At 58.2% G+C, this 57215-nt stretch carries 55 protein-coding genes and 7 tRNA genes (1 of these 62 running past the window's edge); 42 read left to right on the plus strand and 20 right to left on the minus strand.

Going from position 1 to position 57215, the window contains the following annotated elements; all coding sequences use genetic code 11:
• Positions 1 to 280: 280 nt before the first annotated feature.
• Positions 281 to 1039 (minus strand): polyphosphate--glucose phosphotransferase, encoded by a 759-nt coding sequence (ppgK, locus tag QP934_RS06895; RefSeq protein WP_419127156.1) that lies wholly within the window; start codon positions 1037 to 1039, stop codon positions 281 to 283.
• On the opposite strand from ppgK, the gene QP934_RS06900 reads away from it, so the two are divergent.
• Positions 1038 to 1925 carry an inositol monophosphatase family protein gene (locus tag QP934_RS06900; RefSeq protein WP_419127157.1) on the plus strand — a complete coding sequence of 296 codons (888 nt, stop codon included), beginning with the start codon at positions 1038 to 1040 and terminating at the stop codon, positions 1923 to 1925. The two genes, ppgK and QP934_RS06900, sit on opposite strands and share 2 nt — an antisense overlap.
• A gap of 112 nt (positions 1926 to 2037) precedes the next feature.
• Positions 2038 to 2328, plus strand: coding sequence for a DUF4193 domain-containing protein (locus tag QP934_RS06905; RefSeq protein WP_049377389.1), 291 nt, complete (start codon positions 2038 to 2040; stop codon positions 2326 to 2328).
• A 111-nt stretch (positions 2329 to 2439) separates the two neighbouring features.
• Here QP934_RS06905 and QP934_RS06910 read toward each other — a convergent pair whose 3' ends face one another.
• The gene (locus QP934_RS06910; protein ID WP_049377388.1) at positions 2440 to 2976 is read right to left on the minus strand and encodes a DUF3093 domain-containing protein; all 537 of its coding nucleotides are present in this window, start codon (positions 2974 to 2976) and stop codon (positions 2440 to 2442) included.
• A gap of 64 nt (positions 2977 to 3040) precedes the next feature.
• Here QP934_RS06910 and dut point away from each other — a divergent pair, with 64 nt between their 5' ends.
• The 5 genes from dut (at position 3041) to dxs (ending at position 8530) form a co-directional block, all read left to right on the plus strand.
• Positions 3041 to 3514: a dUTP diphosphatase gene (gene dut, locus QP934_RS06915; RefSeq protein ID WP_340418844.1), complete on the plus strand. Its 474-nt coding sequence runs from the start codon at positions 3041 to 3043 to the stop codon at positions 3512 to 3514.
• 48 nt (positions 3515 to 3562) lie between these two features.
• Positions 3563 to 4510, plus strand: coding sequence for a DUF3710 domain-containing protein (locus QP934_RS06920; RefSeq protein ID WP_340418846.1), 948 nt, complete (start codon positions 3563 to 3565; stop codon positions 4508 to 4510).
• A gap of 17 nt (positions 4511 to 4527) precedes the next feature.
• On the plus strand, positions 4528 to 5250 hold the full coding sequence (locus QP934_RS06925) for a DUF3159 domain-containing protein (protein WP_374043197.1): 723 nt from the start codon (positions 4528 to 4530) through the stop codon (positions 5248 to 5250).
• Positions 5243 to 6466 carry a class I SAM-dependent RNA methyltransferase gene (locus tag QP934_RS06930; RefSeq protein WP_419127158.1) on the plus strand — a complete coding sequence of 408 codons (1224 nt, stop codon included), beginning with the start codon at positions 5243 to 5245 and terminating at the stop codon, positions 6464 to 6466. The genes QP934_RS06925 and QP934_RS06930 overlap by 8 nt, the downstream gene beginning before the upstream one ends.
• A 138-nt stretch (positions 6467 to 6604) precedes the next feature.
• A complete protein-coding gene (gene dxs, locus QP934_RS06935; protein ID WP_349819526.1) occupies positions 6605 to 8530 on the plus strand; it encodes a 1-deoxy-D-xylulose-5-phosphate synthase in 1926 nt (641 codons plus the stop codon).
• A gap of 20 nt (positions 8531 to 8550) precedes the next feature.
• On the opposite strand, the gene QP934_RS06940 is transcribed toward dxs, so the two are convergent.
• Positions 8551 to 9795: an HRDC domain-containing protein gene (locus QP934_RS06940; RefSeq protein WP_419127159.1), complete on the minus strand. Its 1245-nt coding sequence runs from the start codon at positions 9793 to 9795 to the stop codon at positions 8551 to 8553.
• Position 9796: 1 nt separating this feature from the next.
• A complete protein-coding gene (locus QP934_RS06945; protein WP_419127160.1) occupies positions 9797 to 10456 on the minus strand; it encodes a DUF3000 domain-containing protein in 660 nt (219 codons plus the stop codon).
• A gap of 147 nt (positions 10457 to 10603) precedes the next feature.
• Between QP934_RS06945 and hemQ the strand changes: the two genes are divergently transcribed.
• The gene (gene hemQ / locus QP934_RS06950) at positions 10604 to 11305 is read left to right on the plus strand and encodes a hydrogen peroxide-dependent heme synthase (RefSeq protein ID WP_239273264.1); all 702 of its coding nucleotides are present in this window, start codon (positions 10604 to 10606) and stop codon (positions 11303 to 11305) included.
• Positions 11306 to 11418: 113 nt separating this feature from the next.
• On the opposite strand, the gene msrB is transcribed toward hemQ, so the two are convergent.
• From msrB to QP934_RS06975, 5 genes are all read right to left on the minus strand, one after another.
• On the minus strand, positions 11419 to 11841 hold the full coding sequence (gene msrB, locus QP934_RS06955) for a peptide-methionine (R)-S-oxide reductase MsrB (RefSeq protein WP_419127161.1): 423 nt from the start codon (positions 11839 to 11841) through the stop codon (positions 11419 to 11421).
• A gap of 9 nt (positions 11842 to 11850) precedes the next feature.
• The gene (locus QP934_RS06960; protein ID WP_419127162.1) at positions 11851 to 13002 is read right to left on the minus strand and encodes a glycosyltransferase family 87 protein; all 1152 of its coding nucleotides are present in this window, start codon (positions 13000 to 13002) and stop codon (positions 11851 to 11853) included.
• A gap of 18 nt (positions 13003 to 13020) precedes the next feature.
• Positions 13021 to 13707, minus strand: a complete 687-nt coding sequence (locus tag QP934_RS06965) for a pyrimidine reductase family protein (protein ID WP_419127163.1) — start codon at positions 13705 to 13707, stop codon at positions 13021 to 13023.
• A 71-nt stretch (positions 13708 to 13778) separates the two neighbouring features.
• The gene (locus tag QP934_RS06970; RefSeq protein WP_419127190.1) at positions 13779 to 14681 is read right to left on the minus strand and encodes a DMT family transporter; all 903 of its coding nucleotides are present in this window, start codon (positions 14679 to 14681) and stop codon (positions 13779 to 13781) included.
• Positions 14682 to 14754: 73 nt separating this feature from the next.
• Positions 14755 to 14826, minus strand: a tRNA-Val gene (locus QP934_RS06975).
• A gap of 245 nt (positions 14827 to 15071) precedes the next feature.
• Here QP934_RS06975 and QP934_RS06980 point away from each other — a divergent pair.
• The 15 genes from QP934_RS06980 (at position 15072) to QP934_RS07050 (ending at position 24501) form a co-directional block, all read left to right on the plus strand.
• Positions 15072 to 15147: transfer RNA gene (locus QP934_RS06980), tRNA-Gly, on the plus strand.
• Positions 15148 to 15194: 47 nt separating this feature from the next.
• Positions 15195 to 15266: transfer RNA gene (locus tag QP934_RS06985), tRNA-Val, on the plus strand.
• Between the two features lie 38 nt (positions 15267 to 15304).
• A tRNA-Gly gene (locus QP934_RS06990) sits at positions 15305 to 15380 on the plus strand.
• Between the two features lie 30 nt (positions 15381 to 15410).
• A tRNA-Cys gene (locus QP934_RS06995) sits at positions 15411 to 15481 on the plus strand.
• A 27-nt stretch (positions 15482 to 15508) separates the two neighbouring features.
• Positions 15509 to 15580 (plus strand) — tRNA-Val (locus QP934_RS07000).
• Positions 15581 to 15624: 44 nt separating this feature from the next.
• Positions 15625 to 15700, plus strand: a tRNA-Gly gene (locus QP934_RS07005).
• Positions 15701 to 16230: 530 nt separating this feature from the next.
• Complete coding sequence (locus QP934_RS07010) at positions 16231 to 16797, plus strand: copper resistance CopC family protein (RefSeq protein ID WP_419127164.1); 567 nt, start codon at positions 16231 to 16233, stop codon at positions 16795 to 16797.
• Positions 16797 to 17399 carry a copper chaperone PCu(A)C gene (locus QP934_RS07015; RefSeq protein WP_419127165.1) on the plus strand — a complete coding sequence of 201 codons (603 nt, stop codon included), beginning with the start codon at positions 16797 to 16799 and terminating at the stop codon, positions 17397 to 17399. Before QP934_RS07010 ends, QP934_RS07015 begins: the two co-directional genes overlap by 1 nt.
• A 2-nt stretch (positions 17400 to 17401) precedes the next feature.
• Positions 17402 to 18628, plus strand: a complete 1227-nt coding sequence (locus QP934_RS07020; RefSeq protein ID WP_419127166.1) for a Dyp-type peroxidase — start codon at positions 17402 to 17404, stop codon at positions 18626 to 18628.
• A 77-nt stretch (positions 18629 to 18705) separates the two neighbouring features.
• Positions 18706 to 20769 carry a threonine--tRNA ligase gene (thrS, locus tag QP934_RS07025; protein WP_049378271.1) on the plus strand — a complete coding sequence of 688 codons (2064 nt, stop codon included), beginning with the start codon at positions 18706 to 18708 and terminating at the stop codon, positions 20767 to 20769.
• Positions 20756 to 21355: an HIT family protein gene (locus QP934_RS07030; RefSeq protein WP_049378270.1), complete on the plus strand. Its 600-nt coding sequence runs from the start codon at positions 20756 to 20758 to the stop codon at positions 21353 to 21355. The genes thrS and QP934_RS07030 overlap by 14 nt, the downstream gene beginning before the upstream one ends.
• Positions 21348 to 21953 carry a phosphatidylinositol phosphate synthase gene (gene pgsA, locus QP934_RS07035; RefSeq protein ID WP_284791031.1) on the plus strand — a complete coding sequence of 202 codons (606 nt, stop codon included), beginning with the start codon at positions 21348 to 21350 and terminating at the stop codon, positions 21951 to 21953. The genes QP934_RS07030 and pgsA overlap by 8 nt, the downstream gene beginning before the upstream one ends.
• A gap of 39 nt (positions 21954 to 21992) precedes the next feature.
• Complete coding sequence (locus tag QP934_RS07040; RefSeq protein ID WP_419127167.1) at positions 21993 to 22937, plus strand: phosphatidylinositol mannoside acyltransferase; 945 nt, start codon at positions 21993 to 21995, stop codon at positions 22935 to 22937.
• Entirely contained in the window at positions 22937 to 24040 is a 1104-nt protein-coding gene (locus QP934_RS07045) for a glycosyltransferase family 4 protein (RefSeq protein ID WP_284791029.1), read from the plus strand. The genes QP934_RS07040 and QP934_RS07045 overlap by 1 nt, the downstream gene beginning before the upstream one ends.
• Entirely contained in the window at positions 24040 to 24501 is a 462-nt protein-coding gene (locus QP934_RS07050; protein ID WP_005328532.1) for a hypothetical protein, read from the plus strand. Before QP934_RS07045 ends, QP934_RS07050 begins: the two co-directional genes overlap by 1 nt.
• 21 nt (positions 24502 to 24522) lie before the next feature.
• Here the strand turns inward: QP934_RS07050 and QP934_RS07055 are convergent, their stop codons facing one another.
• On the minus strand, positions 24523 to 25863 hold the full coding sequence (locus QP934_RS07055; RefSeq protein WP_337888189.1) for a DUF2029 domain-containing protein: 1341 nt from the start codon (positions 25861 to 25863) through the stop codon (positions 24523 to 24525).
• Positions 25864 to 26043: 180 nt separating this feature from the next.
• Here QP934_RS07055 and QP934_RS07060 point away from each other — a divergent pair, with 180 nt between their 5' ends.
• From QP934_RS07060 to QP934_RS07120, 13 genes are all read left to right on the plus strand, one after another.
• Positions 26044 to 26916 (plus strand): acyl-CoA thioesterase, encoded by an 873-nt coding sequence (locus tag QP934_RS07060; protein WP_419127168.1) that lies wholly within the window; start codon positions 26044 to 26046, stop codon positions 26914 to 26916.
• 93 nt (positions 26917 to 27009) lie between these two features.
• Entirely contained in the window at positions 27010 to 27765 is a 756-nt protein-coding gene (locus QP934_RS07065; RefSeq protein ID WP_419127169.1) for a YebC/PmpR family DNA-binding transcriptional regulator, read from the plus strand.
• A 179-nt stretch (positions 27766 to 27944) separates the two neighbouring features.
• Complete coding sequence (gene ruvC / locus QP934_RS07070; protein WP_040425252.1) at positions 27945 to 28511, plus strand: crossover junction endodeoxyribonuclease RuvC; 567 nt, start codon at positions 27945 to 27947, stop codon at positions 28509 to 28511.
• A 34-nt stretch (positions 28512 to 28545) separates the two neighbouring features.
• Complete coding sequence (gene ruvA / locus QP934_RS07075) at positions 28546 to 29163, plus strand: Holliday junction branch migration protein RuvA (RefSeq protein ID WP_419127170.1); 618 nt, start codon at positions 28546 to 28548, stop codon at positions 29161 to 29163.
• 21 nt (positions 29164 to 29184) lie between these two features.
• Complete coding sequence (ruvB, locus tag QP934_RS07080; protein ID WP_419127171.1) at positions 29185 to 30264, plus strand: Holliday junction branch migration DNA helicase RuvB; 1080 nt, start codon at positions 29185 to 29187, stop codon at positions 30262 to 30264.
• A gap of 75 nt (positions 30265 to 30339) precedes the next feature.
• Positions 30340 to 30699, plus strand: coding sequence for a preprotein translocase subunit YajC (gene yajC, locus QP934_RS07085; RefSeq protein ID WP_419127172.1), 360 nt, complete (start codon positions 30340 to 30342; stop codon positions 30697 to 30699).
• 238 nt (positions 30700 to 30937) lie between these two features.
• Positions 30938 to 32830, plus strand: a complete 1893-nt coding sequence (secD, locus tag QP934_RS07090) for a protein translocase subunit SecD (RefSeq protein ID WP_419127173.1) — start codon at positions 30938 to 30940, stop codon at positions 32828 to 32830.
• Positions 32831 to 32832: 2 nt separating this feature from the next.
• A complete protein-coding gene (secF, locus tag QP934_RS07095) occupies positions 32833 to 33993 on the plus strand; it encodes a protein translocase subunit SecF (protein WP_419127174.1) in 1161 nt (386 codons plus the stop codon).
• Between the two features lie 53 nt (positions 33994 to 34046).
• Positions 34047 to 35714 carry an ABC transporter substrate-binding protein gene (locus QP934_RS07100; RefSeq protein ID WP_340418926.1) on the plus strand — a complete coding sequence of 556 codons (1668 nt, stop codon included), beginning with the start codon at positions 34047 to 34049 and terminating at the stop codon, positions 35712 to 35714.
• Between the two features lie 53 nt (positions 35715 to 35767).
• Positions 35768 to 36313 carry an adenine phosphoribosyltransferase gene (locus QP934_RS07105; protein WP_005324978.1) on the plus strand — a complete coding sequence of 182 codons (546 nt, stop codon included), beginning with the start codon at positions 35768 to 35770 and terminating at the stop codon, positions 36311 to 36313.
• Between the two features lie 86 nt (positions 36314 to 36399).
• Entirely contained in the window at positions 36400 to 38688 is a 2289-nt protein-coding gene (locus QP934_RS07110) for a RelA/SpoT family protein (RefSeq protein WP_419127175.1), read from the plus strand.
• A gap of 186 nt (positions 38689 to 38874) precedes the next feature.
• The gene (locus QP934_RS07115) at positions 38875 to 40947 is read left to right on the plus strand and encodes a bifunctional metallophosphatase/5'-nucleotidase (RefSeq protein ID WP_419127176.1); all 2073 of its coding nucleotides are present in this window, start codon (positions 38875 to 38877) and stop codon (positions 40945 to 40947) included.
• 97 nt (positions 40948 to 41044) lie between these two features.
• Positions 41045 to 41617, plus strand: coding sequence for a DUF421 domain-containing protein (locus QP934_RS07120; RefSeq protein WP_198493148.1), 573 nt, complete (start codon positions 41045 to 41047; stop codon positions 41615 to 41617).
• Positions 41618 to 41742: 125 nt separating this feature from the next.
• Here QP934_RS07120 and QP934_RS07125 read toward each other — a convergent pair whose 3' ends face one another.
• Positions 41743 to 42048 carry a hypothetical protein gene (locus QP934_RS07125; RefSeq protein ID WP_419127177.1) on the minus strand — a complete coding sequence of 102 codons (306 nt, stop codon included), beginning with the start codon at positions 42046 to 42048 and terminating at the stop codon, positions 41743 to 41745.
• Positions 42049 to 42404: 356 nt separating this feature from the next.
• Positions 42405 to 43265 carry a peptidylprolyl isomerase gene (locus QP934_RS07130; protein WP_349819211.1) on the minus strand — a complete coding sequence of 287 codons (861 nt, stop codon included), beginning with the start codon at positions 43263 to 43265 and terminating at the stop codon, positions 42405 to 42407.
• 143 nt (positions 43266 to 43408) lie between these two features.
• On the opposite strand from QP934_RS07130, the gene tpx reads away from it, so the two are divergent.
• The 3 genes from tpx to hisS all read left to right on the plus strand — a co-directional run bounded on the left by tpx (position 43409) and on the right by hisS (position 45921).
• Positions 43409 to 43906: a thiol peroxidase gene (gene tpx, locus QP934_RS07135; protein ID WP_419127178.1), complete on the plus strand. Its 498-nt coding sequence runs from the start codon at positions 43409 to 43411 to the stop codon at positions 43904 to 43906.
• 84 nt (positions 43907 to 43990) lie between these two features.
• Positions 43991 to 44626: an MBL fold metallo-hydrolase gene (locus QP934_RS07140; RefSeq protein ID WP_340418933.1), complete on the plus strand. Its 636-nt coding sequence runs from the start codon at positions 43991 to 43993 to the stop codon at positions 44624 to 44626.
• Positions 44627 to 44631: 5 nt separating this feature from the next.
• Positions 44632 to 45921, plus strand: a complete 1290-nt coding sequence (hisS, locus tag QP934_RS07145; RefSeq protein WP_340418934.1) for a histidine--tRNA ligase — start codon at positions 44632 to 44634, stop codon at positions 45919 to 45921.
• A gap of 26 nt (positions 45922 to 45947) precedes the next feature.
• Here hisS and QP934_RS07150 read toward each other — a convergent pair whose 3' ends face one another.
• From QP934_RS07150 to QP934_RS07185, 8 genes are all read right to left on the minus strand, one after another.
• Entirely contained in the window at positions 45948 to 46235 is a 288-nt protein-coding gene (locus tag QP934_RS07150; protein WP_419127179.1) for a hypothetical protein, read from the minus strand.
• A gap of 2 nt (positions 46236 to 46237) precedes the next feature.
• Entirely contained in the window at positions 46238 to 46522 is a 285-nt protein-coding gene (locus QP934_RS07155; RefSeq protein WP_419127180.1) for a TetR/AcrR family transcriptional regulator, read from the minus strand.
• A gap of 10 nt (positions 46523 to 46532) precedes the next feature.
• Positions 46533 to 47942, minus strand: coding sequence for an L-serine ammonia-lyase (locus QP934_RS07160; protein WP_198493143.1), 1410 nt, complete (start codon positions 47940 to 47942; stop codon positions 46533 to 46535).
• Between the two features lie 187 nt (positions 47943 to 48129).
• Entirely contained in the window at positions 48130 to 48789 is a 660-nt protein-coding gene (locus QP934_RS07165) for an FMN reductase (RefSeq protein ID WP_340418936.1), read from the minus strand.
• A 2-nt stretch (positions 48790 to 48791) separates the two neighbouring features.
• Complete coding sequence (locus tag QP934_RS07170) at positions 48792 to 49904, minus strand: LLM class flavin-dependent oxidoreductase (protein WP_340418937.1); 1113 nt, start codon at positions 49902 to 49904, stop codon at positions 48792 to 48794.
• Positions 49905 to 49980: 76 nt separating this feature from the next.
• Positions 49981 to 50703, minus strand: a complete 723-nt coding sequence (locus QP934_RS07175; RefSeq protein WP_337887462.1) for a hypothetical protein — start codon at positions 50701 to 50703, stop codon at positions 49981 to 49983.
• 143 nt (positions 50704 to 50846) lie between these two features.
• The gene (locus tag QP934_RS07180) at positions 50847 to 52433 is read right to left on the minus strand and encodes an inorganic phosphate transporter (RefSeq protein WP_269953208.1); all 1587 of its coding nucleotides are present in this window, start codon (positions 52431 to 52433) and stop codon (positions 50847 to 50849) included.
• Positions 52434 to 52673: 240 nt separating this feature from the next.
• Positions 52674 to 53552: a neutral zinc metallopeptidase gene (locus QP934_RS07185; RefSeq protein ID WP_299137478.1), complete on the minus strand. Its 879-nt coding sequence runs from the start codon at positions 53550 to 53552 to the stop codon at positions 52674 to 52676.
• Positions 53553 to 53796: 244 nt separating this feature from the next.
• On the opposite strand from QP934_RS07185, the gene aspS reads away from it, so the two are divergent.
• From aspS to QP934_RS07200, 3 genes are all read left to right on the plus strand, one after another.
• The gene (gene aspS, locus QP934_RS07190; protein WP_225746888.1) at positions 53797 to 55629 is read left to right on the plus strand and encodes an aspartate--tRNA ligase; all 1833 of its coding nucleotides are present in this window, start codon (positions 53797 to 53799) and stop codon (positions 55627 to 55629) included.
• Positions 55630 to 55752: 123 nt separating this feature from the next.
• The gene (locus QP934_RS07195) at positions 55753 to 56967 is read left to right on the plus strand and encodes a phosphotransferase family protein (RefSeq protein WP_419127181.1); all 1215 of its coding nucleotides are present in this window, start codon (positions 55753 to 55755) and stop codon (positions 56965 to 56967) included.
• A 43-nt stretch (positions 56968 to 57010) separates the two neighbouring features.
• Positions 57011 to 57215 carry the start of a replication-associated recombination protein A gene (locus QP934_RS07200; RefSeq protein ID WP_340418938.1) on the plus strand. Its footprint extends 1187 nt past the window's final position, so 205 of the gene's 1392 nt are visible here — the first part of the coding sequence; the start codon lies at positions 57011 to 57013; the stop codon falls past the right edge of the window.

A 57215-nucleotide genomic window follows, 5' to 3' on the forward strand; every position in this document is an offset into this window, starting at 1 on the left:
GTCTTCTTTGCAGGAGTAGATGCCTCAGCGGCGTTTTCGCCCTCGCCGAGTGCCTGGTCTGAAGATTCAGTGGCTGCCACGTACGCCCTTTCGACTAACTTCTTGATTGAAACAGCTCTGTGCGCCCTAGTCGGGCGCTCGTGCATCAGTGTGATGTTAGCGCGTTGTGGCCTTATGCAGGCCAGACACGCCCTAGAGCTATTTAACTTAGGATCGACCGCCCAGTATAGAGGATCTTTCCAATCTGCCGGTGGATAGGGTCACCTGCAGTGCGCAAATATTAGGGTTTCAAACCGTCTACCGCCGCCATTGCAGCTCCGACAATTCCTGCGCGATTGCGCAGTTGTGCAGGCATGACGGGGGTTTCAATATCAAGGTGTGGGCCCCACTTTTCAAACTTGCGGGAAATTCCACCCCCGATGAGGAAGGCCTGCGGGTTAAAGAGCTTTTCATATTCCGCGAGGACCTTGTTGAGTCGTTTAGTCCACTGCTTGTACTTGAGATCCTCGCGGTCCTTTACGGCCGAGGACGCAATCTTCTCAGCCTCGTCATCGCCCACCGTGAGGTGCCCCAGTTCGGTATTAGGGAACAACTGGCCGTCTAGGAAGAATGCCGAACCGATACCGGTGCCTAGGGTTAGGAAAATTACGGAGCCCTGCTTGGCGATGTCCTCTCCGTAGGCGACCTCGGCTAGTCCCGCCGCGTCGGCGTCGTTAAGCACGGCAAAATCTGCATCGAGGTAGTCCGCAAAGAGTTCTGTGGCGTTGACCCCAATCCAGTCCTTGGAAATATTTGCCGCAGTCTCGACTTCTTGGTTGCGAACCACGGAAGGCAGGGTGATGCCAACGGGGCCGTCCCACTGTTTTTCCTGCACGATGTGGGCTACGACCTTGGCAACATCGTGCGGCGTAGATGGCTGTGGGGTGGCGATCTTCATGCGTTCACCCACGAATTCGCCGGTGGCAAGGTCCACCTCAGCGCCTTTAATGCCGGAGCCGCCGATATCGATGCCGAAGGAATGGCCAGAAAGAGTAGTCATGCCCGATAGTCTAGAAGAAGGCACAATAGTTGGCATGACTGAGCAGATCGATTTTCTCCACTTGCGGGATTTTGCCGTTTCTACCGCCACGCGGGCTGCGGAATTAATTACTGCGCGGCGCGCAGAACTCGTAGCAGGCGACGGCATCGCGGCGCATACTCACACCAAGTCCAGTGACGTAGATCCAGTAACGGAGGTCGATACCGCGACAGAGGAGTTCATTGCCACCACCATCCGCACCCAACGCCCCGGGGACGGAATCTTTGGCGAAGAAGGCGCCAATGTGGAATCGACGAGTGGTGTTACCTGGATTGTCGATCCGATTGACGGCACCGTGAATTTCCTCTACGGGGTGCCGGACTACGCCGTATCCATTGGTGCAGAATACCAAGGGCACCTCGTAGCTGGCGCGGTGGTCAACGTGGCGCGCGGGCGCACCTATGCTGCCGCAGCCGGCCGAGGTGCCACGGTCACCGGCCCAGACGGAATTGAGCACGCACTGCGGTGTGGCCAGACACAAGATCCTGCGTTGGCCTTGGTAGCCACCGGATTTGGTTACGAAGCTGACCGGCGAGCAGCCCAAGCCGAGCTCCTTACCAAGCTCCTTCCTAATGTGCGTGATATTCGCCGCATCGGCGCTGCTGCGCTCGACCTATGCAGGGTGGCAGAGGGAACCGTTGACGCCTACTTTGAGCACGGCATCAATGCGTGGGACTTCGCTGCGGGGGCAATCATTGCTCGCGAGGCAGGTGCGGTGGTGCGCCATCCAGGCTTTGATAAAGGCTCCGCTGACGGTGAACTTACCTGGGCCGCGGGGGCAGATTTGGCCCCCGCATTCGAAAAGCTTTTAGCAGCGCACAGGGCCACGGACGCGCTGCGGGGGTAATAGTTTCCCACGCCGGCGAGCGGTGAGATGACATCGAGCCATTTGTGCTTTACTATGCGCGATCGATAAATACCCATTCCTTAAAGCAACTTGACCATTAGGGGCGTGCATTATGGCCACCGATTATGACGCACCGCGCCGGCGCGCGGAAGATGAACTCGAAACTGACTCCCTAGAAGGACTCAAAGCCGCTGAGGGCGATAACAACGGCATGGACGATGACGGAGAAATCGTCGAAGCCTTCCAGCCGCCATCAGTAGACCTCACGGGCGAGGAGCTTAATGTTGAGGTAGTTCCACGTCAGGAAAATGAGTTTACCTGCGGTTCGTGTTTCCTAGTGCAGTCAAATAAGCGTTACTCTCACGAAGAGGACGGCCAACCAATCTGCAAGGATTGCGCCTAAAGGAATACTCAGCAGAAACGAAACCCCGCACTCGGCAACTTTAAACCTGCCGGGTGCGGGGTTTGTTGTAGCAGCCACCACATTTTCTGTGGTGTGCGAAGTCAATAAAGATTAGTGCTGTTCCGGAACGAAAGCGTGGAGCAAAGCCTCCGGATCCTTCGAGGCGATGAGCCAATAAGGAGTATCATCTTCTGGATCATCGAGCACCATCATGGCGTGCTCATCCACCCAAGCGTGGGAAACCAAAAATGCTGCGGGATCGAACTGCGGACCCAGCGCATTGCGCCGCGCAGATTTAGGAACGGTGATAGACCGCGACACGACGTCGTTAGGCAATTGGGCATCTTTGACTGTGAGCCAACGCGTTCCATCCGGGTCACGCTCTACCTTGATAACTGTATTGGACCAGGTAATAAGTACCCACACGGCGATAGCGCCAAGGAGGATCGCGGGAATAATGGTCCACCACATGGAGCGGTTAAGGCCAGCGGTAGCGGAAGTAAGCCCCACGATGGCGGCTGCAAAAAGCCAAAAGTACCAAGGGACCCATTGGCGTTCGCGGTAGAGCACCTGAGGGGCCACCGTGCCCTGTGCCGAAGCGGCGCTTGACGGTGCCGGAGTTGCGGAAGTAGCGGATGTATCAGACACGTCTAGTCAGTCTAGTCCACACGCGCCGCAGAATGAACCTTCCAAGGCAGGTAGGATTGGCCAGGTGACTGACTCGATTCCGCATTCTCAACCAGAAAGCCCCTTTGGGGACGTTAAAGTCAAGCGCCTAGATAAGGAGCTTCCGTTGCCGCACCGCGCCCACCGTGGCGACGCCGGTGCGGACCTCTATGCAGCTGAAGCTCTTACCCTGCAACCCGGCGAGCGCGCCCTCGTCGGCACCGGGATTGCCATTGCGCTGCCACTAGGAACGGTCGGTTTAATTCACCCGCGCTCCGGACTAGCCGCCAAGCAAGGGCTTTCCGTTGTCAATACCCCGGGCACGGTGGATGCCGATTACCGCGGGGAGATCAAGGTCTGCCTCATCAACCACGACCGGCATACTCCTATTGAGATCGAACGCGGAATGCGCATCGCTCAGCTCGTGGTCCAGCGCGTAGAGCTGGTGGGGTTTGCTGAGGTTGCAGAATTGGATGACACCGTCCGCGGAGCCAGCGGCTATGGCTCTACCGGTGTGTAGTTCAAGCAGTAGAGACTTAACGAAACTTTTAGAAAGGACGTAGCACCCATGGGAATCTGGCCCTTTGGCAAGAAGAACGACGAAGAAAAGAAGGCTCAGGAAAAGCCTGCAGCACAAAGCGAAAAGTCGGCGGACCCCACGTCCGCGGATGCGGAGGCGCAGGAGACCTATGCTCCAGTAGGCGACACCGCAGCAGATACCGCGGCGGCTTCTGGCAATGAACCCCGCGAATTCGCCCATGATGCCATCAATGGCCAGACCGGCCCCTTTGATGGCGACTCCGTCGATATCGAGACCTTTGATTTCAGCGACTTTTCCATTGGCGTATTAGATCTGGGGTCCCTGCGCATCCCACTGCCAAAGGAATCCCAGGTACAAGTGGAAATGGGCGAACAAGGCCCACGAATGCTGCACATCGTGACCAAGGTAGGCCGAATTACTCCAGTAGCCTTTGCTGCCCCACGTAAGCCGGGCCAGTGGGCAGAATCCGTGGAGGACATCAAGGAGGGCATGAGCCGCGACGGACTTACCGTTACTACCGAGCCAGGCCCTTGGGGTGCTGAGGTCGTGGGCAAGAACGACAACGGTCAGGTCCGCGTTATCGGCGCAGATGGTCCGCGCTGGATGCTGCGCATGACCCTGGCCGCGCCGGCCGGTATGGAAGCAGACCTAGCAGACATAGCCCGCGAGGTTGCTGCCCGTACCTTCGTCTACCGCGGGGAAGACCCCATCCTGGCGGGAAATGCTTTGCCGGTCATCATGCCCGAGCAGCTCGTAGAGCAGGTCAAGCAGGCCATGGACCAGCGCCAGCAAAAACAGCAGGCAGCCGCTAATGCTCAACACCACCCAGAAAACGGCGTGGGCGGCCCCGACCCTGCGGCAGAAGCAGAGGCGGAGCAACACTTGCGCGATTTGGGCGGTACCCCACAACAGGGTGAGAATGGATCGTCCCCGCAGAATCCCGATGAGGGCTCTGCACCTAATTCCAAGAACTAGGCAAAGCAGTAAACCACGTGACACATTCTTCCTCGCCGCAACCTTCCCCGGACGCTAAGAACCTGGACTCTGAGGAGTCTGCTGCCGAACCCACCCTGCTGGAGCAAATGGGAGGCTTGTCAGGGCTCATCTCGGCGACCTTGCCGGTCATTGTGCTGATTCCTGTCAATAACTTTTTTGGGCTGGGGCCAGCCTTAGCGGCGGCGCTCGGCGTGGCCGTTGTTATTGCACTTTGGAGGGTAATCCGTAAAGAGACCCTGCAGCCAGCCATATCGGGTCTGCTGGGAGTGGCTCTTTGCGCAGCCATCGCCTGGTTTACCGGTGATGCAAAAGGGTATTTCTTGTACGGCATCTGGATGTCGTTGGCGCTGTGCATTGCCGCGGTACTATCAATCCTTTTTCGGTGGCCCGCTGTGGGTGTCATCTGGAAGGGGATCAATGGCGAGGAAATGCAGTGGCAAAAGGTTCCAGAGGCGCGCCGGGCTTATGCCATCGCTACTGGTGGGTGGGCGGTCATCTTCCTGGCCCGTTTTGTTGTTCAGCGCGCTATTTATGATGCGGATGCAACCACGGCCTTAGGGGTGACCCGAATCCTGATGGGGTGGCCGTTGACGCTTCTAGTTACGGCGTTGACCGTGTGGATGGTGCGCCGCGCGGATGCAGCCGTTGACGCAGCGGCGGGCACAGGTGAGCACACTAACGCAGAACGAGAACAAAAGTCTGAGGCAGAAAATGACTGAATCAACGATGAGCCGTGGCGATAGTTTTGAGGTCACCATTGACCGCATGGCGCACGGCGGGGAAGGAATTGGCCAGGCACCGGATGGGCGAGTGGTATTCGTCCCTCGCGCTTTTCCTGGCGACGTCGTAAAAGCTACGGCCGGCCGTGTAAAGAAGTCGTTCATTAAGGCAGAGCTGGAAAGCGTACTAAGCCCTGGGGCGTTGCGTGTTCCATCGTCATGTCCTGCGGCCGCGCAAGGAGCAGGCTGCTGTGATTTCGCCGAGCTGGATCCCGCAGCCGAAACCGGAATCAAGGCAGAGATCTTGTCGGAGCAGCTGCGCCGCACCGGTGTTGTCACCGGCGAGGAACTGAAAATTGAGCAGCACACCTTAGAGCCGGTTCGGGGATGGCGCACGCGGGTGAGGTGGGGCGTCGACAAGCAAGGGCGCGCCGGAACCCGTCAGCGTCGGTCCAATGAGCTTGTTACGGGCGCTGCGTGTACGCAGCTGGCTCCGGGATTGGCAGAGGAGCTCGTTGGAGAGGGCGCGCGCCGGTTTACCCCAGGTGCTGAGGTTATCGCCGTTTTCGATGGCGAGGGCAATCGCCACGTGGTAGAAACCCGCAAGGCCCCGCGCGAGCGCCGCGTGGAGACCATCCGTGAGGTGGTAGAAGGCAGCGGCAAGGTGCACGAGCATGTCGCCGGGCGGACATTTAGCTTTCCTGCTACCGCCTTCTGGCAGGCCCACAGCCACGCTCCGGCCGCGTATACCGATCTGATAGCGGAGTGGCTCGGGGGCCGCGAGTACCAAGAGCACACCGCCTGGGATCTCTACGGTGGCGTTGGCCTCTTCGTTCCAGTATTGGCCGACGCCGTGCAGGGCAAGGTTATCTCCGTGGATTACTCACCGGCGGCTACGGCCGGGGAACAGGCCGGCCTGGCGGACTGCGATGTGGAAGTAAAGTCCGCGAAGGTAGAGCACGTCGCCGCACAGCTTCCCAAGCCTGGCGCTGTAGTCCTTGATCCGCCGCGCACAGGAGCAGGGGAGGACGTGATTCGTTCCGTGGCGGCCGCTGCACCCCAGGCGGTCGTTCACGTGGGATGTGACCCCGCCACCTTCGCGCGCGACTTGGGATACTGGAACCAGCACGGATACGGAATAGAGAAGATGGCACTCATTAACGCGTTCCCCGGAACGCATCACTTTGAAACGATTGCTCTCATTACCCCTGCCTAAGGAGCCTTTATGGCTCCGAGGTGGGGTGTGGCACGTTGCCGCGCCGTTCTCGGAACATTGACCGATATAATATTCACCGCCCGCCGCGGGTACGGTAGAAAAGAAGAACTAAGCACAGAAGGAGTTGAAGGCCGCTCCATGACTATCTTGGATACCATTAGCTCGCCGCAGGACCTCAAGGCACTGTCTGCAGACAAGCTTGAGGAGCTGGCGGCAGAGATTCGGCAGCGCCTCATTGACAAGGTCTCCGTCACGGGCGGACATCTGGGGCCTAACTTGGGCGTGGTGGAACTGACTATTGCGTTGCACCGCGTATTTGATTCTCCGCGCGAGCCAATTATTTTTGACACTTCGCACCAGTCCTATGTGCATAAGATGTTGACGGGGCGCACGGATCAATTCGATACCTTGCGGCAAAAGGACGGCCTTTCGGGGTATACAGACCGCGGCGAATCCGAGCATGACTGGACCGAGTCCTCCCACGCTTCGGCGTCGCTGTCTACGGTCGATGGTTTGTCTAAGGCCTTCAAGATTCGCGGCGACGGTCACCGCAATGTCATCGGTGTTGTCGGCGATGGCGCCCTCACCGGCGGCATGTGCTGGGAGGCATTAAACAATATCTCTGAGGATAAGGGGCGCAATGCGGTCATCGTGGTCAATGACAACGGCCGTAGCTATTCGCCCACTATCGGTGGCATTTCCGAAAACCTAGGCCGCATCCGCTCCCAGCACGGTTATGACGAGCTCATGGAACAGGGTAAGCGCCGCCTGAAGCAAATGGGATGGGTGGGCGAGCGTGCCTTTGATGCCTTGCACGCCATGAAGGAAGGCGTCAAGTCCACCGTCTTGCCTACCGAGATGTTTCCGGAACTGGGGATGAAGTACATCGGCCCCATCAACGGGCACGATATCGATAGCTTGGTGCATGCCCTGACTTATGCCCGCGATTATGACGGGCCCATCATCGTGCACGTGGTTACCGAAAAGGGCCACGGTTTTGCCCCAGCCGTCAATGAGCCGAAGGACCAGATGCACTCCACCGGTGCTATCGATCCGGTCACCGGTGTGGCTAAGGGCACCAAGCAGCCTGGCTGGACGGCCGCCTTTTCAGAGGAGCTGCTAGCCGCTGCCGAAAAGCGCGATGACATCGTTGCCATTACCGCTGCTATGGCCGGACCAACTGGGCTCGCTCCCTTCCAAGAGCGCTTCCCAGAGCGGTTCTTTGATGTGGGAATTGCCGAGCAGCACGCAATGACCTCTGCCTCTGGTTTGGCGCTCGGCGGGATGCACCCCGTCGTGGCGGTATATTCCACCTTCTTAAACCGGGCCGTGGACCAGGTCATTATGGATATTGCGCTGCTAAAGCTGCCGGTAACCATCGTGCTTGACCGCTCCGGAGTTACCGGTTCCGATGGCGCTTCGCACAATGGCGTGTGGGATATGGCGCTCATGAGCATTGTGCCGGGCATGCATATTGCCGCCCCGCGCGATGGCGCGCGCCTGCGGGAGCTCTTCCGTGAGTCGCTAGAGATTGAATCTGGCCCGTCCGTGGTCCGCTTCCCTAAGGGCAACCTGCTGCCGGATATGGAAGCGGTGGATACGTTGGGCGATGGTGTAGACATCCTGCACTATGGCGAAGCCGATGCCGGCGAGGACACCCCTGAGGTACTCATCGTTTCCATCGGTGCCATGTCCGCTCGCAGCATCGAGGCTGCAAAGCTGCTCGGCGAGCAGGGCGTGAACGTTACCGTTGTTGACCCGCGTTGGGTAGCGCCGGTGCCAAGCTCTGTGGTGGCTCTCGCCGCTGACCACGACTTGGTGGTTACTGCAGAAGACGGCCTTGTACGCGGCGGTATTGGCTCCATGATTTCGGAGGCCCTCAGCGCAGCCGAGGTCGATACTCCTGTGCGCCGACTCGGCGTTCCGGGTTACTTCCCTAAGCACGGCTCCCGCGGCGAGGTTTTGGAAGAATTTGGGCTAACGCCAGAGCTTATGTCGGCGTCGATAAGCGAGTGGCTAGAAAACCTCACTGCTGATGCCAACGCGCGAGGAGAAGAAAACTAAACCTAGCCTGCTAAATATTTCTAGAAAAGACCGTCCACGATAATCGGGGCGGTCATTTCTATTTGCCATTCGCGCGTTCCCTCCGCGCGGAGGAACGCAGCGACGTCGCCTGGCTGGCGAATGGCGCCGGCGACAGGATCAGGTCCGCGGTGGCGCTTATCGGCGCGCACACCTACCTTCGCCCATACCGCTGCACGCAAAGCGGCAGGGCGGATAAGGAGTTCGGATGGCATACCGAGTTCAGCGGCGAGATCGGCGATGTCCGCGCGGATAGTTTGGTATATCTCCCATAGGTCCGGGTAGTCCTTGGCCCAGATGGTTTTGGAAGGAACCGGTTGTGGGGCTCGATGGGTGCGAGGCCGTTGCTGCTGGGGAACAGCGCGCGCTTGGTTAAGTACAGCCATCCACTGGGCGGTCGCGCCCTTGCGCCGGCGGGGAAATCCCTTGACTCGGGCAAGATCGCCGGCGGTGGTGGGAAGGGCGCGCGCAATTTCTACCAGCGTCTTATTCGCTAATACCCGGCCGGGCGCAGTGTCCGTGCGCCGAGCGATAGCGTCGCGCTTAAACCACAGCGCTCGAGCAGCAGCGAGCTGACTGCCGCTGCGCAAACTGGAGATGCCCTTCAGATCGCGCCACGTGTGCGGCTGGGGAGCGAAGTCTCCGGAATGTTCTTGGACTATGGCGGAAAATTCTTCTAAAGCCCAGTCCATCTTGTCTTGTTCGGCCAGAATGTCGCGCAGGGCTTCGGCCAGCTCGAGGAGCAGTTCCACATCGAGCGCGGCGTATGCCTTGAGTTCCTCGCTGAGCTGCGGGGCGGACCAGTCGGCATCGCCGTAGCCCTTTTCCAATTCGACATCAAAAAGCTCCGCGACCATAGTGCCCAGATTGGGCCGTTCAAATCCGGCGAGCCGTGCCGCCAGTTCCGTGTCAAAGATGGAGCCAGGAAATAGACCGAGCCACCCGAGACAAGGCAAATCCGAATGGGCGGCGTGAATAATCCACTCCGTGCCGTTGAGCACTGGGGCAAGGGCGACCGTGAGCTCCTCGCGGTGGCCTTCAGGGGCAAAAAGCATCGTTCCCGCGCCGCGGCGGCGAATTTGCACTACGAAGGCGCGATCATCGTAGCGATAGCCGGAGGCGCGCTCGGTATCGATGGCAAAGGGGCCCGTACCCGCAGCTAGGCGGGCTGCGGCAGCGGTGAATTCCTCCGGGGTGGCAAGAACCGGCGGGATGCCCTCGAGCGGCCGGCTGCGCAATTCTGGCATATTAGCGGCCGAGCTCGGTGACGCCCTCAGGGGGTAGTCCGGCAACGTTGGCCAATACCTGGGCAAAAGCCTGCACGTGGGGTGCGAGGTCGAGGCCTTCGGCAGTCCACGAAGCGCGCATTTCGATCTGGTAGGCGCGCGGAGGCCCGCCAATCTCTCCAAAACGCACGGACGCGGTGGAAGTGACGGTGCCGCCCAAATTGGTGTGGTCGGCTCCCTCCTTTTCCAAGCCTTCGTTGAGCCATTGCCACGCCACATCGGGCAAGAGGGGATCGCCGGCTACGGCGTCGTCCATATCCGCCTGGATATAGGCCACAAGGCGCATGGCGCCCTCCCAAGCTTCCTCAGCGCCCGGATCGTGGAGCAGGATGAGGCGACCAAAGGCGTCGCCCTCTGCATCGGTGGGCACGATATCTGGGTTGTCTTCGTTTCCCACTTCGAGGCCGATTGCGTGGCTAAACGGCGCAAGGCGTTGCGGTGGGCGAATGGAGCCTAGGGTTATCTCAGGGCGCAGGTCGGCCGCGTGCATGGACTCCACTGCTTGAGTGAAGGCGGCGGGGGTGGCTGGCTCGTGGCTTTCCGCCTGCCCGTGCAAAGGGGTGGGGGCGGTAGCCTCGGCGCTGCGTGGGGTGGTCGATTCGGAATTGCTCACGACGTTCAAGCTATAGTTTCGCGGCCTCTAGCTGGGGGAGGCGCGCCGATCCGCAAGTGTGTCGCCATTTGCGTGGGAGGGGAAGTGACAAGTTTCCATATCCAACTTATGATGGATATGTTCGTAAACCGAGAGGCTTCTGCAAAGGAGAACGCAATGGCGAAGCTTGATTACAAGGAACTCAACGCGGTTCAGCAATATTCCCAGCACGCGGTTTTTAAGGTGATTCCGGGCGCGCTCGGCACCGAGCGAGCGGAGATCATCGCCCAAGCGCAGGAGTTCTTTGCCGGCGTGGAAAAGGCCGGGAAGGTAACGGTGCGCGGCATTTACGACCTCACGGCTATGCGCGATTCCGCCGACTTCATGATCTGGTGGCACGCTGAGGAATTCTCTGACCTGCAGAAGGTCTTTGGGGACTTCCGCCGCGAGACCACTCTGGGGCAAGTCAGCGAAGTGACCTGGGTGGGCAATTCCTTGCACCGTCCAGCAGAGTTCAATAAGTCCCACCTGCCATCCTTCATCATGGGTGAGGAGCCGAAGGAGTGGATCTCGGTATACCCCTTCGTGCGCTCTTATGACTGGTACACCATGGACGAGGAAAAGCGTCGCCGCATCCTCATGGAGCACGGTATGCAGGCGCGCGACTACCCCGATGTGCGTGCAAATACCGTCCCAGCCTTTGCCCTGGGTGACTATGAGTGGATTTTGGCCTTCGAGGCGGATGAGCTCCACCGCATCGTCGACCTGATGTACTTGATGCGGTACACCGAGGCCCGCCACCACGTGCGGGAGGAGATTCCCTTCCACACCGGCCGCCGCGTCAAGGACGTAGCAGAGCTTATCGCAGTACTGCCCTAAAAGAAGCGCCGTCCAGCAGTAGCCCTGCTTGGCGACGTCCCCTCTTAGCCGCGCCCCGTCACTAGCCTGCAAGTTAGGCTGCTGACGGGGCGCGTTTTCTTGTGCATGCCACCTTAGGCGGTGTCACCTTCTACCGGCTTTTCCTCCAAGTCCAGGCAGATGGAGTTGATGCAATAACGCAAGTCGGTGGGGGTATCGTAGCCCTCGCCCTCAAAGACGTGCCCCAGGTGGGATTCGCAGTTGGCGCACAAAACCTCTACACGACGCATGCCTAGCGAGTTGTCTTCGCGCTCAATGATTTTGTCCCCTGCGAGTGGGGAGAAAAAGGAAGGCCAGCCGCAGCGGGACTCAAACTTTTCCGTAGAGCGGAAAAGCTCCGTTCCACACGCGCGGCAAGAATAGACCCCCTCGGTGGTGGTATTGGTGTACTCGCCTACGTGGGGCGGCTCGGTGCCGGCTTCGCGCAGGACGTAGTATTCCTCGGGGCTTAAGCGCTGGCGCCATTCGGTATCGGCAATGAGCTTGAAATCGGTCATGGGCCGAGTTTAAACCGTGCTGCGCGCGGCACGCCACCAGCCGGCGACCGTAGCGAAAATTGCGACGATAAGCAGCGCCCATCCCGCCGTGGCCGTGAAAAAATTCATCCACCGACCAGCATCCGGGTGCGCTGTAGACGCCCAGGAAACGGGAGCCAAATAGAGAAAGGCCGCAAACCACGCACCCGCAGAATGGAAAACCGATCGCTTGAGCACAACGGTAAACATCAATGGGAATAACCACATGGAGTAATACTGTTGGCCAAGGGAAGATAGGAAGAAGATACCCACCATGATCGCCCCGCTGGTCGTCAGTGCCCACAAGGTCGGATCGGAGTTGCGCCAGCGCAAAAGCCCGAGAATCGCTGCGGCCGAAAGCGCGGCAAATATCAACCAGATGGTCCAATACAGTCCCGCGCCAAAGTCAACGTAGGCGTGGAAGCCTGCCCAGGAAGAATTGGCATAGTCTCGGGTTTCCGAGAGGTAGGGCAGGAGGTTATCCACAAAGCCGCTAGCGTCTGGCACGAGCGGCCACGCTAGTAGGTTGAGTACTACCGGTACGCTGATGCCGGTCGCGAGACTGCGCCATTGTAGCTTGACCAGGGGCAGGAACAGCAACGGCGCAAATTGCGGCTTAATGACGATGGCCAGTCCAATGGCCACGCCTGTCACCCAGCCCATCCATGGGGTGCGCTCGGCGCGCACGAAGGCCCACAAGAACACGGCCATGCACAGCAAGAGAATGCCGTTGATATTGGTAAATGCGAGTGTATTGGTCACCGATTCCGTGACAAAGGCCAAAGCGATGGATACTGGCCACACTGCCGAAGTAAGTGTGCGGCCCACCGTAAGGGTGAGCACCGCTAGCGCTGCCACGATTGCAGCAGCGTTGGCGACGATGAATAGTCCCCGTGCCAGCGAAAAATCGATGTGCGCTAGCGGCGCGAGCAGCAGCGTCGCCCCCGGGGTATACAGGTACAGCGGATCAACGTGGTTATAAGCCTGCTCATAGACCGGCTGGCCAGTGGACATGCGTACCACAGCGTTATACACCGTGGTGAAATCATCCGTCGGCGTGCCATTGCGCGCGATGATTAACACGCGATGCACAACAAGCAGGATGGCCACGGGCCAGGCAGCGGCATTGATTCGGGAATTCACGGCCCCTTAGTCTACGGCCTAGCGGGCGCGGGAATACCGCAGAAACACCGTGCCATCGTGATCGGCCGCGACATTTTCTAATTGCATGCGGCGATGGGAATGCTCGCCCTGAAACGTCGCCATGGGAGTTTCCACGCCGGTAGATAGATGCGGGTCTAGGGTCAAATACATCTGGTCGATGGCATCGAGGTCTACCAGCTGCCCTATCATTCCTGGCCCGCCCTCGCAGAGTACGCGCTTAAACCCGCGGTCCTTCAAGACGGATATGTAGTCCTGCACGGTTCCTTCGCCAGCATCGCAGACTTCCGCGCCTGCGGATTCGATGGTCGCGATGCGCTGTGCGAGCTCTTGGTCGTCCCGGCTGCTATGGGGGACTAGGAGGATGGGAGGGGTAGTAAAATCCGTGAAGAAGTCCGAGGTGATATCGAAATCAAGGCTGCGGGAAGGCACCGCAATCGGAGCGGGACGTGAGCCATCCGTGACTGGAGCAACTCCTGAATAATCCTCCGCACGCACCGTTTGCGCACCCACCAACACGACGTCTGCCCAGTTACGCAAAGCTGCGAAGAGCTGCCCGTCAGTATCATTTCCCATGTCTTCGGAAACGTGGTTCATGGTTGCCGAGCCGGTTAGCGTGCTGACCATATTCGTGCGGATGGTGAATACGTCACCGGAATCTGGGCCCAATAGCGAAGAGATATCCATACCTCCCCAGCCTAGTTAAGACATCAGATGCTCAGAACGGTAAAGCGCACGACGCACCCCAGACGATGGGCCTACATCAAGCGGATGAGTATTACGCCAACCAAAATCACTGCAATGCCGGCTACCTGGCGCATTGCTACGGGGGCGCCCCGCAGACGATCGATCAATACGGAGCCCACCATGGAACCAAGAAGGGTTGCCACCACAGTAAGCCCAGTACCAATCTGCGGTACTAAGGCCGCGTTGCCAAAGACAAACAAGGCTCCCAAGGCACCGCCTGCCCACATCCACCATGGGTTAGCTTTTCCCTCGGGACGCTCAATACGAGGGCGCCAGCGCAAAGCAATATTGAGCACTACCAGCGCGGAAACGCCAATGCCAAAAGAAACCAAAGCCGCACTAACGGGCGACCCGGTGATCTGACCAAGGTGGCCGTTAATGGCGGATTGGCTTGCAGTAAAGCAACCAAAGACAAAGCCTGCGAGGCGCCAAAGCCATAACGTCATAGCGCTGTCCTCTTGCTTCGTCGGCGCGCCGGGGCTGGCTACAATAGAAATCACACCACCGAGGACAACTAGTGCCCCTAGCGCGCGAACTAGGGTTAGTGGGGAAGTGGGGGAGTCAAATAGTCCAAAGTGGTCGATGACAAGGCCCATCATGATCTGGCCCGCGATGGGTAGGACCACGGTCTGGACCGCACCCAGATGAGGAAACAACAGGATATTTCCAGTAAGCGCAACCACGCCGAGCAGGCCACCGAACCAAATCCACAGCGGTTCCCCAAAGGCACGGGAAATGCCGAATTCGCCGCCGGTGACGGCTGTCGCGATGACAAACAAAGTCAACGTGCCCACGGCAAACGAGATGAGCGAAGAGGAAAACGGCGTGCCAGTAGACGCGCGAAGGCGCGTATTAACCAAGGTCTGAACGGGCAGAACGAGTCCGGCGATAATGCCTAAGAGAATCCACAACACGTCGGGACACTTTACAGGCATATAAAGAAACCCGCCCAAGCTCCCATGGAGTGGAGCTATGGACGGGAAATTGTGGTCCTAACTGGGATTGAACCAGTGACCTTTCCGGTGTGAACGGAACGCTCTCCCACTGAGCTATAGGACCTTGCGGTGGCTAAATCTACACCGCACTAAATTCAAACACCTAATTGGCTGGGCAGGAGTGCACATCAGAGGGAGGCGGCTTGTGGTTCACTGTCTTCGGAGAATCACATCAGTGTGCTTTGGGATGGTTCGAATGTAAAAAATCGGCGCCGGAAAGAATGCCGCTGGGCTGGGGATTTGGAAACTGGCGCGGAGCACGATAATGTTTCTTCTCGCACCGCAACGGTACAAAGTTCGCGGGGCAATGCGGATGTAGCGCAGTTGGTAGCGCATCACCTTGCCAAGGTGAGGGTCGCGAGTTCGAGTCTCGTCATCCGCTCCACGCTTTTCTAAGGGTTCTCCCGTGAAGAGTGATTCTAAATGAATAACGCGCGATTAGCTCAGTGGGAGAGCGCTTCCCTGACACGGAAGAGGTCACTGGTTCAATCCCAGTATCGCGCACAAGGACTTTGTCCTAGAAACTGGGCCTGGTTTCGCATGCGGATGTAGCGCAGTTGGTAGCGCATCACCTTGCCAAGGTGAGGGTCGCGAGTTCGAGTCTCGTCATCCGCTCCAGCACTGTATTGTGTGAGGCGGTATCGCCACGGTGGAATGGCCGAGTGGTGAGGCAACGGTCTGCAAAACCGTGCACACGGGTTCGATTCCCGTTTCCACCTCAACTTCTTAATGCCTTAGGGCATTAAGCGCGATTAGCTCAGTGGGAGAGCGCTTCCCTGACACGGAAGAGGTCACTGGTTCAATCCCAGTATCGCGCACGAGGGTCCCTTTTGGGACTCTGTAGCAAACTCCGGTTTGTTGTGCGGATGTAGCGCAGTTGGTAGCGCATCACCTTGCCAAGGTGAGGGTCGCGAGTTCGAGTCTCGTCATCCGCTCCATATAGCCGCCCCTGCCACGGGGTGGCTTTTTCTATGTCTCCTTCTGCGCTTTGTGCGATACGCTTGCCTTTGCAAGGTTAAAACCTTCAGCGGAGGAGGAAAGATGTTACGCGCATTAGTGGTACCGCTATTGGTTGGAGCTTGCGGCTTCCCGTCTTTTGTTTCGGGGACTGTACTTTTCTTTGCGGGCCTTACTGCGGCAGATGCGGGTGACGGCAGCGGCGACGCGGCGTGGCCTTTGGCGCTTATCGGCGTAGGCGCCGCCTTGGCTATTTTTGCCCTGATGGCTTCTGGTCCGTTTTTAAAGCCCGACAAATGGAGAGGTCCTAAGGTAGGGCCCGTTCGAATTGAGTCAACTTGGCTTAAATAGTGATAAATACCTCTTTTTATTTCGAAGGCGGAACTCGATCCCAGTTCAAGCCGACATATGTCTCGACGCGCTGCTTTTTGTGATTGCCGCTCTGGCAAGTCGCGGGGCTAGTATGTCTGACAATTCAACTTGTGCATTTTCAACACAAAAGGAGCTATCTATGGGCTACCGCGTACCTTGGCTGCGCCGCACGGCGGCAGCAGTCGGCACTGCAGCACTGGTGCTGGGCGGGTCGATGCCGGCCGCCTTGGCGCACGACTCCGTTATTGGCGGTTCGGTCAAAGACGGCGACCAACTCGATGAGTTCCCTAAGGAAATCACCCTCGAGTTTTCTGGCATCCCCAAAGAAGACTTCAATACCTTTGCCGTGACCAACGCGGATACTGGTGAAAAACTCTTTAGCCAGGAACCAAAGCTCCATGAGCGGGATCTCACCATTGCGACCCCTGCGGATGTCCATCCTGGGCCGGGTAACTACCAGGTGGGCTTTCAGATCACGTCTTCGGATGGGCACGCTACCCGCGGCGGTGTGGAATTTTCTGTCAAAGGTGACGGGTCCGAAAATACCGAGGCCCCAGAGTCTGACACGGCAGGCCAGGAAGGAACCGAGGGCCTGTCAATGCCGCTGAAAATCATTCTGGGGGTGGGCGGCGTTTTGGCAATTGCCGCAGTCGTTGTCCTATTTACTGCCAAATCTCGTCGCATTGATTCGGAAGGTGAAAAATAATGTCCAAGATTTCTAGTATCGCCCTTGTGGGCTTGACTGTGGCCGGCCTCGCCCTGGCGGGTTGCTCACCGCAAAACCAAAATGATTCCACCGAGTCGAAGGTGGATGCTTCCACTAGTGTCGGGGAAACATCCTCCGCTGCGGAATCTAAAGAACTGACCTTTGAGGATGCTGTCGTGCGCGCCAATGAGGACAAGGACATGACTGCTATTTTTGGCACCTTGGTGAACCATACCGATAAGGACATCGCTATCACCGGTTTTTCCACCAGCCTCAATGCCAAGGTGAACCAGATGCATGAGACTGTCGATGGCAAGATGCAGGAAATGTCGAGCCCACTGGTAGTCAAAGCCGGCGAGTCCCACGAGCTGGCACCTGGTGGTGACCACTTCATGCTCATGGACATGGAAAACCACATCGCTCCCGGCGAATCCCTTGACCTCAAAGTGGAACTAGAGGGCGGCGAAGAGCTCGATCTGGGCGAGATCCAAACGCGTAGCATGCCTGCTGGGGATGAGGACTACGGCGATATGGAAGCTCACGATATGTCCCACACGGAGCACGGAGATATGTCCCACAATAAGGAAGGCCACGACCACTAGTTATGTCTGGATTCAGCAGAAGGGGATTTCTCACCGGCGCTGCGGTATCGACCAGCGCCTTCGCGTTGGCAGGCTGCAATAACCAGGGGTCTTCCCCGGATGCTGGGGCACAGGAACAGCCTGTGTTGGCCGACGCCCTCGTGGCTTTTGACGGCGAGCATCAAGCAGGCATCGCAACCGCGGAGCAAGCGCACCTGAACCTGGTTGGGTTTGATCTTAAAAGGGGCGTCGACAAGCGGGGGTTCGCTAGCCTCATGAAGCTGTGGACTGAGGACGCCCGCGCGCTGTGTACGGGGGAGGCGCCGCTGGGCACCCTGGAACCGGAAATGGTGCAACAGCCCGCCAACTTGACCATCACCTGCGGTCTAGGTCAGAAGGTTTTCTCCTTGCTCGGCGTGGAGAAACCACGCTGGTTGGGAGATGTGCGTTCCTTTAAACGCGATGCGCTGGAGCCTAAGTGGGGACAAAGCGATATCGTCTTGCAGATCTGCTGCGATGACCCACTGATGAATACCTACGCCCTGCGGCACATGGTGCGCGCAGGTGAGCACTATGCCAGCGTGAAGTGGTTGCAGCAAGGATTTATTAATGCCTATGGCAGCCACGAAAAGGGCGCTACCGCGCGCAATATGTTCGGGCAAAAGGACGGCACCGTTAATCCGCGCATCGAGGAGGATTTTGCAGCTCAAGTATGGATCGATAAAGGGCCGAAGTGGGCACAAGGCGGAACGGCGATGGTAGTGCGTCGCATTCGCATGAACGTGGATACGTGGGAGAAACTCGATCGCTCCTCCCGCGAAAATGCGGTGGGCCGCAAGCTCGACACCGGCGCCCCACTTACCGGTAAGGATGAATTCGATGCTGCGGATTTCGACGCGGTAGATGACTACGGACTGCCGGTCATCGATAAAAACTCGCACATGGCCGTTGCCGCCCCGCCGGCCGATCATCCAGAGCAGCGCATCCTGCGCCGCCCGTATAACTATGAGTTAGCTCCCGATGGCAAGGATGGGCAGCTTTCCAATATTGGCCAGGTTTTCATCTGCTATCAGCAAGATCCCACCAAGCAATTCGAGCCTATCCAGGCCCGTTTGGATAAATCGGACCTGCTGAACGAGTGGTTGACTCATATTGGTTCGGCTATGTATTTCTGCCCGCCGGGCACCCGCGATGCCGACGGGCGCGAGTCATGGTGGGCAAAATCGCTCTGCGAGCATGCAGGGTTGTAGAATAGCTATCCGTAAATTTAAATAGCGGACGCGGCCAGGTATGCCGCCGACGCACGAGCGCATAAAGGAGCGCGATTATGGCGGAACTCATCCCCGCAGTACCGGTCAATTACGATTCCTTCACCGTGCCCGCCGGCCAGGCCGTGGGCGCAGCAATGCGAGAGCTCAACCTTCCTAATAAGGGCCCTGAGGCTGTCGTAGTCGTTCGCGGTGAGGACGGCACTCTCTTTGATTTGTCGCACACCCCAGACACGGAGTCCACCTTTACCCCGGTTGCCGCCAGCGAGGAAGACGGCCGCGCCGTCATCCGCCACTCCTGCGGCCACGTTATGGCCCAGGCCGTGCAGGCCGAATTCCCCGGCACCAAGCTGGGCATCGGCCCGGCCATTGAGAATGGCTTCTACTTCGATTTCCAGACCGCCGAGCCTTTCACACCGGAAGATCTCAAGGCGATTGAAAAGCGCATGAAGAAGATCATCAAGGGCGGCCAGCGCTTCGAACGCCATGTCTATGAATCCGCGGAGGAAGCGGAAAAGGCCCTCGCCGAGGAGCCTTTCAAGCTCGAGCTGGTCCAAGACAAGGGCAACGTTGACCCTGACTCCGACGAGGCTGCAGAAGTCGGTTCCGGCGATCTCACCCACTATGACAACATCAACCCGCGCACCGGGGAAGTAGAGTGGTTCGATCTCTGCCGCGGACCGCACGTGCCGACCACCAAGTACATCCCGGCTTTCACGCTGACCCGTTCTTCAGCTGCCTATTGGCGCGGTGACCAGTCCAAGGCTGGCCTGCAGCGCATTTACGGCACCGCTTTTGAGTCCAAGGAGGCGCTGGAGGCCTACCAAACCATGGTGGAAGAGGCTGAAAAGCGCGACCACCGCCGCCTGGGTCAGGAACTAGATCTCTTCTCCTTCCCAGATGAGATTGGCTCCGGCTTCCCGGTATTCCACCCGAATGGCGCGACCGTTCGCATGGAGATGGAAAACCACTCTCGCAACCGCCACGTACAGGCTGGGTACTCCTTTGTTAATACCCCGCATATCACCAAGGGTGACCTATTCAAGAAGTCTGGCCACCTGGACTTCTACGCCGACGGCATGTTCCCGCCGATGCAGCTCGATGGCGAATATGACGAAGAGGGCAATACCGTCAAGGAACCGCAGGACTACTACGCCAAGCCCATGAACTGCCCGATGCACAACCTAATTTTTGCATCCCGTGGCCGTTCCTACCGCGAGCTCCCGCTGCGTCTGTTTGAGTTCGGTACCGTCTACCGTTACGAAAAGTCTGGCGTGGTCCACGGCCTGACCCGTGCCCGCGGCTTTACCCAGGACGATGCTCACATCTACTGCACCGAAGAGCAGCTGGAAGAGGAGCTGACCAAGGTCCTCGACTTCATCATTTCTTTGCTGAAGGACTACGGACTGTCTGACTTCTACCTGGAGCTTTCTACCAAGGACCCGAATAAGTTCGTCGGTTCTGATGAGATCTGGGATCGCTCTACGTCTATCCTGCAATCGGTCGCAGAAAAGTCCGGCTTGGAGCTGGTTCCGGATCCCGCAGGTGCAGCCTTCTACGGTCCGAAGATTTCTGTGCAGGCTCGCGACGCCATCGGCCGTACCTGGCAGATGTCTACCGTGCAGTTGGACTTCAACCTGCCGGAGCGCTTCGAGCTGGAATACACTGCGTCGGACGGCACGAAGAAGCGCCCAATCATGATTCACCGTGCGCTCTTCGGCTCCATCGAGCGATTCTTTGGCGTCCTGCTGGAGCACTACGCCGGCGCCTTCCCAGCATGGCTGGCACCGCATCAAGTGGTGGGCATTCCGGTGGCTGACGAATTCTCCCCGCACCTCGAAGAGGTTGCCGCCCAGCTGCGTCAGAAGGGTATCCGCGCCGATGTGGATACCTCTGATGACCGCATGCAGAAGAAGATTCGCAACCACACCACCGGTAAGGTTCCGTTCATGCTGGTGGCTGGCGCGCGCGACGTAGAAGCTGATGCCGTGTCCTTCCGCTTCCTCGACGGCACCCAGGTCAATGGTGTGCCGGTAAAGGAAGCTGTGGAGCTCATCGCCGCATGGGTAGCAGAGCGCAACAACGAGCAGCCGACCGAAGAGCTCATCAGTGCCCGACGCTAAAGAGACACACGAAACCGACAGCTCCGCCGTCGCTGAAAACCACGCTGCGGAGGAGACCTTCGTTGACTCAGGCGCTGGCGAGCCGGACCGCCTAGAGCGGTTATGGGCGCCTTATCGCATGGCCTATATTGCCAAGCGTTCTAAGGACCCCTTCGTCGAAGCGCCACAGGGTAGCGACGAAGACGGGCTCATCATTGCTCGAGGCAAGTCCGTGTATGCATTGCTGAACCTGTTTCCGTACAACGCCGGGCACCTCATGGTGGTGCCGTATCGCAAGGAATCGCAGCTGGAGAACCTCACGCAAGAGGAATCTCAGGAGTTGATGGCCTTCGCGCAAAAGGCCGTCCGGGTGCTCAAGCGGGTTTCACACCCAGAAGCCATCAATGTGGGCCTAAACCTGGGTCGCGCTTCGGGCGGCTCGGTGGGAGATCACCTGCACCTGCATGTGGTGCCAAGGTGGCCCGGGGATAGTAACTTTATGACTGTCCTCGATGGGACTAAGGTATTACCGCAGCTTCTGCAGGATACGCGTCGCGTGCTGGCAGAAGGATGGCGCGAGATGGAAGAGGAGGATTCGCGTGCTTAGCGTGCATGGGCGAAAGCCCGCCGCCGTGGTGGTGGAACCTATAGCCAAGGCCTTTTTGAAGCTAGGCCTGACCCCGAATGTGGTCACGGTTGTGGGTACCATAGTCACCATTGCGATTTCGGTGATCCTCATTCCTACCGGCCACCTTTTTTCCGCTGCCGTTTTGTCCGGCCTCTTCGCCGCTTTCGACATGCTCGATGGCACCATGGCGCGCTTGACCGGCAAGGCTACTGCCTTTGGTGCGACCTTGGATGCGTCCTGTGATCGCATCACCGACGGTGCATTGTTCAGTGCTATTGCATGGTGGCTGATTTATTCTGCGGATTCTTCCCGCATCACGGTTATTGCGTGCTTTGTCACCTTGGTATGTTCTCAGGTCATTTCCTATATCAAGGCCAGGGGAGAAGCGTCCGGATTCAAGATGGTCGGCGGCCTGATCGAGCGTCCCGAGCGGCTTATTTTGGGCTTGGGTGGCATCGGCCTCGAAGGCTTGGGAGTACCGCATGCCATTGAGGTAGCGCTGTGGATCTTGGCCGTTGGCTCCGTCTTTACCGTGTGCCAGCGTATGGTTATTGCTGCCCGCCAAGAGCAGCAGTAGCTCGTACTGCACCACCTAAAATCAGGAGGTTGTGACACCATGTGGGATAGAGAAGACCTCTCCGCGGCGGGTTACCTCGCGGGGTGGAAGGTGGTGCGCCGTCTGCCCGAGCCCATGGCGCGCACGCTTATTCGCTGGGGTGCGGACTACGCAAGTGGCAACGGTCGGGGAATGGAGGGCTTGCGCCGCAACCTAGCGCGAGTGGTCGGCCCGGAAAACGTTACCCGCGGGTTGGTGCGGGATTCGGTGCGCTCCTATATGCGCTATTGGATGGAGGCGTTCCGCCTGCCAGCTATCCACCGTGATGCCGGGCTGCATGAGCGCTTGCTCAGCGGCTTGGAAGGCCTTGAGCATTTTGATGCTTCGGCTCAATCCGGCCGCGGCACCATTTTGGCATTGCCGCATTCCGGTAATTGGGATATGGCGGGTGTCTTCCTCGTCGGCCATTATGGCCAGTTCACTACAGTTGCAGAGCGCCTTAAGCCCGCAGTGCTTTTCGACGCCTTTGTGGACTACCGCGAAACCCTTGGCTTTGAGGTTCTCCCCCTCACCGGCGGCGAAGCCTCGCCTTTCGCCCGCCTCAAAGAGGTGCTGGAAGCCGGTGGCGTGGTCTGCCTGCTGGCTGAGCGCGACCTCACCCGAAGCGGCGTTACCGTGGATTTCATGGGGGAAGAGGCCAATATGGCCGCCGGTCCCGCACAGCTTGCCCTAGAGACTGGCGCCGCCCTGCACGTGGTGCACTCCTGGTTTGCAGGCGAGGGCTGGGGGCTCTCTGTGTCTCCTGAGCTCGAGGTAACGGACTTGCAGGAGACAACGCAGCGCATGGCCGATGGCTTCGCCGCCAATATCCGCCGCCACCCGGAGGATTGGCATATGTTGCAGCCGCAGTGGAATGTGGACATAGAGAGGCGTCGGCAAGCGCGGGCGGCCGAAAATGCCCGCAATGCCCGCCACACTGGGCCATCGCAGGAAGGGGGGAGCTAGTGCGCATAGGAATCGTGTGCCCCTACTCTTTCGATGAACCAGGCGGGGTTCAAGCCCATATTCTTGACCTAGCGACTGTCTTCATTGAACAAGGGCACCATGTACAGGTCATTGGCCCCGCTGCGGAATCCACCCAGCTCCCGGATTTCGTAATCAAGGGAGGGCCGGCTTTCCCCATCGCATACAACGGGTCGGTGGCGCGCCTGTCCGTGGGGCCCCATGTAACACGCAAGGTAAAGCAATTCATCAAGGAGGGCGACTTCGATGTCTTGCACATCCATGAGCCGAACTCCCCGAGCTTTTCCATGACCGCGTTGGCTGTGGCCCAAGGCCCACTGGTGGCGACGTATCACGCTTCTGCGTCTAGCTCCCTGGTGCTGACCCTGGCCAAACCTTTCCTCGTTCCCTTCTTGGAAAAGATCCGGGGTGGCATCGCGGTATCCGACATGGCGCGGCGGTGGCAGGTGGAGCAATTGGGCGGAGACCCAGTTCTCATTCCCAACGGCGTGGATACGTCGGTCTACGCCCAGGCTCGGCGCCGCAGCCCGGCCAAAGCCTCCGGCGATCCCCTGGAAGTTGTCTTCTTGGGACGTTTGGATGAACCGCGCAAGGGCCTCGATATCCTGCTGAGCGCGCTCCGCCAAGTACACCACGATATCCGCGTGACCATCATGGGCGGCGGCCGCGCCCGCGAGGTCGAGGGTGTGGATTTTGTAGGCCGGGTCAGCGACGCCGAAAAGGCAGAAATCCTGGGCCGTGCCGATGTCTACGTGGCCCCAAATACCGGTGGTGAAAGCTTTGGCATCGTGCTGGTAGAGGCCATGGCCGCCGGCGCAGCTGTCGTTGCTTCCGATCTTGAAGCCTTCCGTGCGGTGTGCAATGCCGATTCCGACGAGGCTGCCGGCGCACTTTTTCGCAATGAAGACAGCGAGGATTTGGCTCGCGTCCTCAACAAGGTACTTGATGATGCCGAGTATCGGGTCCAGTTGGTGCGCAATGGCGTCCAACGCGCCAGCACCTATGACTGGGACCATGTAGCGGCGGCCGTGATGCAGGTCTATGAGACTGTCCAAGACGGTACCAAGGTGAGGGTAAAGCGTTGATGGCCATTGAAATTGCTCTAGTCCTCTTCCTACTTATCATCGTAGGTTTGTGGGCGCTTTTTACCGCCCAGCGGCTTAACTCACTGCACATCCGCACTGATGCCTCGCTGGCCCAGCTGCAGGCGGCTCTAGACCGCAGGGCAGCGGTGACAGCGGCCGTAGCACCAGAGCTTGCGGCGCTAGCACAGCGAGCGGAATCTACCGAGCTCTATCAGGGTCATTTCGAACCACGCACGATGGCCGAGCGGGAACTATCTGCCGCCATAGTGAGGGAGTTTCCGGCGGACCGTCGCCCTGCCGCGCTTGCCGACGCCGAGGGCCGCATCCAACTTGCCCATCGCTTCTACAATGAGGCGGTCAGCGACACTCGCGCGCTGCGCTTGCGCCCTGCGGTACGGCTCTTTCATCTGGGCGGCACCGCGAAGCTGCCGGAATATTTTGACTATATGCTGGCCGAGTAGGCAGCAGTTCTACCTCAAGTTTCAGGGCGCAAATGTGTGCCGGCCGCGTTGGCGGCGGAATACCAGCTTAGCCTCGGCGCTAGCAGCCGCGCCATCTGCCGGGGAGGAAGGGGCCTGTCGCTGCTGCACATCTGCCCGCTCGATCTTCGAACCCAGGGCCACCTCGACTGCAAACCAGACAAGTCCGATGATGGCCATGACAACGATGAGGATATTGCGGGCTACCAATAGGTAGACGGCGAACATGTTCTCGCCCACGTGGTTCCAGATGTAGTCATAGTTGAATGGGTAGACCAAGGTGCCCAGCACGGCGGCGATAATGGTGCAGGACGCTAACAAGGCTTGGAATATCCGCAAGGGAGCGAACCCTTGCGGCAGGCGCTGACGAATCACCACGGCAAGCAAGGGGCCCAGCCAGACGATGTATTGCGGGGAGAAAACCTTATTCGTCGCGATAAGAAGCAGGACCATAACGGTAAAAAACGCCATGGTCGTGCGGGTGGTCCATCCGCCGGCGCACAGTCGGTACAGCGCCCAGCCCACTGCGAAGACGAGCATGGCAATGGTGGCAATAGTGCTCCACGTCATTGCGGTATCTACGCCAGGCCCGGAAATTTCAAAGCTCTTGGACGGCGCGTAGCCCAGGTGCCACCGCCCCGGAGAGCGATGTGCCTGCAGCAGCAGGAACGTCGCCGGGATGGACTCCAACTGGAGACCGCGCACGCCCTGATAATTCAGCGGTGAAAGCAGGCGCTCGGTGCCAGAGGCAGTAATCGTGACGGTGCAGACCGCGACGATGGTGCAGAAAAACGCGAGTAGGCGCTGCCAGGTTGCGGAGCTGTTGAAGCGGCCCACCAAGCCGGCAGCGAGGACTCCTGGCCATAGCTTCATCGTGGTGGCAAATCCCAGTACCGCTGAGGCGATGAGCGGACGGGTAGCTAGAAGTGCAGCTGCCCCGGCCACGGCTAAGGCGGGGAATATATCGAGACGCCACACAAAGGTGTGGCCAGCTGCGGTGCCGAAGAGGACCCAGAACCAGGCGGCCTGGAAACTGCGCGGTTGAGTCGGGTGGTGGCGCAGGAGGAGGGCTAAAAAGGCGGCGTCAACAAGCAGGGTCATGATGGTGAAGCCGATATAGAATGCGGTGATATTCTCGCCGGTGAGCCATCCCAAAAGCACCGTGGGCCACGTGCCCGAGTGGGGGTATTCGGTCATCTGTGTCGGGTCATCGCCAAAGAGCCCGGCAAAATAATATGCGACATCGCCCCTGGGATTGTGGTTAATCTTGAGTAGGTAAATAAGGACGAGGCGGGCGATGACCCACCCAATCCATACTGCTGGAACAGAAGCGATGCGTTTCACTCAAAAGACTTTATTCAATGCGCGCCTACTTCGGTAGCGGACATAGTTTCTTCTAGAAAATTCCTCCACTTTTGCTCCCAGAAGTGGGGGACGGATTGAAAAACAAACTGACGGCTCGTCCAGTGAGTAGTGTGGACGGTAATTGCCTAGAAAGTGATGTAGGACATAGGGAGTGTGCAGATGGCATCTATTCGCGAGGTTCTGGCCGTCGAGGAAACGAAAGTGGCAGATGTCTTTAAAGGCCCTGCTGTGGAGTCGCGGATTGAACGTACCTTCGGCGGGCAGATTGCTGCTCAAGCAGTGGCCGCAGCCCAGCGCACTGTGTCCGGCAAAGACATCCACTCCCTGCATGGCTACTTTGTCGGCCCTGGCGATGCGAGCCGGCCAATTGAGATCCGGGTTGAACGCATTCGGGAGGGGAGCTCCTTTGCTAATCGGCAGGTGCGTGTCTACCAAGGTGACGTGCTCCTTTTTACTCTCATGGCTAGTTTTCACCGCGACGGTGACTATGGTCCGCAGCATCAGGACGCCGCGCCGAAGGTACTAGGGCCCGAGGAGGCAGCTCGGATGGGCGGTGGGGCCCCGTACTCCACCCGGATTATCCTCAAAGAGTGGGAGGAATGGGATATTCGCCTCGTGCCAGAAGAGGACCGCGATCCGGTGGCTGCAGAGCGCACCGGTGCAGGCTATCGGTATATCTGGTTCCGCAACACAGGTCATCTGCCAGCGGATTCTGCCTTTCACTGCGCTGCGCTGACTTATATGTCAGATATGACGCTGATTCGCTCGGCCCTTATTCCGCATCAGGGAGAAAAAGTGCAATTGGCCAGCCTTGACCATGCGATATGGTTCCTGCGCCCATTCCGCGTGGATGAGTGGTTGTTGTATGAGCAGGTATCACCCGCGGCGTCGAACGCAACGGCGGTTGCGCGTGGCAAAATTTTTACAGAGCAGGGTGAGTTGGTGGCGTTGGTAAATCAAGAGGGCCTTACACGTTACTTAGATGAAAATTTGGGCAGCGGCTCTGCCCATGGCAATTGGCACAAAGTATAAGAATGTCCCGCTTATAAGGGGGTCGCTTTCACGCGTTCGTGCAGCACACGTATAATTGCCACCAGTTTCAGCACCCGATTAGAAAGGGACTACATGTCAGGCCACTCGAAATGGGCAACTACCAAGCATAAGAAGGCTGCCAACGATGCCAAGCGTGGCAAGGAATTTGCCAAGCTGATCAAGAACATCGAAGTGGCGGCTCGTACCGGCGGTGGTGACCCAGCGGCTAACCCAACCCTTGATGACATGATCAAGAAGGCCAAGAAGGCCTCCGTCCCCAATGACAATATTGAGCGTGCTCGCAAGCGCGGTTCCGGTGAAGAAGCCGGCGGCGCCGACTGGGAAACCATCATGTACGAAGGCTATGGCCCGAACGGCGTAGCTATGCTTATTGAGTGTCTGACGGATAACCGCAACCGTGCGGCGACCGACGTGCGTACCGCGATGTCCAAGAACGGCGGCAACCTAGGTGAGTCCGGCTCTGTGGCCTACATGTTCACCCGTACCGGCTACGTCTTGGTAGAAAAAGGCGAGCTGACGGAGGATGACGTCTTGATGGCCGTGCTGGAAGCAGGCGCGGAAGAGGTTAAGGACCAGGGCGAGAAGTTTGAGATTGTTTGCGCACCGACAGATGTGCAGGCAGTCAAGGACGCGCTCAAGGACGCCGATATTGAGGTCGATGACTCCGACAGTGACTTCCGTGCGTCTGTCGAGGTACCGCTGGAGGCCAATGATGCCAAGAAGATTTTCCGCCTCATTGATGCCTTGGAAGACTCCGACGATGTGCAAAACGTCTACACCAATATGGATCTCTCCGATGAGGTTCTAGCCGAGCTGAACGAGGACTAATCCTCTTTAGCAGGAACGAATCTTAGCGCCGGTAGCGCTCCGTGGGGATTGCCCGCAGGAGACGTAGCCGGCGCTTTTCCATGGGTTGACTGGATGCTACGCTTGTAGAACACCTGTGTGTAGTCCATAATGGGGCGGTAGGCAGTGCATGGTGGTGCCGACATGACAATGGGGGAAAGATGAACCTAGAAGGAATGCGCGTGATGGGAATTGACCCAGGCTTGACGCGCTGCGGACTTTCGGTGGTTCAGGCTGGTCGTGGCCGAGCAATCCTTCCCGTTTCTGTCGGCGTGGTGCGCACCCCGAGCGATAAGGACTTGACGGAGCGCCTCCTGCGCCTTTCGGTGGCGGCGAAAGAGTGGATGGATGACTATTCGCCAGATGTGGTTGCGATCGAGCGCGTCTTCGAACGCGGCCAGGTATCCACAGTCATGCAAACGGCCCACGTCGTAGGGGTGCTGGTGCTGGCTGCGGCTGAACGCGATATTCCGGTGTACATGTACACCCCGTCCGAGGTGAAAAAGGCCATCTCAGGGAACGGACGCGCAGATAAGAAGCAGATGACCACCATGATTACCCGTATTCTGGGGTTGACTGAACCGCCCAAGCCTGCCGACGCCGCCGACGCTCTTGCGTTGGCAGTGTGCCACTGCTGGCGTGCCCCGGCCATTGTGCGGATGGACCATACCGGTCTCGGGCTTGGTGCTAAGACCAGCGGCGTGCGCGGCCAGGGCAAGAAGCGCTAGGGATTTTTACTGAGAGTGGAAGGATAAGAAGCCAATGATTGCTGCACTGCGTGGAGAGGTAATCCATATTGGACTCGACCATGGGGTTATCGACTGTGCAGGCGTGGGGTACAAGTTTCTGGCTACCCCAAAAACACTGGGCACCTTGCGTCGCGGAGAACAGGCTACGGTTCTTACCAACCTGGTGGTCAAGGAAGATTCTCTGACTCTTTATGGCTTCAGCGCTGATGAGGACCGCGAGATGTTCCAAGTGCTGCAATCCGTGTCTGGCCTAGGGCCTAAGCTGGCCCTGGCGGCGCTGTCGGTCATGGGGGCAGGGGAACTTGCTGCGGCAATTAGCGCGGAAGATGTGAAGGCGCTGCAGTCTATCCCGGGCGTCGGCAAGCGTATGGCCCAACGCTTGGCTCTGGAGCTGAAAGATAAGGTAGCGGCCTTTGCGCCAAGCGGGCCCGCCGCCGCAGGCTCCGTTGATACCGCCATCGCGCCGGCCGGTGGTGCCGTGGTTGAAAGCGTGACTGAGGCGCTTGTTGGCCTTGGGTTTAGCGATAAGGCAGCGCGCCCCGTGGTGGAATCCGCCTACGCGGAAGATCCCGATGCCGATACGTCCTCTCTCTTGCGTGCGGCGCTGGCGCAGCTGGGCAAGAAGAAATAACCGGCAGGAAGGCTGACAATCATGTCTGATATTGAGCGCACCGAGTTCAATCTCCCTGAGAGCGTCGACGCGGCACACGCCACCCAGCGCAATAGCGATGTGGATGCCACCGCGCACTCCGAGGAGCATGATATTGAACGCTCCTTGCGTCCAAAGTCGCTACAGGAGTTTATCGGCCAACCCAAGGTACGCGAGCAGCTTTCCCTTGTGCTTAAGGGGGCAAAGAACCGTGGGGTGACGCCCGACCACGTTTTGCTTTCGGGGCCGCCCGGTTTGGGCAAGACCACAATGGCGATGATTATTTCCCAGGAGTTGGGCACCTCGCTGCGTATGACTTCCGGGCCCGCTTTGGAGCGCGCCGGTGATTTGGCTGCAATGCTTTCCAACCTTATGGAAGGCGATGTCCTTTTCATCGATGAGATCCACCGCATTGCCCGGCCAGCAGAAGAAATGCTGTACATGGCAATGGAGGACTTCCGCATTGACGTCATCGTGGGCAAGGGGCCCGGTGCTACTTCTATTCCGCTAGAGATTCCGCCTTTTACCCTGGTCGGCGCGACTACGCGCGCCGGCATGCTCACGGGCCCATTGCGCGACCGCTTCGGTTTCACCGCGCAGATGGAGTACTACGACACGGCTGATCTCACCCAGGTGATCAAGCGCGCCGCCCACATCTTGGACGTGGAAATTGACCACGATGCGGCGGTAGAAATTGGCTCTCGGTCGCGCGGAACCCCGCGTATTGCTAACCGTTTGCTGCGCCGCGTTCGTGACTATGCCGAGGTCAATGGCACCGGGCTGATTGATCTCAGCGCGGCCCAGGGAGCGCTCGAAGTCTTTGACGTAGATGACATGGGACTTGACCGCCTCGACCGAGCGGTGCTCAATGCCCTGATTAAGGGGCACGGCGGCGGACCGGTTGGCGTGAGCACACTGGCCATCGCAGTGGGCGAGGAGCCCTCGACGGTAGAGGAGGTGTGTGAGCCTTACCTGGTGCGTGCCGGGATGGTTGCGCGCACGGGACGCGGCCGTGTAGCTACCGCTGCAGCATGGCGACACCTAGGGCTTACTCCGCCGGAGGGCGCGGCCGGGCTGTTTTAATTTAAGGGCTAGCCTGCTTGGCGATGCCCCCCTTGGGGTTTCTGTGCGCACCGCCGTCTGGCACACTAGGGTGCTATGGAAATCATCATTCTCATCATTATTGGCATCCTCTTCGCCGTTCCCTCGTTTATGGCCATGCGAAAGCAGCGCCAGCGCCAAAATGAGATGCAGGCCCTCCAGAATTCCCTGCAGCCGGGCGACGCCATCGTTACGGCGGGCGGCGTGCACGGCGTGGTGCGCAGCACTGGCGACAAGGATGTGGAGCTAGAAATCGCCCCTGGTGTGGTGGTTACTTTTGACAAGATGGCCGTCATTCGCACGGAGGAGGAAGCCAATAGCCTTGAGCGCCCTGCTGCTGGGGACGCCAAGAATGATGCGGCAGATAACCTGCCAGATGAGGAATATCCTCCGTTTGACGGCCAGGAGAAGAAATAGCCCGCTATTTCCTAAGAGTTGCCTTAACGTTTGCTAGGTGGGTGGGGCCTTCGCGGAGCGTAGACCCCATCACACTTTGAGTCTTTTCCGGACCTCGTTAAGGAAAACTCCGCTTGATGACGTACGATTGTGCGTTGTTAACGTGCCTGCGCCATGTGGCGGGGCCGTATTTAATGTTTAAACACCCTGTTATAAGCAGCACAGGAGATTATCGTTGTCCGCAAAAACCCGTGGCGCTATGAAAAATAGCAAACGCCAATGGCCGAAGCGCGCGATCGCGCTCTTCGTTCTCATTGTGGTTGTTATCTACGCGCTTATCTTTTTAACTGGTAACCGTCAAGGCACCCCGAAGCTCGGCATCGACTTGCAGGGTGGCACCCGCGTAACGCTGGCGCCGCAAGGCGAGGAACCCACCCAAGACCAACTCAAGCAAGCACGCAACATTTTGGAACAGCGTGTCAACGGCATGGGTGTTTCTGGTTCCGAAGTTGTCATCAACGGCAACACCTTGGTCATTACCGTTCCGGGAGAAGATGCCTCCCAAGCGCAGGCCGTCGGCCAAACCTCGCAGCTGTTCTTCCGTCCGGTGGCTAAGCCCTCCATGCCGGATATGGAAAAGCTCAATAAGGAGCTGGAAGATATGGCCAACCGCTGGGTGAAGTACGACGTACTCAGCGCAGACGAGGCCAACAAGCAGATGGAGCAGATGACCCAGGCCATCGCTCAGCAAGAAGCGCAGATGACTGGTAAGGAGCCGAAGAAACAGAAAGCTCCCAAGGTCAGCGCCAAGCCGCTTGAGGAGCCAAGCAACTCTATTGAGCAGACTAAGCGTCGCGATGAAGTAACGGAAATGCTGCTGAAGGACCGTCAGTCCGAGGATCCGACCACCCAGGCTGCAGCTTCCGCGCTGATGACCTGCCAGGGCAGTACCGATCCCCTGGCCGGAGCCGATGATCCTGCCAAGCCATTTGTTACCTGTGACTACGCCAACGGCAACCCCTACGTACTGGAACCAGCACCGCTTCTCAATGGCATCAAGGACGAAAACGGCACCCGCCTCACCGGTAACGAGATCGATACCAACTCTCCGATCGAAGGCGGCCTAAACGGTCAGTCCGGCCAGATGGAGATCAACTTCTCCTTCAAGACCGGTGATGGCCCGAACGGTTCGCAGACTTGGGCAGACCTGACGCAGGAACACCTTAAGGACCAGGTTGCCATTACCCTTGACTCTGGGGTTATCTCCGCACCGGTCATTCAGGGAGCAACTCCAGTTGGTTCTGCTACCTCCATTACTGGTGACTTTAGCCAGGAGGAGGCACAGAGCCTGGCAAATAACCTGAAGTATGGCGCACTGCCGTTGTCCTTCGCAGGTGAAAATGGCGAACCAGGCGGCACCGTCGAGTCCATTCCGCCCACACTGGGCAAGGCCGCACTGCAGGCCGGCCTCATTGCAGGCCTCGTTGGCCTAGTACTCGTGATGGCGTACTCGCTGTACTACTTCCGCGCGCTTGCCGGCGTATCCCTCATCTTCCTCATTGCCTCTGGCCTCCTGACCTATGGTTCCCTGGTTCTCCTGGGACGCTGGATCGGTTACTCGCTGGACCTTTCCGGCATCGCCGGTCTGGTCATCGGTGTGGGCGCAACCGCTGACTCGTTCGTGGTTTACTACGAGCGCATCAAGGACGAGCTCCTCGAAGGACGCACCTTCCGCTCCGCTACGCAGAAGGCGTGGGAGCGCGCTCGTGCCACCATTGTGACCGGTAACGCGGTGACCCTGATTGGCTCCGTTGTGGTCTACTTCCTCGCCATCGGTGAGGTGAAGGGCTTCGCCTTTACCATGGGCCTGACCACGGTCTTCGACCTGGTCGTGTCCTTCCTGGTCATGGCGCCGCTGATGCAGATGGTCGGCCGCCGTCCGGCTGCCGCTAAACCTTCGATGAATGGCCTCGGCGGTATCTACGCACTGGTGGAAGAGCGCCGTGAACGCGGCTACTTTGGCTCGGGACGTCGTCAAGCAAGCTCTGCTGAAGCCTCCGGCGTTAAAGAGTCAGCTACCAAAGAAACGGCAGGACATTCTGCCGCAGGTACCGCACGTCCCGTAGATGCTGCGGAAGATGAGGAGAAATAAGCATGGCTGTTTCGACTAAACACAAGATTTCCCGGATGGACCGCCTCTACGAGGACGAGCGCGGTTACGACTTCATCGGTCGCACCAAGTTGTGGTACGGCATTACCGCCGCGTTGATCGTGGCAGCCGTGGCCGCGATCCTCATTCGTGGTTTCTCGCTCTCCATTGACTTCGAAGGTGGCACCACGTTGTCGATGCCGGCAGGCGACCTCAAGGAAGACGAGGTAAGCCAGGTCTTCGAAGATTCCACCGGTGTAGAACCCGAGCAGGTTCACATCGTGGGCGCTGGCGATTCCGAGACCTTGGAAATCGTTTCTGAGCGCTTGAGCCAAGAGGACGTGAATGCGGCCCGCGCGGCAATCTATGACAGCTTCCAGCCGAAGGATGAAAACGGCAAGGCCACCCCGGATGCCATTGGCTCGTCCACGGTTTCCGAATCTTGGGGTTCTTCTATTACCCAGCGCATGCTCATTGCCATGTTGGTCTTCTTGGTGGCCGCGACCGTCTACGTGGCCATTCGCTTGCAGAAGACCATGGCTTTTGCCGCGATTATCGCGCTGATTGCAGACGGCGTGATCATCGCCGGTATCTACGCCCTGTTTGGCTTCGAAGTTTCCCCGGCCGTCATCATTGGTCTGCTTACCGTCTTAACCTTCTCCATGTATGACTCGGTCATCGTCTTTGACAAGATCAACGAAAATACGGAAGGCCTCGAGGGCCAGCGCAAGAAGACCTATGCTGAGCTGACAAACTTGGCTATTAATCAGACCGTAATGCGCTCGATTTCTACCTCGGTAATTTCTGCGCTGCCTATCATCGCTCTCTTCGTTGTGGCTGTGTGGCTCATGGGTATCGGTACCCTCCGCGATTTGGCGCTCATCCAGCTCATTGGCGTGGTTGAAGGCATTTTCTCCTCCATCTTCTTTGCCACGCCGCTCGTCGTGACCTTCGCCAACATGTCCAAGCGGATCAAGCGCCACAACAAGCGGGTCGCGGACTACCGCGCCGGCAAGGACGAGAATGTCGCGGCAGAATCTGGCGCAGCATTCTCCGGTCGCACCGTGGTCTCACCAGTGAGCGCAAAGTCCACCCCGGCTGAGATCGAAGATGATCCGTCCGAGTCCACTGGACAACCCGGCGCAACTTGGCGCCCGGGCCGGTAGCCTCCGGTAGTAAAATATTCGCGGAGTGGTAGCTGAAGTGAGGGCAAATAACGGTGCTTAAATCAAAGAGCAGTTCTAGCGAACGTCACTGGGGAAGGAAGGCCATTGCCTCGTGCGTTTCAGCTCTAGCTCTAGCTGCTTCTGCCTGTAGCGGGCAGGGCGGCGAAGAGGAGCCGTCTAGTGCTCCCCAGGAGCCAGAATCCTATGGATACTTTGGCTACCAGGTAAATTCCCGCTTGGCCACCACCAATGCCGGCACGTCTTTTGGTGATGCTACCTCCGCCGGTTTGTTGTCTACGCGGCTTTATCCGGGCCTTTTTATGCCCGGCCCCTCTGGCGAATTAATTCCCAATGCGGATCTAGTTGAGACCGAAGAGCTTCCGCCCGTCGCCGGCAGTGACCAGCGCAGCGTCCAGCTCACTTTGGAGGAGGATGCCGTCTTTTCCGATGGCACTCCCGTTACCTGCGATGACTACTTTTTGGCGTATGTGGCCGGTACTCATCCAGCTGAATTTGCCTCACATATGCCGTTGATGAATGACATCGCGGATTTTAGCTGTGAGCCCCAAGGTAAAACGTTCACCTTGACTTTTAACAAGGATCAGGGGCAGCGCTGGCGCCACATGTTTGGCGCCGGCACGATCATGCCGGCCCATGCCCTAGCCAAAAAGTCCGGGTTGAGCGTTATGGAACTCAACGCGGCGCTGACAGTAGAAGACATGCAGGCGCTTGCGCCGGTTGCTAAGGAATGGCGCTATGGCTTCTCCGTGGCCAAGGATCAACTAGATCCCGAGCTGCAGGTCTCCTTCGGACCCTATGTCATTGACAAGGTAGGCGACGAAGGGGAGATCATTCTCAAAGCAAACGAAAAGTACTTCGGAGACGCCCCCGCCGAGGAACATGTTGTGGTCTGGCCTTCGGATGCTGATGCACAAAAGCTCGCAGATAAAGGCGCGTTGCGCGTAGTGGACGCCGCAAGTGAAAACCCTGACTGGCTGGACAGCACGAAGGATGAGTCAGGGGAGTCCCCCTACGAGGTCACTCCAATGGTTGGCGAGCTTACGGACACGCTCACGCTATCTGAAGCTGGAGTATTCGCGGAGCCGTGGGCACGCGAGAGCTTTGCCGCTTGCGTCGATCAGCAGGCGGTTGCGCAAGCAAGCTCTGCGGCCTCCGGTGTGGAGGTGCCACCGGCTTACTTGCGTACCGTCTCCGCCACCAACCCGGTTGCCGGTGGTCTAGACAAGGTGGGTAAGGAACACCAAGGCACGGATTTGGCTAAGGCCGGCGACCTCAACGGTACGACCGTCAAGGTCGGCTATTTGGGCCCAGACAAGCGCTACGCCGCCATGGTGGAACAACTTCGTGCATCCTGTGAACCGGCCGGTATCACCATCGAGGACGCGTCTGCGGAATTCATGTCCCAGCACTACTTGGAAATGGATCCGGAAACCTGGGCGCCAACCGTCGATGCCTTCCTCGGACCGGTTGATCCCCAGACGGAGTATTCCACGGTGGAGTCGAGCATGAAGAACTCTGCGGAGCTGAAGAAAACAGAAGAGGCTCTGTGGAAGGATGTGCCATCCATTCCGCTCTCCGCGCAGCCGCGCGTCTTTCTCGTCCGCCGCGACGTGGAAGGTGTCCTGCCGTACACTGGCGTCTCGGGTATCGGGTGGAATATGGACCGCTGGCACAGCACCGTCCCAACGGACAAGGAATAGGCCCCGAATATCGGGCGTTTACGACCTCTCGCAATTATTTCTCAAGGAAGATTATGAGTTCGCACTACGAATCAGCAGCACAGGCGCTCAAGGACAAGGTCCGCCTCGTTCAAGACTTCCCAGAGGAGGGCATCCTCTTTGAGGACCTCACCCCAGTCTTGGCGGACCCAGAGGCATTTCGCACCGTGGTGGACGGCTTGGCGGCCGCCTGCGAAGAATTGGGCGCAGATATGATTGGCGGCCTAGACGCCCGTGGATTCCTCCTCGGCTCGGCCGTCGCCTACAAGATGGGCCTGGGTATCCTGGCCATCCGCAAGAAGGGCAAGCTTCCCCCTCCGGTATATACCGAGGAATATGAGCTGGAGTATGGCTCTGCGGCGCTGGAGATTCCAGCCAGCGGCGTCGACATCAAGGGCAAGCGCGTAGTGCTTGTCGACGACGTCTTGGCCACCGGTGGCACCCTCCACGGTGCCAAGCTTTTGCTTGAGTCCGCAGGTGCCGAAGTCGCTGGCAATGTGGTGGTGCTGGAAGTCAAGGGTCTCAACGGTCGTGAGCGTTTATCCGGCCCGCCACTCATTGTGTTGAATGCCACAGACTAAGATGGGATGCCTAAGCTAGATCACACGATCTAGTTGGACATGAGGCCACGAGGCCCGTGGCACTGTGAAGGGCGGTAGATTTGGCCATGGACAAACCCGTAAAGCGCCAGTCCGGCGGCGGAATGCGCAGCATGTCGGCTCGCCTTGCTCGTTCGCTTACCGGCGGCCGAGTGAAGGTGAATCCGGTGCTGGACCCGTTGATGTCTATCCACCGCAAGTTTCACCCCAAGGCCGATGCCGATTTGCTCAATCGCGCCTATGACACCGCGGAGCGGCTCCATGAGGGTGTCTTTCGCAAATCCGGAGAACCGTATATCACCCACCCGCTCGCCGTGGCGACGATCGCGGCAGAGATCGGTATGGACACCACCACCATCGTCGCAGCACTGCTGCACGACACCGTGGAGGATACGGACTACTCGCTAGAGGACCTCACCCGAGATTTCGGTCCGGAGGTGGCTCGCTTGGTCGATGGCGTGACCAAGCTGGACAAGGTGGCACTGGGCTCGGCCGCAGAGGCGGAGACCATTCGCAAGATGATTGTCGCCATGGCTACCGACCCGCGAGTCTTGGTTATCAAGGTCAGCGACCGCTTGCACAATATGCGTACCATGCGGTTCCTCCCGCCCGAAAAACAGGCTAAAAAGGCGCGGCAGACCCTCGAAGTTATCGCGCCGCTAGCTCACCGCCTCGGCATGGCCAGCGTGAAGTGGGAGCTGGAAGATCTGTCCTTTGCCATCTTGTATCCGAAGAAGTACGACGAGATCGTGCGCATGGTGGCAGAACGCGCCCCCTCGCGCGATCGCGCGCTGAAGGAGATCATTAGCCAGGTCAGTGGGGCGCTGAAGGAAAACGGCATTGAAGCCGAGGTTATGGGCCGACCAAAGCATTACTGGTCCATCTATCAAAAGATGATCGTGCGCGGCCGTGACTTCGCGGAGATCTTCGACCTCGTAGGAATCCGCATCTTGGTCGAGGACGTCAATAGCTGTTATGCCGCGATCGGCGTGGTGCACTCTATCTACCAGGCATTGCCGGGGCGCTTCAAGGACTATATTTCCTCGCCGCGATTCGGCGTGTATCAGTCCCTGCACACCACGGTGCTGGCAGATGGGGGCGCTACCTTGGAGGTCCAGGTACGTACCCACGAGATGCACTATAACGCCGAGTTCGGTGTGGCTGCTCACTGGCGCTACAAAGAAACCAAGGGCAAGAACTCGGGCCACCAGGAAGAAGTGGACCAAATGGCGTGGATGCGCCAACTTCTGGACTGGCAGAAAGAAGCCGCCGATCCCAACGAGTTCCTCGACTCGCTGCGCTACGACCTGACCGCCAAGCAAATCTTCGCCTTTACCCCCAAGGGCGATGTGGTGAACCTGCCCGCTGGTTCAACTCCGGTAGATTTTGCCTACGCAGTACATACTGAGGTGGGGCACAGGTGTATCGGTGCCAAGGTCAATGGAAAACTCGTCGCGCTCGAATCTAAGCTAAAGTCCGGCGACAAGGTGGAGATCTTTACCTCCAAGGATCCCAATGCTGGTCCGTCCCGCGATTGGCAAGACTTCCTCGTGTCCGCTCGAGCCAAGACCAAGGTGCGGCAGTGGTTTGCCAAGGAACGCCGCGAAGAACACTTGGAAGCCGGCCGCGATTCCCTGGCGACCGAAGTCCAGCGCGGCGGCTTGCCTATGCACCGGCTTTTTACTGCCAGCTCCATGAAGAAGGTAGCGGAACAGCTGCACTATACCGACGTCGATTCGCTGTATACCGCCATTGGCGCGGGCCACGTATCTGCTCAACACGTGGCCAACCAATTGGTTGCCATGTTTGGCGACCAAGACGATGCCATCGACACCCTGGCCTCGCGCACGCCCCTTTCTGAGATTGAGCACTCCCGTGCCCATCACACCGAAGATTCGGCGTCGGGCACTGGCATCTTGGTGGAAGGCAGCCCCGATGTGATGGCAAAGCTTGCCAAGTGCTGCCAGCCCGTGCCGGGCGATGCTATTTTTGGCTTCGTTACCCGCGGCGGGGGAGTCTCCGTGCACCGAGCCGATTGCACTAACGCGGAAAAGCTCAAGGCAGAACCAGAGCGCATGCTGGAGGTGGCCTGGTCTTCTGGTACCTCAGCAACGGGGGCTTTCTCTGCGACGCTGCAATTGGAAGCCCTCGACCGTCAGGGCCTCCTTTCGGAACTCACTCGGGTAATGAGCGATCAAAACATCAACGTTTTGACCATGAATTCTAACCGCGGCGATGACCATATCGCGACGGTACGGTTCACATTCTCCGTTTCGGACACCAAGCAATTGGGGACCCTGATGACCACACTGCGCAATACCGAGGGCGTCTTTGATGTTTACCGAGTAACCGCCTAGGGTGTTTGCCTCACCCTTAAGGAGGGGCGAGGCAAGCAACGCAAAGGCATCGGGGAGGTTACCTGCTTGTGAATTCTTGACTGCTGCAAGGTAAAGCTCCAGCAAGCAGGCTTAATTTCTCCTGCCAAGTAGTTAGCAAAGCGATATAAAATATCCTGTCGCTTTCTACTATCTAGGAGTACTTCAATGCAGTTTCGTTACATCGGCCAGCTTGTCGCCGCCACTACCGTTTCCGCCGTAGGTCTCACCGGCGCTCAGGCGGTAGCACAGGAAAACAAGACCACCATCTCCGTCACCAATATCACCGATATTCACGGCCACTTGGAGGACAAGATTGGTGACCCAACAAAGGCTGGCGATGAGATCGGCGTAGCTCGCCTGCAGACCCTCATCAAGCAGGTAAATGAGGGTCAGGAATTCAACCTGACCTCCTCGGGCGATAACGTGGGTGGCTCCGCCTTCGTATCTGCAATTTCTGATGACAAGTACACCCTCGAGGCCCTCAACCAGATGGGCATGAAGGTTTCTGCAGTAGGCAACCACGAGTTTGATAAGGGAACTCAGGACCTCACTGACCGTATTCAGCCCAATTCCGAGTTCCCCATCTTGGGCGCCAACGTGGTCAAGGACGGCAAGTCTTTGCTGAAGGCCTCTAACGTGGAAGACGTCGACGGCGTCAAGGTGGGCTACGTTGGCACCGTTACGGAGAACACCAAATACAAGGTATCCGCCGCAAAGATCCCAGGTGTAACCTTCACGGATCCAGTAAAGGCTACCAACGATGAGGCCACCCGCCTGAAGGAATCTGGCGAGGCGGACGTCGTCGTCGCGCTTTTCCATGAGGACGCCCAAGAGTATGCCCAGGGATTCAATAAGGACGTAGACGTGCTCTTCGGCGGCGATACCCACCAGCGCACCAAGGGCGAAATCCCCCGCGAAGGTGCCCTTCCATTGCAGTGGGCGCAGGGGCATGAGTATGGCAAGTTGCTCAACGACGTCGACATTACCTTTGACAAGTCCGCCAAGAAGGTAACCGACATCAAACTCAGCCAGTACGATGCTACGGATGCTGCCGCTGTTGTGCCGGACACCGAGATTGCGGCCGTCGTTGAGAAGGCACAGAAGGAAGCCGAGGTTGAAGGTTCTAAGACCGCCGGCAATGTGAAGCAAGACCTGTTCCGTGGCTCTGACGAAGGCGCAGAGGCAGGCTCCAACCGTGGCGTAGAATCCACCCTCAATAACTTCATCGCAGAAGGCCAACGCTATGCCATGAGCAAGCAGGTAGGCAAGGATATCGAGATCGGTGTGATGAACGCCGGTGGTGTGCGGGCCGACTTGAAGGGTGGTGACGTTACCTACAAGGACATCTTTGAGGTGCAGCCGTTTGGCAACTCCGTGATTACCGCAAAGATTTCCGGCGAGGAGTTTATCAATGCTTTGGACAACCAGTGGCAGGAAGGCAGCCGTCCACGCCTGGCCATGGGGCTTTCCAATAACGTCCAGGTGGTCTACGACCAGAAGGCTGGCAAGGGCGAGCGGGTAAAGTCCGTGACCATCAACGGTGAACAGATTGACCCGAAGAAGGATTATTCCATCGCGCTGTCTTCGTTCCTTGCTTCCAGTGACGAAGAAGCCGGCGGTGACGGCTACTTCAACGCTGGTTCCATCAAGGACAAGAACGATGTGGGCTACATGGACACTCAGGCCATGATCGATTACATCAAGTCGGGTGAGTCTGAGGTTCGCACCGGCCAGGGTCAAATCGGCGCCCACGTTGAGGGTGACGTGAAGCCGGGTGAAGAAATCACCGTCAATCTATCTAGCCTTAATTACTCCACCGAGGGCGAACCGATGGCCAAGAAGGCAACCGTGAAGTTGGGCGAGGCTGAGCAGACCGTCGACATCGACAACGCTGCGCAAGAAGGCGATGCGCAATTTGGTGAGCGCGGTCGCGCAACGGTAAAGCTCACCGTTCCAGAGAACCTGAGCGGTACCCAGAACCTGGAAATCACCACCGACGCCGGCACAAAGGCAACTCTGCCACTCGAGGTAAGCGGCGAGGGCTCTCAGGAGCCGGGAGCTAAGCCTGCGCCAAAGGGCTCTTCCTTGTCCTCCAACGGCTTTTCCGTGGGCGGCGCAGTATTCGCCATCGTTGCAGCGCTGGTAGCTGGCGTTGCGGTTGTGGGCATGAACCCGCAGATTCTTCCTGCCCCAGCTCGCAAGATGATTGAGGACTTGCGCAAGCAGTTCCACATCTAGGACAGCACAACGCAAGGCAGAGCGGCTCTTCCTGAACGGGGGAGTGACGCTCCGCCTTTTCTGTATACCTCGCGGCTGCCGGGTAACCTAAGCAGTCGTGGATACTCTAGAACTCTTCCTGCGCGAGATTACTTATCAGCTGGGTATTGAATGGCACCGTATTCCCGTTGTCGTGCTGGCGACTTTGGGTATCTACCTATCCTTCATGATTTTGGTGAAGGTATTTGGCTCTCGCGTCCTTACCTCTATGACGGCCTCAGATGCCATCATCATCATTATGTTTGGCGCGGTTGCAGGCCGTGTCATTGTGGGTAATCCACCGACCCTGGCCGCCGGCGTCATCGGCTTGACTACCCTGATGGCTCTAGAGGCCGCGTTCGGTACTATCCGCAAAGTGGTGAAGTGGACTCGCTTTCTTGACCGGCGCCCAGTTCTCCTAGTCTTTCGCGGGAAGATGGTTGAGGAGAACTTAACCCTGGCACATATTACTAAGTCAGATATTTATTCTGCTGCCCGCAAGGCAGGCATTAGCCGCATGCAGGACGTCCAGATTATGATCCTTGAGCCCACGGGTCATATCTCTGTCATCAGGGTCGGTCAAATAATCGACCCAGAGCTTTTCAAGGACCTCGTAGGGGCCGAGTACATTGAGGACGCCAAAGAGTCCTAGATGAATCTCTAGACCTGGAAAAACAAGCGTCGGGCAATACTTCCGCTTGCTCAAAAGCCTATGAAAAAGCCGCTGCACTCCCTATTGGAATGCAGCGGCTTAAGAATCGCTATGAAGCGATGACCTTACTTGGTGCCGAAAGGCAGGTCGAGGTACTTGTTTGCGAATGCGAACAGGGTGCCCAGAGCGCCGATGACGGCGGTGAATACGCCAATCCAAGCCTTGATCTCATCTGGATCCAAGTCCTTGTTGGAAGAGCCTTCCTTTGGCTCCTCAGACGGCTTGGTCTCGGTCGGGGTGCTTGCCGGCTTAGCCTCTACGGACTTGGTAGCAGTGGTTGTCTCAGCAGCGGTAGCTACAGTGGTGCCAGCAAAGGTCATGGACAGAGCGGTTGCGCCAGCAACAAGTGCCTTGCGGGAGAAAAGCTTCATTTTTTGATTCCTAACAAGCTTGGTATGTTAAAAACGTTTCAAATATTAGACAGGCTGACAGGCTTCCGCAATGGTATCGGCAAGTTTTGTGCATTGGCTGAACTAGCTGAAAGTCCGCTGTGTGCTGCGTGTTTACTACTGTGATTCTTGTGATCTGTAGGAAGTTTAGCGTTCGCCTGTTTCTGCTGCTTAACCCTCATAATCGGGCTCAGCTTAAATTAAGGAAAGGATAAGCCCCAGCGCATTCTTCGACGGAATGTGCGGTGAATGGCCGGGGCTTTGCGCCCGCCCCCGTTAGGGAGGTGTGGGGCGGTGGGGTTAAAGGGAGGGGTCGCCAAGCAGGGTTTTTAGGCCGCCTAAGCCTTAACGGTTGCCTTTTTAATCTTGACTTCCTTGGCCGGCTTGCCATCTGGCTGGCCGCCTTCGACGCCGTTCTTGGCAATCTTATCCATCGTCTTCATGCCCTCGTCAGTAATGGTGGCGAAGTAGGTGTAGCTCGGGGCCAGCTCGGAATCGTCGTAGTTGAGGAAGAACTGGGAACCATTGGTGTCTGGGCCGCTGTTGGCCATAGCGACGGAGCCGCGCGGGTAGACAACGGGGTTCTGTGCGTCCTTCTCATCCACCTCGTCGGTGGGGTACTCATCACCAAAGCTGAAGCCAGGGCCACCGGAACCGGAACCGGTTGGGTCGCCGCACTGCAGCACGTTGAGCCCACCCGAGGTCATGCGGTGGCAAACGGTGTCATCGTAGTAGCCCGACTTGGCCAGTTCAGAAATAGCATTGGTGGTACACGGCGCCTTGGCGCGGTCCATTTCCATCTCAATGGTGCCCTGGTTGGTTTCAAAGGAAACGGTGACGGTGCCCTTGGTGGAAATATCCTTGCCGTTCGGCTTCTTCGCGCCGTTGGATTCTTGACCATTGTCCTCATACTTACAGGTCACGGTATCCGGCAGGGCCTTGGCCCGCTTGTCAGCGATGGGCTGTGCCTGTGGGGCTTCCTGCGAGGTCTCAGCTGCGGAAGACTCCTCAGCCTGTACGTTTTCATCGTCGCCTTCGCGGGTGGACAAGAAGTAGATGCCGCCGACGAGGGCGAGAATTACTACGAGGGAGGCGGCAACAACGCCGAGCGGGCGTGCCTTTTGCTTGCGTTCGCGGGATTTCAGCTCGCGCTCGAGCTTGCTCAGCGCCTCTTCGCCGCGCTTTTGATTATTTGGCACCGGGAGTCAACCTTTCTAGCGATTATCGGTGGCATGATTCAACCTGACCGATTCTAGCGGTTCCTTACAGCTGAGAAAGCGTTGGCATGGAAAATAGAACAAGTTAATAGCTTTAAAGTCCAATCATAAGTACGCTGGTTTCTATGGTTGAACCAGATTTTACCGATCCGCCAACGCCCACCGTTGGTGAACTTCCCGCAGTGGGAGACCCGCTGCCCGAATTTGAACTTATCGGTACCGACCTGCGTCAGATTACCAATGAGACTTTTGCGGGCACGCGCCTTATTATTTCCATCTTGCCCTCTATTGAAACCCCTGCCTGCCAGGAGCAGCTGCGCCGTTTCCATGAGCAGGTTTCGCAGCTAGATAACACTAAGCTGCTCTCTGTTTCTCTCGATTTGCCCTTTACCCTCAAGCGCTTTTGTGCGGCTGACGGCATTGATGATGTCATCGCCGCCTCCGCATTTCGCTCTGACTTTGGTGAGAAATTCGGCGTGACTGTGCGCGATTCCGTCCTGGAAGGCCTGCTTGCCCGCTCCGTGGTGGTGGCTGATGAAAACCACAAGGTGATCCACACCCAAATGGTTCCAGGCGTGGTCACCCAGCTTGATTACGACAAGGTCTGGGATATTTTGCGCTAAGCCTTCAGGCGGTTGCCGGCCTCTACTCATCCAGAAGATGGGGGAGACCGGCTCTTTTTTATGTGGGCAGCTAGGGTAGTGGGTATGGAAATTTACGGTTTTACTGGCGGTCCGTTTCAGACGAATACCTATGTAATTGCGGAAGGCCGCCGCGCCTTAATAGTGGACCCCGGCATGGATGCAGCGGGAAAAGTCCTTGAGCATGACTTGGACTATGAGGCCATCGTGCTCACCCACGGCCACATTGACCACACCCGGGATGCCGGCACCCTGGCGGCAGAGCTCGACATCCCTGTCTATATTCATCCCGCTGACAAGTTTATGCTCGACAGTGGCGAAGGAGTATCACCCCAGGCGCAAGAGCTTTTCGACGCCGCCCATATGACCCCCATCTCCGACCTCCGCGAGCTCCATGACGGCGAAACCGTGGAGCTTATCGGTCATACCTTTGAGCTCAAACACGCGCCCGGGCACTCGCCGGGATGCGTCATGATCGTCTCCGAGGACTTTGCCCTCACCGGTGACGTGCTCTTTGCCGGCGCCATTGGACGCACCGACTTACCTCACTCGGACCCTAATGCCATGCAAAAATCTCTTGCCGGCCCGGTGTGGAGTTTGGCAGACAACCTAGACATTCTGCCCGGCCACGGTCCCACCACCACCATGCGCAAGGAGAGGGCGACCAATCCCTTCTTCGCAACATTGAGGGAGGTACTGTAATACCCGTGAGTAATAAGAAGCAGTTCCAAGCCCTGTCCGCCCCCAAAGGTGTCCCAGACTATTTCCCGCCGCAGTCGTCCGCATTCTATAAGGTGCGTCAGACCATGGTGGAGCAGGCACATCTCTCCGGCTTCCAGCACATCGAGCTGCCGATTTTCGAAGACACCGCGCTCTTTGCCCGTGGCGTGGGCGAGTCCACCGATGTGGTGTCAAAAGAGATGTACACCTTTGCTGATCGCGGCGACCGCTCCGTAACTTTGCGTCCGGAAGGTACCGCCGGCGTAATGCGCTCGGTCATCGAGCACAATCTGGACCGCGGCCAGCTGCCCGTGAAGCTCAACTATTTTGGTCCGTTCTTCCGCTATGAACGTCCCCAGGCTGGCCGCTACCGCCAGCTACAGCAAGTCGGTGTAGAAGCTATTGGCGTGGACGATCCTGCGCTAGACGCTGAGGTCATCGCTTTGGCGGATCGCTCCTTCCGCGCGCTGGGGCTTAGCGGCTTCCGCCTTGAGCTCACCAGCTTGGGCGATCGCAATTGCCGCCCGGCTTACCGTGAGAAGCTGCAGGAATTCCTCTTTAAGCTCAACTTGGATGAAGAGACCCGCCACCGTGCAGAGATCAATCCTTTGCGCGTACTGGATGACAAACGCCCTGAGGTCCAGGAGCAGCTTGCCGACGCCCCCTTGATGCTCGACCACCTCAATGACGAATGCCGTGAGCACTTTGAAACCGTTACCGGCATGCTGGACGATATGGGCGTAGCCTACGAGATTAATCCACGCATGGTCCGTGGCTTGGACTACTACACCAAGACCTGCTTCGAGTTTGTCCATGACGGACTTGGTGCTCAGTCCGGCATCGGTGGCGGTGGCCGCTACGACGGGCTGATGGCCCAGCTAGGCGGTCAAGACCTATCTGGTATCGGCTACGGTCTGGGTGTCGACCGCGCCCTGCTGGCGCTGGAGGCTGAGGGCATTACCCTGGATGGCGTGGAGTCCCGCGTGGACGTCTTTGGCGTTGCACTGGGTGCTGCCGCCAAGCGCACCATGAGCACTCTGATCAATGACCTCCGCAAGGCCGGAATCTCTGCGGATATGTCCTTTGGAGACCGCGGCCTGAAGGGCGCGATGAAGGGCGCCGACCGCGCCGGTGCACGCTTCGCGCTGGTCTTGGGTGAGCAGGAGCTAGAAAATGGCACAGTTGCGCTCAAGGACCTTGCCGCCCATGAGCAGCACGACGTAAAGGTTTCCGACCTAGTAGCCGTACTTGCTCGGGAAATGCACGTCGAGGCATAGATTTCTTTGGCCGGTGGGCATCGCGCTTAGGCGCGGTGTCCACTTTTTATGCCCGCCAGAAAGAGGTCAATGATCTTTTCCTGAATATCCGGCTGGTAGGCCTCAATATCAACCTCGCGGGGTCGTGCCAGGCTTAACAGTCCCACAATGAATTCGAGGTGGGTGACGCCGGGGCCAATCTCGCCTTGCTCTTGGCCTAGCTCAATAAACCGTCGGCCGTTGCGCTCTAGGAGGTCGCGCTGGGCGGTTAATTCAGGGCTAAGAGCGTCCAAATCCTGAGGGACGAACGCAGGAATGAGTGTGTTTAGTCCCATGGTCAGGATATGGGTGGCGTAGGTCCGGACGTAGTCTTCCCCAGAATGCGTAGATTTTTCAAAGTCCGCGATGAGGCGCTGTTGAAACTTGGCAAGGCATCACCCATATATTCCGCGCACGCGCGGATAAGGCTCGCGCGGTTGGGGAAGTTGCGATAGACGGTAGCCACACTTACGCCAGCCTGTGTAGCCACTTTTTCCAAAGCGACATCATCGCCGTGGGTACGAAAGAGCTGGCAGGCCGCAGCGATAATGGCGGTGCGGCGGTGAAGAGCATCTGCGCGCATAGAGTTCTTTTTAGCACTCTACCTGCGAAACGCTAAAGCCCATGGTCTTGGCCAATCCGCCCAGGGAGGTCTCCTTGTACTTAGAGAGCATATCGCGGCCGGTTTCAGCCATGGTTTGTACTGCATTATCCAAGGTCACGTGGTGAGTGCCTTCGCCCATTTTGGCCATGCGCGCGGCGTTGATGGACTTTACCGCGCCGATGGCATTGCGCTCAATACACGGAATTTGCACCAATCCGCCCACTGGGTCGCAGGTAAGGCCCAAATTATGCTCCAGAGCAATTTCCGCGGCGTTTTCCACCTGGGCCGGGGCTGCCCCCAGCAGCTCAGCCATGCCTGCGGCGGCCATAGCGGAGGCGGAACCCACCTCGCCTTGGCAGCCAACCTCGGCTCCGGAGATGGACGCGTTTTCCTTGATAATCATGCCAATGGCACCGGCGGTCAATAGGTACCGACGGGCAGTGGAACGGGTGAAGTCTGCGCGGAAATCGCGCGCATAATGCAGTACCGCTGGAATGATGCCGCACGCGCCGTTGGTAGGTGCGGTAATGACGCGGCCACCGGCAGCGTTTTGCTCATTAACCGCCAGGGCGTACAGGTTAACCCACTCCATGGCGGAGAAACCGCAGCTGGTATCGTCTTGGTTTTCTAGCAACTGGGCATACATCTTCGGGGCACGGCGTGCCACACGCAGGCCACCTGGAAGAAGGCCCTTGGTGGAAATACCCTCGGTCACACACTCACGCATGATGTCCCAGACCAAATCAAGGTGGCGCAGAACGTATTCCGCTCCGCCTTCATCGCGGTGCAAGGCCTCCTCGTTGGCAAGGACGAGCTCCCAAATTGCTTTGTCATGAGCCTCGCAGAGGTTGAGCAATTCTTCGCCCGTGGTGAACTTATAGGGAACGGAGTCATCTACATGGGCGGCGGCTACGCCGGCAGGAACCTCATTGCTTTCGGCGACTTCCGCATCGAGCTCGGCGCGGGAGAGAATAAAGCCGCCGCCGACAGAGAAGTACTCCTCCTTCTCTGCGAGGAGGTTGCCGCTGTCATCCCAGGCGCTAAAAATCATGCCATTCGGGTGCTGGGGCAGCGGTTCGTTATCAAAGACGATTTCATAGTCCACCGTGCCCCGGGGGCCAGAAATGGTACCCTCACTCGGGATAAAGCCGCCCGCGTGAGGTTCGGCGTCGATAGGCACGCTCAGCGGATCCCAGCCGGCGAGCCCAAGGATGACGGCGCGATCGGAAGCGTGGCCACGGCCAGTGGCGGAAAGTGAGCCGCGCAACTCCGTATAGACCTTAGCTGGGTGCTTCTCTAAGGAATCGAGGAATTGCCTAGCCGCGCGCATGGGTCCAACGGTGTGCGAAGAGGAAGGGCCAATGCCGATGGAGAAGATGTCCGTGACGCTAATTGTCATAGTTAAGCTGTGCCGAACCTTTCTGAAAGGATAGCTATCGGGTGCTTGCTGTACCGCTATTGCGGTCGAAGCTGGACCCAAAGGGTACTGGACCCAAAGGGTAGAGGCAGATTTTATGTGACCAGGGTAGCGAAAGTCACACCTTCTATCAATCGCCGTCTATGCGTAGCACTGCCAGCGTTGTGGCTTATTTGCCGTACCCATTCAGGAGCTTGTCAAGGGGGATGAAGTTTTCCTTTGCTAGCCGGACGGTGGAGCGGCCTCCCAGCCCGGTGAGATCGCCGGCAATTCCGGGCACCCTGTCCTGCGGGACAACTATCTGGTCAGCCAGCTGGATGGCAGAGCGCTCAATGCGGGCAGCAATGCGCTCACCTTCCGGAGTGCCTAGATCTTCTATGGCCTGAAACACGCCCGTCGGCACGACGTTTGCGTGGAGCTGGTTAAATAGCGGGCGCAGTGCGTAGTCCAAAATGAGGGCATGGCGTGAAGAACCAGCCGTAGCTGCGATGATGGTGGGTAGGTTGTCGAGGCCATGGGGCTCCAAGGTGTCAAAGAACATCTTGAAAAGGCCCGAATAGCTGCCTTGGAATACAGGGGTGACGGCGATCAGGCCATCGGCATCGGCAACTTGCTGCTTGGCTCTAGCCAAAAGGGGCGTTTGCGCAGTTTGATCGGTCATGGCGGTTGCTAATTCGAAAGCGAGATCGCGAACCTCAATGACATCGATTTGGGCTCCTTCACCGCGCGCAGAGATTTTGGCGCGCGTGGCTTCTGCGAGCATGTCTGCCAGCCTGCGAGAAGAAGACGGCTGCGATAGGCCAGCTGAGATAACGAGGAGGGAGCGCATAACTAGATCTCCTTTCCTGGGCTGACTTGAAGGTGTGAAGGCTTAGGCTCAGAGAGCAAGCTTGCGTGCGTCGGCGGATCAGAAGGTACGTGGCTCGGACGGCGCTGCTCAAAGCGGCGTCGCAGCTCGGGGACAACCTGCGTGCCGAGGATTTCTATTTGTTTGAGAACTACTTCTTGTGGAAGTCCCGCGTGATCGATGAGGAATAGCTGACGCTGGTAGTCACCGGCCCAGTCTGCAAAGCTGAGGGTCTTTTCAATTACCTGCTCCACGGTGCCAACGGTCAGTGGAGTTTGCGCCGTGTAGTCCTCGAGGCTTGGCCCGTGGCCATAGACTGGGGCGTTGTCGAAGTAGGGGCGGAAGAAGTCTTTAGCTTCTTGTTCGGTTTCGCCAATGAAGACTTGGCCACCAAGTCCGACGATTGCTTGGTCCGCTTGACCATGGCCATAGTTTGCAAAGCGACGGCGGTAGAGATCCACCAACTGAGCGGTGTGCTCCTTATTCCAGAAAATATTGTTGTGGAAGAAGCCATCGCCGTAGTAAGCGGCTTGTTCAGCGATTTGCGGCGAACGAATGGAGCCGTGCCAGACAAAGGGCGGAATTCCATCCAGCGGTGCCGGAGTAGCGGTAAACCCTTCTAATCCCGCGCGGAACTTTCCTTGCCAGTTAACGACTGGCTCACGCCACAGCCTGCGCAGCAAGTGGTAGTTCTCAATAGCCAAAGGAATGCCCTGCTGGATGTCTTTGCCAAACCAGGGATAGACCGGTCCGGTATTTCCTCGTCCGAGCATGAGGTCTACGCGGCCTTCAGCAAGGTGCTGCAGAAAGGCGTAGTCCTCGGCGATCTTTACTGGGTCATTAGTAGTAATCAGCGTGGTTGCAGTAGATAGCTGCAAGCGCTCCGTCTGCGCGGCGATATACGCCAAGTGCGTTGTAGGAGAGGAAGGAACGAAGGGTGGGTTGTGGTGCTCGCCGGTAGCAAAGACATCAAGGCCAACCTCTTCGGCTTTCAATGCAATCTCCGTCAAGTTGCGGATGCGCTCAGCCTCAGTGGGTGTCTTTCCTGAGATGGGGTCAGTAGTGAGATCCCCGATAGTGAAGATACCGAATTGCATGGTTGCCTTTCTATGCGGTGCACAGGAGCGGAGATAGACGCAGTGCCGGCTGCAAGAGAAGCCGGCTGCGGGAGAATTATTCCCATTCTAGGGCATCAAAAAGAGCTGGTAGATCGGCCGGTGCAACTAGGCGCAGGGGTCTCTCATTGACTTTGCCGTGTTCTGTGATGACCGCTGCGCAAGGGCGGTGCCCTTGACTATCGGTTTCTGAAAGAGCATCCACCGTCTCCTGCACGCTTACTGCGCGGGCAAGAAAGATAGCGCGATCACTGGGTTCTTTGTATTCCACAATGTCTGCGATGTCCGCGGCATCGAGCATGTGGTTATCGCTGAGGTCTCTTGCTACCCATCGCGCAATAGTGTTGGTGGTTAACAAAGCGGTGAAGCGGCCTTCATCGTAGATAGGGATTTGGGAAAAGTCCTTATCCTTTATGACGTTAAATGCCTCCATGATTGATGTGGCAGACGTCAAGGTGAATACCTTTTGTGGCTGCAAGACGCGGAGGGTGTCGGGCGGGGAAACCACTATGTCTCGGAGAGCGGAAATCTGCTTAACCACGGCCTCGTTCGGTTCTGCAATGGGCTCTGATCTGTAGTAGCGACCGTGGGCAATGGCATTGCGTAGGTTAGAAAAATCCTTGAGCGCCTCGGCTTGCTTACTGGAAAGTACGTGCTTGTCTCGTGCCTTGTCTACGATCCACCAGAAAGAATCTGAGTTCTCAGCGTTGAGAGCTGAGCGCAAGTGTTGTTCTATGTCGTTGAATGCAGCCAGGAATGCAGTAGCTCGGTGCGCGGTCATATGGGCCAGTGTAGAGAAGAGGGCGTCGCCAAGCAGAGGGTTTGCCTGGGCCACCGAAGAGCCATCCGCTAGCCCCGGCGCAATGGTCGGTGAGACTAGCGGATGTGGTGAGCTTGCCGAGGCTGAACCGAGAGGGACTGCCGTTAGAAGACTACGCGCAGTACAGACACGGTAATGGCGGCGATGACTGCGGCGGCTGGGAGAGTAATAACCCACGCCAAGGCGATAGGCTTCATCAGGTTCCAATTTGCTGCCTTGTTGACAATGCCTACGCCCAACACGGCGCCGATGAGGATGTGGGTGGAAGAAACCGGAAGGCCTAAGATCGATGAACCCATCACCACAGCGGCGGCGGCAAGCTCAGCAGCGAAGCCGGAGGAGGGGTGCATTTGGGTTAGGCCCGAGCCCACGGTCTGAATCACGAAGCGGCCGATGAACCACAAGCCAGAAATCAGGGCAACGCCCATGGCAATCATGACGGCAACCGGCACGGCAGCCTCATCGTTTACTTGGCCGGTCTTGAGGACGTCAATCACCGCAGCGAAGGGGCCAATGGCATTGGCAATGTCGTTGGAACCGTGGGAGAAGGCGAAGGCGGAAGCGGTAAATACCTGCATCCAAGAAAAGAGAAGGAAGGTTGACTTAGCCAGCGACTTCTTCTTCAGCGAGCGAGCGAAAATGAAGACGGCCATCCATACCACTGCGCCGACCATGCCCATGACCAACAGGTTCTGAAGGACGCTGAAATCGAGTCCGGTGTGCTTCAGACCCTTGAACATCACCATGGCGGAAATGATGATGGCACCAATGGCGGCTAGTACCGGTACCCAGCTCTCCAGGGCGCGGTGAGCCTTGACATCATCCATGTCCTTGTTGAGGTTATACAGATCGCGGTAATACTCAGATTCCAGCTGATCCGGATCGAAGTCTTCTTCCGCCACCAAGGCGGCGTCCCGGGCCATGGCGTTGGTGTAGCTAATCTGCTGGATCTCATTGAGGCGAGCAAAGCGAGACTTGTGCTCTTGGCGCAGCTCCGCGCGACGGGTCTTGATTTCGCGCAGTTTTCGGTCTGCTTCCTCGTTGTAGACCAAGATTGAGGTCTTAATCCATTTGAACAGGATAAACGCGGCGAGACCGCCGAGGACAGGGGAGAGCACCCACGAGATGGCGATGGTGCCAATCTCGCCCCACTGCACCATGTTCCAGCTGCCCTTGCCGGTGACAAAGCCGACCGTGAGCGCAGCGCCGACGATACCGCCGACGATGGAGTGAGTGGTAGATACTGGCCAACCCATACGGGTGGCAACAAGGAGCCAGATGGCCGCACCCAAGAGGGACGCCATCATGATGTAGACGAATTCCATGGGGTCTAGCCCATCGATGGCGTCGAGGTCGACGATGCCAGAGCGCACGGTATCGGTAACTTCGCCGCCGGCGAGGATGGCACCGGAGACCTCAAAGATGGCGGCGACAACGAGGGCCTGCTTCATAGACAGCGTTCCGGCGCCTACGGAGGTACCGAAGGAATTGGCGACGTCATTGCCGCCAATATTGAAGGCCATGAAAAGGGCGAAGAGAATGGCGGTGCCAAGGAGAATGGGCTTAGAGCCGTCGACGTAGTCGTGGCCCCAGACCATAAAGCCGATGAGGGTAACGGCGGTAAGGCCGCCAAAGATGGCGTGCCAAATCCAGTCGCTGCCCTTGCCGTTGACGGCCTCAATGTCCGTCATGTGGGTGGTAGGGGTAGACACAGGAGGAACCTTTCGGGAAAGCGTGCACAAGAGGTATGACCGCGCTTCTCAGCGAGACGTATAGGATTCTCAAAAGAAATTCTTATGTAGAGAACGCACGCTCAGACTAAAGTCCCTAGGTTTCGGGAAAGTGAACTCAAGATGTGGAGTTCGTGAAAGCAATGTGGCTATTCGCGAACATAGTGGCCGCCGCTCTTGGTGACGGCCACGTTGTGAGTATTAGCCGCGGTAGGCGCCGCGCTCAAGGGTGTCGCACTGGGACATTTTGCCAGAGTTATATCCGGCGAGGAATGCCTTTTCACGCTGTTCGGAAGAGCCATGCGTCCAGGAATCAGGCTCGACCTGGCCGCCGGAGCGGCGCTGGATATTGTCATCGCCCACCGCCTGGGCGGCCGCTACGGCGTCCGAGACCTGTTCTTTGGTGATTGGCTCAAGCAAGGGGTTATCACCCTTATCGGCATAGGAAGCCCACAGGCCTGCGTAGCAGTCAGCCTGCAGCTCGATCTTTACCGCGTTGGAATCGGCGCCTGGGTCGTTATAGTCCGACAGGCCGAGGGTGCCCTCAAGGTTTTGAATGTGGTGGCCGAACTCGTGCGCCACGATGTACATGCGGGCCAAAGGAGCATTATCCGCGCCGAAGTTGCGCAGGGAATCAAAGAACGCGGTGTCGAAATAGGCGGACTCGTCGCGTGGGCAGTAGAAGGGGCCAGTAGATGAAGTCGCGGCGCCACAGCCGGTATTAACGCTGCCGTGGAAGACCACGCGCTCCGGTTCGGTGTATTGGATATCTGCCTGTTCCGGCAAGACCTTGGACCAGACGTTATCCACGCTGCGACCGGTGAACTCTACGAGGCATTCATCCTTGGTGTTGCCATCTTCTGCAGTTTCGCATTCGGGGCTTTCGCCCTGTGCAGCACCGTCAGATTGGGGCTGCTCGCTGCCCAGAATCGATCCCAAGTCTGAGGGATTGCCGCCCAACAGGAGGAAAAGGCCTACTAGAACAATTGAGCCGACGCCACCGCCAATGGCGATGCCACCGCCACCGCCACCCGAACGCGCTTCTTTGCCGCCGAAATCGGCACCTGATCTAAAAGTCATGCCTAAATAGTGCCACATGGCCCCCTCATGCACAGGGTAAAGATTGCTGCAAGGAGTCTGAAGGAGGGAAACGGTGGTTCTTCAGCGGCCTTCGGGGTTAGCTTGCATCCACCTAACTGCGCTCCGCGTACCGGTAGGGATGTAGAATTGTGCGCGTTCCTAGTCTTGTGCTTGGTTTGGCGCGCGCTGTTTACGCGTGGCGGGACCCGCAAGTGACACAATTTTTAGAAGGGATTGAACATCAGTGCTGCGTACCCACTTAGCAGGTGAGCTCCGCAAAGAACTCGCAGGAGAGACCGTCACCCTAACCGGTTGGGTTTCCCGCCGCCGCGATCACGGTGGTGTGATCTTCATTGACCTGCGCGATCGCTCCGGCATCGCTCAGGTTGTCTTCCGTGAATCTGACGTGGCGGAGCGCGCCCACGACCTGCGTTCTGAATACTGCGTTAAGGTCACTGGTACCGTGGAGCCTCGCCCAGAAGGCTCGGAAAACCCCAACCTGCCGTCCGGTGAGATTGAGGTCAACGTCGCGGATCTTGAGGTTCTGAATAAGTCCGCAGCGCTGCCATTCCAGATTGATGATCCTTCCACCTCAGGTGAGGTAGGCGAGGAGACTCGGCTGAAGTACCGCTACTTGGACCTGCGCCGCGAGCGCCAGGCACAGGCGCTGCGGCTTCGTTCTGCTGCCAACCGCGCGGCCCGCAAGGTACTGGATTCGCATGATTTTGCAGAGATCGAGACTCCAACCCTGACTCGTTCCACCCCGGAGGGCGCACGCGACTTCCTGGTTCCAGCGCGTTTGAAGCCAGGCACCTGGTATGCACTGCCGCAGTCCCCGCAGCTTTTCAAGCAGCTGCTCATGGTCTCCGGCATGGAGCGCTATTACCAGATCGCGCGCTGCTACCGCGATGAGGACTTCCGCGCTGACCGCCAGCCGGAGTTTACCCAGCTGGACGTGGAGATGTCCTTCGTAGACCAGGACGATGTCATCGCCTTGGCGGAAGAAATCGTCACCGAGCTGTGGAAGCTCATCGGCTACGAGATCAAGACTCCGATCCCGCGCATGACCTACGCCGATGCGATGAAGTACTACGGTTCCGATAAACCGGACCTGCGCTTTGACATCAAGATTGTGGAGTGCACCGAGTTCTTCAAGGACACCACTTTCCGCGTCTTCCAGAACGAATACGTCGGCGCCGTGGTTATGGAAGGCGGCGCCTCCCAGCCGCGCCGCCAGTTCGATGCTTGGCAGGATTGGGCAAAGCAGCGTGGCGCCAAGGGTCTGGCCTACATCACCGTGGGCGAGGACGGCACCTTGGGCGGTCCGGTGGCTAAGAACATTACCGATGCCGAGCGCGAGGGCATTGCAGAGCACGTCGGCGCTAAGCCGGGCGACGCCATCTTCTTTGCCGCCGGTGACACCAAGTCTTCCCGCGCCCTTTTGGGCGCTGCACGTGGCGAGATTGCAAAGAAGCTGGACCTTATCAAGGAAGGCGACTGGGCCTTTACCTGGGTTGTAGACGCTCCGCTTTTTGAACCTTCCGCTGATGCGACCGCTTCTGGCGACGTCGCACTGGGCCACTCCAAGTGGACCGCGGTTCACCACGCCTTTACCTCCCCGAAGCCGGAGTACCTGGACAACTTTGACCAGAACCCGGGCGAGGCGCTGGCGTACGCCTATGACATTGTCTGCAACGGCAACGAGATTGGCGGCGGCTCCATCCGTATCCACCAGGAGGACGTGCAGAAGCGCGTCTTCGATGTCATGGGAATCGGTGACGAGGAGGCTCAGGAGAAGTTCGGCTTCCTGCTCGATGCTTTCCAGTACGGCGCCCCACCACACGGCGGCATCGCCTTCGGCTGGGACCGCATCGTCTCCCTGTTGGGCGGTTTCGACTCCATCCGCGACGTTATTGCGTTCCCGAAGTCCGGAGGTGGCGTGGATCCGCTTACCGACGCCCCAGCGGCAATCCCAGCCGCACAGCGTAAGGAGACCGGCGTAGACTACAAGCCAGAAAAGAAGAAGGAACAGGACAAGGCCGGTTCCACTGCGGCAGAGACCGCTGAGGAGAAGTAAGCGGGTAGCTTAATCCTCAGCCTTTAAGACACACCGTGCGGGGCACATCGTTGGTCGCGGCAATTTCGCTGCGGGCGAACTTGTGACCCCGCTTTGGTGTGAGGGGGCATACTGGATAGAACTATGGTTGATAACGAAGCTGTGCTATCACCCGAGGATGTCATCAAAGCCGCCTCGGAGATGTTGTCGCGCCGTTTTGGTGGCACCCCGGAGATGTCGAGCGTGGAGCGCTTGGACGGTTCCGGCAATGCAATGGTTCTGCGCGCCAGGATTGCCCCTGGAGCCTTCCTGCCGCACCGCTCGGTAGTTATTAAGTACAACCCGGTTACCGGCTATGCTGTCGATGATGCTGCGATGCTGCGCGAGGTTGTGGCTTATCAATTCACCACCGCGTTATCTGAGGACGTGCGGCCCGGCCCCGTGCTTCTTGCCCACGATCTGGAGCAGCGGATTATTGTGTTGACGGACTTGGGTGAGGGCGAAACGCTTGCCGACGTCCTTGTACAGTCCACCGATGATGACCGCGTGCGGGTATTGCGCTCGCTAGGCAGTGCGTTGGGGCACATGCACGCTGGAACCGCGGGCCACGAGCAAGATTATGAAACCCTGCTCAATAGGATGCTGCGCAAGAATCCGGACTTGGCCCCGCACCAGTCCGTGCGCGATGAGGCGCTGGAGCGCTCCATTGGCATCGGGCTCGACTTGCTGGATAAAGCCGGGCTTGAGGCACCGGCCAGTTTCCGGGAGCTAGCGGGTCAAGCCGCTCGATCTCTGGCATCCGGCAAGGACCGGGCATTTACTCCCTTCGACCTTTCGCCGGATAACATCATTGTGTCTCATCGCCTGCACTTCTTGGACTATGAATGGGCAGGATTCCGCAATGTAGGCTTCGACGTAGCCTGCGTTATCGCCGGATTCCCACAGTTCCTGTTCTCCAAGCCGATCACGGACGAAGAGGCAGATATCTTCATCTCTGCTTGGTCTCGTGCCGTATCTGAGGTGTGGCCGCTATTTTCTAATGCGGAAGAAATCCACGGCCTTATCGTGGCGTCGCTCATTGGCTGGGCGCTATCGAGCGTGACCACGATGCACGCCGGCGGCATCGAAGGGCTGGTTGCCCTAGCCAGGGGAGAAGCCGAGGTCGTCCATGATCCGCAGCGCTCCATTTTGCGTCCGGCCGACCACGGCCTGTTTACGGAAGATGAATTGCTTGTGCGCCGCGACCTCTATGAAACCTTTGAGGCGCTATCCCGATATGCCGCGCGCTGCGATGGACCCGCCTGCGCGCCCATCGCAGAATTTGGCAGCGCCATTGCGCGCCGCTTGGACGACGAATAGACAATCACGGTGTGCCCGCACCCTTATAGGAGGTAGCTTTCCAGTGTCTCAAGACTCATTATTTGGCGGGCCCACTTCGGAGCGCAGCGCGTCGCCGCTGCCTGGGAAGAACCTTTTCGCCACCCACGCCGGGTCCCCACTGGCGGCGCGCATGCGTCCCCAAAACCTAGATGAAGTGGTCGGGCAAGACCATCTCTTGGCCCCCGGAAAGCCATTACGTCGCCTCGTGGAAGGCTCAGGCGAGGCCT

It is taken from the genome of Corynebacterium sp. MSK122 (assembly GCF_030229435.2).
Taxonomy (GTDB): Bacteria; Actinomycetota; Actinomycetes; order Mycobacteriales; family Mycobacteriaceae; genus Corynebacterium; species Corynebacterium marquesiae.

Excerpts from the sequence above, each read along its gene's own strand:
- QP934_RS06900 (WP_419127157.1), top strand. The coding sequence starts at position 1,038 with ATGCCCGATAGTCTAGAAGAAGGCACAATAGTTGGCATGACTGAGCAG.
- ppgK (WP_419127156.1), bottom strand. The coding sequence starts at position 1,039 with ATGACTACTCTTTCTGGCCATTCCTTCGGCATCGATATCGGCGGCTCC.
- QP934_RS06905 (WP_049377389.1), top strand. The coding sequence starts at position 2,038 with ATGGCCACCGATTATGACGCACCGCGCCGGCGCGCGGAAGATGAACTC.
- QP934_RS06920 (WP_340418846.1), top strand. The coding sequence starts at position 3,563 with ATGGGAATCTGGCCCTTTGGCAAGAAGAACGACGAAGAAAAGAAGGCT.
- QP934_RS06930 (WP_419127158.1), top strand. The coding sequence starts at position 5,243 with ATGACTGAATCAACGATGAGCCGTGGCGATAGTTTTGAGGTCACCATT.
- dxs (WP_349819526.1), top strand. The coding sequence starts at position 6,605 with ATGACTATCTTGGATACCATTAGCTCGCCGCAGGACCTCAAGGCACTG.
- QP934_RS06940 (WP_419127159.1), bottom strand. The coding sequence starts at position 9,795 with ATGCCAGAATTGCGCAGCCGGCCGCTCGAGGGCATCCCGCCGGTTCTT.
- hemQ (WP_239273264.1), top strand. The coding sequence starts at position 10,604 with ATGGCGAAGCTTGATTACAAGGAACTCAACGCGGTTCAGCAATATTCC.
- msrB (WP_419127161.1), bottom strand. The coding sequence starts at position 11,841 with ATGACCGATTTCAAGCTCATTGCCGATACCGAATGGCGCCAGCGCTTA.
- QP934_RS06965 (WP_419127163.1), bottom strand. The coding sequence starts at position 13,707 with ATGGATATCTCTTCGCTATTGGGCCCAGATTCCGGTGACGTATTCACC.
- QP934_RS07010 (WP_419127164.1), top strand. The coding sequence starts at position 16,231 with ATGGGCTACCGCGTACCTTGGCTGCGCCGCACGGCGGCAGCAGTCGGC.
- QP934_RS07015 (WP_419127165.1), top strand. The coding sequence starts at position 16,797 with ATGTCCAAGATTTCTAGTATCGCCCTTGTGGGCTTGACTGTGGCCGGC.
- QP934_RS07020 (WP_419127166.1), top strand. The coding sequence starts at position 17,402 with ATGTCTGGATTCAGCAGAAGGGGATTTCTCACCGGCGCTGCGGTATCG.
- thrS (WP_049378271.1), top strand. The coding sequence starts at position 18,706 with ATGGCGGAACTCATCCCCGCAGTACCGGTCAATTACGATTCCTTCACC.
- QP934_RS07040 (WP_419127167.1), top strand. The coding sequence starts at position 21,993 with ATGTGGGATAGAGAAGACCTCTCCGCGGCGGGTTACCTCGCGGGGTGG.
- QP934_RS07050 (WP_005328532.1), top strand. The coding sequence starts at position 24,040 with ATGGCCATTGAAATTGCTCTAGTCCTCTTCCTACTTATCATCGTAGGT.
- QP934_RS07060 (WP_419127168.1), top strand. The coding sequence starts at position 26,044 with ATGGCATCTATTCGCGAGGTTCTGGCCGTCGAGGAAACGAAAGTGGCA.
- QP934_RS07065 (WP_419127169.1), top strand. The coding sequence starts at position 27,010 with ATGTCAGGCCACTCGAAATGGGCAACTACCAAGCATAAGAAGGCTGCC.
- ruvC (WP_040425252.1), top strand. The coding sequence starts at position 27,945 with ATGAACCTAGAAGGAATGCGCGTGATGGGAATTGACCCAGGCTTGACG.
- ruvA (WP_419127170.1), top strand. The coding sequence starts at position 28,546 with ATGATTGCTGCACTGCGTGGAGAGGTAATCCATATTGGACTCGACCAT.
- ruvB (WP_419127171.1), top strand. The coding sequence starts at position 29,185 with ATGTCTGATATTGAGCGCACCGAGTTCAATCTCCCTGAGAGCGTCGAC.
- yajC (WP_419127172.1), top strand. The coding sequence starts at position 30,340 with ATGGAAATCATCATTCTCATCATTATTGGCATCCTCTTCGCCGTTCCC.
- secD (WP_419127173.1), top strand. The coding sequence starts at position 30,938 with ATGAAAAATAGCAAACGCCAATGGCCGAAGCGCGCGATCGCGCTCTTC.
- secF (WP_419127174.1), top strand. The coding sequence starts at position 32,833 with ATGGCTGTTTCGACTAAACACAAGATTTCCCGGATGGACCGCCTCTAC.
- QP934_RS07105 (WP_005324978.1), top strand. The coding sequence starts at position 35,768 with ATGAGTTCGCACTACGAATCAGCAGCACAGGCGCTCAAGGACAAGGTC.
- QP934_RS07110 (WP_419127175.1), top strand. The coding sequence starts at position 36,400 with ATGGACAAACCCGTAAAGCGCCAGTCCGGCGGCGGAATGCGCAGCATG.
- QP934_RS07115 (WP_419127176.1), top strand. The coding sequence starts at position 38,875 with ATGCAGTTTCGTTACATCGGCCAGCTTGTCGCCGCCACTACCGTTTCC.
- QP934_RS07125 (WP_419127177.1), bottom strand. The coding sequence starts at position 42,048 with ATGAAGCTTTTCTCCCGCAAGGCACTTGTTGCTGGCGCAACCGCTCTG.
- tpx (WP_419127178.1), top strand. The coding sequence starts at position 43,409 with ATGGTTGAACCAGATTTTACCGATCCGCCAACGCCCACCGTTGGTGAA.
- QP934_RS07140 (WP_340418933.1), top strand. The coding sequence starts at position 43,991 with ATGGAAATTTACGGTTTTACTGGCGGTCCGTTTCAGACGAATACCTAT.
- QP934_RS07150 (WP_419127179.1), bottom strand. The coding sequence starts at position 46,235 with ATGGGACTAAACACACTCATTCCTGCGTTCGTCCCTCAGGATTTGGAC.
- QP934_RS07155 (WP_419127180.1), bottom strand. The coding sequence starts at position 46,522 with ATGCGCGCAGATGCTCTTCACCGCCGCACCGCCATTATCGCTGCGGCC.
- QP934_RS07160 (WP_198493143.1), bottom strand. The coding sequence starts at position 47,942 with ATGACAATTAGCGTCACGGACATCTTCTCCATCGGCATTGGCCCTTCC.
- QP934_RS07165 (WP_340418936.1), bottom strand. The coding sequence starts at position 48,789 with ATGCGCTCCCTCCTCGTTATCTCAGCTGGCCTATCGCAGCCGTCTTCT.
- QP934_RS07170 (WP_340418937.1), bottom strand. The coding sequence starts at position 49,904 with ATGCAATTCGGTATCTTCACTATCGGGGATCTCACTACTGACCCCATC.
- QP934_RS07175 (WP_337887462.1), bottom strand. The coding sequence starts at position 50,703 with ATGACCGCGCACCGAGCTACTGCATTCCTGGCTGCATTCAACGACATA.
- QP934_RS07180 (WP_269953208.1), bottom strand. The coding sequence starts at position 52,433 with ATGACGGACATTGAGGCCGTCAACGGCAAGGGCAGCGACTGGATTTGG.
- QP934_RS07185 (WP_299137478.1), bottom strand. The coding sequence starts at position 53,552 with ATGACTTTTAGATCAGGTGCCGATTTCGGCGGCAAAGAAGCGCGTTCG.
- QP934_RS07195 (WP_419127181.1), top strand. The coding sequence starts at position 55,753 with ATGGTTGATAACGAAGCTGTGCTATCACCCGAGGATGTCATCAAAGCC.